The sequence below is a fragment of the Desulfofundulus thermosubterraneus DSM 16057 genome (assembly GCF_900142025.1).
GTDB lineage: Bacteria > Bacillota > Desulfotomaculia > Desulfotomaculales > Desulfovirgulaceae > Desulfofundulus > Desulfofundulus thermosubterraneus.
The window spans coordinates 56,711-114,381 of record NZ_FQZM01000004.1 but is presented as its reverse complement, the minus strand read 5'-3'; the positions used below and the strand labels follow the sequence as shown (position 1 = coordinate 114,381).

The 57,671-nt window shown below is 55.0% G+C and carries 57 protein-coding genes, 1 pseudogene and 1 riboswitch (2 of these 59 running past the window's edge); of the genes and pseudogenes, 10 read left to right on the top strand and 48 right to left on the bottom strand.

Annotated elements, in window-relative coordinates; all coding sequences use genetic code 11:
- The 7 genes from BUA65_RS01860 to BUA65_RS18125 form a co-directional block, all read left to right on the top strand.
- Nucleotides 1-1,362, top strand: partial view of a hydantoinase B/oxoprolinase family protein gene (locus BUA65_RS01860; protein ID WP_072867063.1) — the 3' portion only. 468 nt of this gene lie to the left of the window's left edge; only the last 1,362 of its 1,830 coding nucleotides appear in the window; its start codon lies off the left edge, out of view; its stop codon occupies nucleotides 1,360-1,362.
- 324 nt (nucleotides 1,363-1,686) lie between these two features.
- Nucleotides 1,687-1,989 carry a zinc-ribbon domain containing protein gene (locus BUA65_RS01855; protein WP_072867062.1) on the top strand — a complete coding sequence of 101 codons (303 nt, stop codon included), beginning with the start codon at nucleotides 1,687-1,689 and terminating at the stop codon, nucleotides 1,987-1,989.
- A gap of 192 nt (nucleotides 1,990-2,181) precedes the next feature.
- Complete coding sequence (gene lgt / locus BUA65_RS01850) at nucleotides 2,182-2,961, top strand: prolipoprotein diacylglyceryl transferase (protein WP_072867061.1); 780 nt, start codon at nucleotides 2,182-2,184, stop codon at nucleotides 2,959-2,961.
- A 250-nt stretch (nucleotides 2,962-3,211) separates the two neighbouring features.
- Nucleotides 3,212-5,482, top strand: coding sequence for an FtsK/SpoIIIE family DNA translocase (locus BUA65_RS01845; RefSeq protein WP_072867060.1), 2,271 nt, complete (start codon nucleotides 3,212-3,214; stop codon nucleotides 5,480-5,482).
- Nucleotides 5,483-5,609: 127 nt separating this feature from the next.
- Nucleotides 5,610-5,747: a hypothetical protein gene (locus tag BUA65_RS18130; RefSeq protein WP_165613173.1), complete on the top strand. Its 138-nt coding sequence runs from the start codon at nucleotides 5,610-5,612 to the stop codon at nucleotides 5,745-5,747.
- Nucleotides 5,748-5,953: 206 nt separating this feature from the next.
- Nucleotides 5,954-6,802, top strand: coding sequence for a Gmad2 immunoglobulin-like domain-containing protein (locus BUA65_RS01840; protein ID WP_072867091.1), 849 nt, complete (start codon nucleotides 5,954-5,956; stop codon nucleotides 6,800-6,802).
- Between the two features lie 86 nt (nucleotides 6,803-6,888).
- Nucleotides 6,889-7,050 carry a hypothetical protein gene (locus BUA65_RS18125; protein ID WP_165613172.1) on the top strand — a complete coding sequence of 54 codons (162 nt, stop codon included), beginning with the start codon at nucleotides 6,889-6,891 and terminating at the stop codon, nucleotides 7,048-7,050.
- Here BUA65_RS18125 and BUA65_RS01835 read toward each other — a convergent pair.
- Nucleotides 7,040-7,300 (bottom strand): hypothetical protein, encoded by a 261-nt coding sequence (locus BUA65_RS01835; protein WP_072867059.1) that lies wholly within the window; start codon nucleotides 7,298-7,300, stop codon nucleotides 7,040-7,042. The genes BUA65_RS18125 and BUA65_RS01835 overlap by 11 nt on opposite strands.
- A gap of 117 nt (nucleotides 7,301-7,417) precedes the next feature.
- Here BUA65_RS01835 and BUA65_RS01830 point away from each other — a divergent pair, with 117 nt between their 5' ends.
- Nucleotides 7,418-8,464 carry a GNAT family N-acetyltransferase gene (locus BUA65_RS01830; protein WP_072867058.1) on the top strand — a complete coding sequence of 349 codons (1,047 nt, stop codon included), beginning with the start codon at nucleotides 7,418-7,420 and terminating at the stop codon, nucleotides 8,462-8,464.
- A gap of 154 nt (nucleotides 8,465-8,618) precedes the next feature.
- On the opposite strand, the gene thiM is transcribed toward BUA65_RS01830, so the two are convergent.
- The 19 genes and pseudogenes from thiM to recA form a co-directional block, all read right to left on the bottom strand.
- Nucleotides 8,619-9,422, bottom strand: coding sequence for a hydroxyethylthiazole kinase (gene thiM, locus BUA65_RS01825; RefSeq protein ID WP_072867057.1), 804 nt, complete (start codon nucleotides 9,420-9,422; stop codon nucleotides 8,619-8,621).
- Between the two features lie 383 nt (nucleotides 9,423-9,805).
- Entirely contained in the window at nucleotides 9,806-11,896 is a 2,091-nt protein-coding gene (locus BUA65_RS01820; protein ID WP_072867056.1) for a penicillin-binding transpeptidase domain-containing protein, read from the bottom strand.
- 1 nt (nucleotide 11,897) lies between these two features.
- A pseudogene (gene cobC, locus BUA65_RS01815) lies at nucleotides 11,898-12,520 on the bottom strand (alpha-ribazole phosphatase).
- Nucleotides 12,521-12,533: 13 nt separating this feature from the next.
- A complete protein-coding gene (gene cobD, locus BUA65_RS01810) occupies nucleotides 12,534-13,646 on the bottom strand; it encodes a threonine-phosphate decarboxylase CobD (RefSeq protein ID WP_072867055.1) in 1,113 nt (370 codons plus the stop codon).
- 14 nt (nucleotides 13,647-13,660) lie between these two features.
- Nucleotides 13,661-14,416, bottom strand: a complete 756-nt coding sequence (gene cobS, locus BUA65_RS01805; RefSeq protein ID WP_072867054.1) for an adenosylcobinamide-GDP ribazoletransferase — start codon at nucleotides 14,414-14,416, stop codon at nucleotides 13,661-13,663.
- Complete coding sequence (locus BUA65_RS01800) at nucleotides 14,410-15,807, bottom strand: cobyrinic acid a,c-diamide synthase CobB (RefSeq protein ID WP_072867053.1); 1,398 nt, start codon at nucleotides 15,805-15,807, stop codon at nucleotides 14,410-14,412. Before BUA65_RS01800 ends, cobS begins: the two co-directional genes overlap by 7 nt.
- A 15-nt stretch (nucleotides 15,808-15,822) precedes the next feature.
- The gene (gene cbiB / locus BUA65_RS01795) at nucleotides 15,823-16,776 is read right to left on the bottom strand and encodes an adenosylcobinamide-phosphate synthase CbiB (protein WP_072867052.1); all 954 of its coding nucleotides are present in this window, start codon (nucleotides 16,774-16,776) and stop codon (nucleotides 15,823-15,825) included.
- Between the two features lie 242 nt (nucleotides 16,777-17,018).
- A complete protein-coding gene (locus BUA65_RS01790) occupies nucleotides 17,019-18,590 on the bottom strand; it encodes a cobyric acid synthase (protein ID WP_072867051.1) in 1,572 nt (523 codons plus the stop codon).
- A 7-nt stretch (nucleotides 18,591-18,597) separates the two neighbouring features.
- The gene (gene cobU, locus BUA65_RS01785; protein WP_072867050.1) at nucleotides 18,598-19,164 is read right to left on the bottom strand and encodes a bifunctional adenosylcobinamide kinase/adenosylcobinamide-phosphate guanylyltransferase; all 567 of its coding nucleotides are present in this window, start codon (nucleotides 19,162-19,164) and stop codon (nucleotides 18,598-18,600) included.
- 106 nt (nucleotides 19,165-19,270) lie between these two features.
- Nucleotides 19,271-19,443: riboswitch (cobalamin riboswitch) on the bottom strand.
- A gap of 44 nt (nucleotides 19,444-19,487) precedes the next feature.
- Nucleotides 19,488-19,904, bottom strand: a complete 417-nt coding sequence (locus BUA65_RS01780) for a DUF3842 family protein (RefSeq protein WP_072867049.1) — start codon at nucleotides 19,902-19,904, stop codon at nucleotides 19,488-19,490.
- 143 nt (nucleotides 19,905-20,047) lie between these two features.
- A complete protein-coding gene (locus BUA65_RS01775) occupies nucleotides 20,048-20,338 on the bottom strand; it encodes a translation initiation factor 2 (RefSeq protein ID WP_072867048.1) in 291 nt (96 codons plus the stop codon).
- Nucleotides 20,339-20,406: 68 nt separating this feature from the next.
- Entirely contained in the window at nucleotides 20,407-21,573 is a 1,167-nt protein-coding gene (locus BUA65_RS01770) for an LL-diaminopimelate aminotransferase (protein ID WP_072867047.1), read from the bottom strand.
- Between the two features lie 25 nt (nucleotides 21,574-21,598).
- On the bottom strand, nucleotides 21,599-22,429 hold the full coding sequence (locus BUA65_RS01765; protein ID WP_072867046.1) for a PHP domain-containing protein: 831 nt from the start codon (nucleotides 22,427-22,429) through the stop codon (nucleotides 21,599-21,601).
- A complete protein-coding gene (locus BUA65_RS01760) occupies nucleotides 22,430-23,434 on the bottom strand; it encodes a dipeptidase (protein WP_084061969.1) in 1,005 nt (334 codons plus the stop codon).
- A gap of 94 nt (nucleotides 23,435-23,528) precedes the next feature.
- The gene (locus BUA65_RS01755; RefSeq protein WP_013823423.1) at nucleotides 23,529-23,789 is read right to left on the bottom strand and encodes a stage V sporulation protein S; all 261 of its coding nucleotides are present in this window, start codon (nucleotides 23,787-23,789) and stop codon (nucleotides 23,529-23,531) included.
- 134 nt (nucleotides 23,790-23,923) lie between these two features.
- Nucleotides 23,924-24,703, bottom strand: a complete 780-nt coding sequence (locus BUA65_RS01750) for a TIGR00282 family metallophosphoesterase (RefSeq protein WP_072867044.1) — start codon at nucleotides 24,701-24,703, stop codon at nucleotides 23,924-23,926.
- Between the two features lie 17 nt (nucleotides 24,704-24,720).
- Nucleotides 24,721-25,239, bottom strand: coding sequence for a hypothetical protein (locus BUA65_RS01745; protein ID WP_439328928.1), 519 nt, complete (start codon nucleotides 25,237-25,239; stop codon nucleotides 24,721-24,723).
- Nucleotides 25,240-25,364: 125 nt separating this feature from the next.
- The gene (rny, locus tag BUA65_RS01740; protein WP_072867042.1) at nucleotides 25,365-26,903 is read right to left on the bottom strand and encodes a ribonuclease Y; all 1,539 of its coding nucleotides are present in this window, start codon (nucleotides 26,901-26,903) and stop codon (nucleotides 25,365-25,367) included.
- 367 nt (nucleotides 26,904-27,270) lie between these two features.
- Entirely contained in the window at nucleotides 27,271-28,302 is a 1,032-nt protein-coding gene (recA, locus tag BUA65_RS01735; protein ID WP_072867090.1) for a recombinase RecA, read from the bottom strand.
- Between the two features lie 115 nt (nucleotides 28,303-28,417).
- On the opposite strand from recA, the gene BUA65_RS01730 reads away from it, so the two are divergent.
- Entirely contained in the window at nucleotides 28,418-29,131 is a 714-nt protein-coding gene (locus BUA65_RS01730) for an AzlC family ABC transporter permease (protein ID WP_072867041.1), read from the top strand.
- Complete coding sequence (locus tag BUA65_RS01725; RefSeq protein ID WP_072867040.1) at nucleotides 29,086-29,406, top strand: AzlD domain-containing protein; 321 nt, start codon at nucleotides 29,086-29,088, stop codon at nucleotides 29,404-29,406. The genes BUA65_RS01730 and BUA65_RS01725 overlap by 46 nt, the downstream gene beginning before the upstream one ends.
- On the opposite strand, the gene BUA65_RS01720 is transcribed toward BUA65_RS01725, so the two are convergent.
- The 28 genes from BUA65_RS01720 to BUA65_RS01585 all read right to left on the bottom strand — a co-directional run.
- On the bottom strand, nucleotides 29,403-30,644 hold the full coding sequence (locus tag BUA65_RS01720; protein WP_072867039.1) for a competence/damage-inducible protein A: 1,242 nt from the start codon (nucleotides 30,642-30,644) through the stop codon (nucleotides 29,403-29,405). The genes BUA65_RS01725 and BUA65_RS01720 overlap by 4 nt on opposite strands.
- 272 nt (nucleotides 30,645-30,916) lie before the next feature.
- Complete coding sequence (locus BUA65_RS01715) at nucleotides 30,917-32,395, bottom strand: AAA family ATPase (protein WP_072867038.1); 1,479 nt, start codon at nucleotides 32,393-32,395, stop codon at nucleotides 30,917-30,919.
- Nucleotides 32,396-32,528: 133 nt separating this feature from the next.
- The gene (locus BUA65_RS01710) at nucleotides 32,529-33,074 is read right to left on the bottom strand and encodes a hypothetical protein (RefSeq protein WP_072867037.1); all 546 of its coding nucleotides are present in this window, start codon (nucleotides 33,072-33,074) and stop codon (nucleotides 32,529-32,531) included.
- 75 nt (nucleotides 33,075-33,149) lie between these two features.
- On the bottom strand, nucleotides 33,150-33,695 hold the full coding sequence (gene pgsA / locus BUA65_RS01705) for a CDP-diacylglycerol--glycerol-3-phosphate 3-phosphatidyltransferase (protein WP_072867036.1): 546 nt from the start codon (nucleotides 33,693-33,695) through the stop codon (nucleotides 33,150-33,152).
- On the bottom strand, nucleotides 33,692-35,017 hold the full coding sequence (rimO, locus tag BUA65_RS01700; RefSeq protein ID WP_072867089.1) for a 30S ribosomal protein S12 methylthiotransferase RimO: 1,326 nt from the start codon (nucleotides 35,015-35,017) through the stop codon (nucleotides 33,692-33,694). The genes pgsA and rimO overlap by 4 nt, the downstream gene beginning before the upstream one ends.
- Nucleotides 35,018-35,117: 100 nt before the next feature.
- Nucleotides 35,118-35,441 carry a hypothetical protein gene (locus BUA65_RS01695; RefSeq protein WP_072867035.1) on the bottom strand — a complete coding sequence of 108 codons (324 nt, stop codon included), beginning with the start codon at nucleotides 35,439-35,441 and terminating at the stop codon, nucleotides 35,118-35,120.
- A 12-nt stretch (nucleotides 35,442-35,453) separates the two neighbouring features.
- Nucleotides 35,454-36,233: a helix-turn-helix domain-containing protein gene (locus BUA65_RS01690; RefSeq protein ID WP_072867034.1), complete on the bottom strand. Its 780-nt coding sequence runs from the start codon at nucleotides 36,231-36,233 to the stop codon at nucleotides 35,454-35,456.
- The gene (gene mnmH / locus BUA65_RS01685) at nucleotides 36,169-37,299 is read right to left on the bottom strand and encodes a tRNA 2-selenouridine(34) synthase MnmH (protein ID WP_072867033.1); all 1,131 of its coding nucleotides are present in this window, start codon (nucleotides 37,297-37,299) and stop codon (nucleotides 36,169-36,171) included. The genes BUA65_RS01690 and mnmH overlap by 65 nt, the downstream gene beginning before the upstream one ends.
- A 157-nt stretch (nucleotides 37,300-37,456) precedes the next feature.
- The gene (locus BUA65_RS01680) at nucleotides 37,457-39,655 is read right to left on the bottom strand and encodes an FtsK/SpoIIIE family DNA translocase (protein ID WP_072867032.1); all 2,199 of its coding nucleotides are present in this window, start codon (nucleotides 39,653-39,655) and stop codon (nucleotides 37,457-37,459) included.
- Nucleotides 39,656-39,865: 210 nt separating this feature from the next.
- The gene (ldhH, locus tag BUA65_RS01675) at nucleotides 39,866-42,022 is read right to left on the bottom strand and encodes an L-lactate dehydrogenase (quinone) large subunit LdhH (RefSeq protein WP_072867031.1); all 2,157 of its coding nucleotides are present in this window, start codon (nucleotides 42,020-42,022) and stop codon (nucleotides 39,866-39,868) included.
- Entirely contained in the window at nucleotides 42,015-42,614 is a 600-nt protein-coding gene (locus BUA65_RS01670) for a LutC/YkgG family protein (RefSeq protein ID WP_072867030.1), read from the bottom strand. Before BUA65_RS01670 ends, ldhH begins: the two co-directional genes overlap by 8 nt.
- A 78-nt stretch (nucleotides 42,615-42,692) precedes the next feature.
- A complete protein-coding gene (locus BUA65_RS01665; protein WP_072867029.1) occupies nucleotides 42,693-44,453 on the bottom strand; it encodes an L-lactate permease in 1,761 nt (586 codons plus the stop codon).
- 468 nt (nucleotides 44,454-44,921) lie between these two features.
- Entirely contained in the window at nucleotides 44,922-45,659 is a 738-nt protein-coding gene (locus BUA65_RS01660; RefSeq protein ID WP_072867028.1) for a FadR/GntR family transcriptional regulator, read from the bottom strand.
- 21 nt (nucleotides 45,660-45,680) lie between these two features.
- Nucleotides 45,681-46,469 carry an undecaprenyl-diphosphate phosphatase gene (locus BUA65_RS01655; protein ID WP_072867027.1) on the bottom strand — a complete coding sequence of 263 codons (789 nt, stop codon included), beginning with the start codon at nucleotides 46,467-46,469 and terminating at the stop codon, nucleotides 45,681-45,683.
- 150 nt (nucleotides 46,470-46,619) lie between these two features.
- A complete protein-coding gene (locus BUA65_RS01650) occupies nucleotides 46,620-46,853 on the bottom strand; it encodes a YlzJ-like family protein (protein ID WP_072867026.1) in 234 nt (77 codons plus the stop codon).
- Complete coding sequence (locus tag BUA65_RS01645) at nucleotides 46,850-47,674, bottom strand: ClpP family protease (RefSeq protein WP_242656202.1); 825 nt, start codon at nucleotides 47,672-47,674, stop codon at nucleotides 46,850-46,852. The genes BUA65_RS01650 and BUA65_RS01645 overlap by 4 nt, the downstream gene beginning before the upstream one ends.
- Nucleotides 47,675-47,876: 202 nt before the next feature.
- Nucleotides 47,877-48,218 (bottom strand): endoribonuclease MazF, encoded by a 342-nt coding sequence (mazF, locus tag BUA65_RS01640; protein ID WP_242656201.1) that lies wholly within the window; start codon nucleotides 48,216-48,218, stop codon nucleotides 47,877-47,879.
- Complete coding sequence (locus BUA65_RS01635; protein WP_072867024.1) at nucleotides 48,215-48,448, bottom strand: AbrB/MazE/SpoVT family DNA-binding domain-containing protein; 234 nt, start codon at nucleotides 48,446-48,448, stop codon at nucleotides 48,215-48,217. Before BUA65_RS01635 ends, mazF begins: the two co-directional genes overlap by 4 nt.
- 277 nt (nucleotides 48,449-48,725) lie before the next feature.
- Complete coding sequence (locus BUA65_RS01630; RefSeq protein ID WP_072867023.1) at nucleotides 48,726-50,390, bottom strand: ribonuclease J; 1,665 nt, start codon at nucleotides 50,388-50,390, stop codon at nucleotides 48,726-48,728.
- Nucleotides 50,391-50,870: 480 nt separating this feature from the next.
- Nucleotides 50,871-51,755, bottom strand: coding sequence for a 4-hydroxy-tetrahydrodipicolinate synthase (gene dapA, locus BUA65_RS01625; RefSeq protein ID WP_084061966.1), 885 nt, complete (start codon nucleotides 51,753-51,755; stop codon nucleotides 50,871-50,873).
- 46 nt (nucleotides 51,756-51,801) lie between these two features.
- The gene (gene dapG, locus BUA65_RS01620; protein WP_072867022.1) at nucleotides 51,802-53,031 is read right to left on the bottom strand and encodes an aspartate kinase; all 1,230 of its coding nucleotides are present in this window, start codon (nucleotides 53,029-53,031) and stop codon (nucleotides 51,802-51,804) included.
- The gene (locus BUA65_RS01615) at nucleotides 53,032-54,048 is read right to left on the bottom strand and encodes an aspartate-semialdehyde dehydrogenase (RefSeq protein WP_072867021.1); all 1,017 of its coding nucleotides are present in this window, start codon (nucleotides 54,046-54,048) and stop codon (nucleotides 53,032-53,034) included. It abuts the gene before it with no gap.
- A 163-nt stretch (nucleotides 54,049-54,211) separates the two neighbouring features.
- Complete coding sequence (locus BUA65_RS01610; protein ID WP_072867020.1) at nucleotides 54,212-54,799, bottom strand: dipicolinate synthase subunit B; 588 nt, start codon at nucleotides 54,797-54,799, stop codon at nucleotides 54,212-54,214.
- A 29-nt stretch (nucleotides 54,800-54,828) separates the two neighbouring features.
- Nucleotides 54,829-55,713 (bottom strand): dipicolinate synthase subunit DpsA, encoded by an 885-nt coding sequence (dpsA, locus tag BUA65_RS01605; protein WP_072867019.1) that lies wholly within the window; start codon nucleotides 55,711-55,713, stop codon nucleotides 54,829-54,831.
- A 78-nt stretch (nucleotides 55,714-55,791) separates the two neighbouring features.
- Nucleotides 55,792-56,592, bottom strand: a complete 801-nt coding sequence (gene dapB / locus BUA65_RS01600) for a 4-hydroxy-tetrahydrodipicolinate reductase (RefSeq protein ID WP_072867018.1) — start codon at nucleotides 56,590-56,592, stop codon at nucleotides 55,792-55,794.
- A 322-nt stretch (nucleotides 56,593-56,914) separates the two neighbouring features.
- Nucleotides 56,915-57,184: a YlmC/YmxH family sporulation protein gene (locus tag BUA65_RS01595; RefSeq protein ID WP_013823566.1), complete on the bottom strand. Its 270-nt coding sequence runs from the start codon at nucleotides 57,182-57,184 to the stop codon at nucleotides 56,915-56,917.
- Between the two features lie 15 nt (nucleotides 57,185-57,199).
- The gene (locus tag BUA65_RS01590) at nucleotides 57,200-57,529 is read right to left on the bottom strand and encodes a hypothetical protein (protein ID WP_084061965.1); all 330 of its coding nucleotides are present in this window, start codon (nucleotides 57,527-57,529) and stop codon (nucleotides 57,200-57,202) included.
- A gap of 73 nt (nucleotides 57,530-57,602) precedes the next feature.
- Nucleotides 57,603-57,671: the final stretch of a M16 family metallopeptidase gene (locus tag BUA65_RS01585; RefSeq protein WP_072867016.1), read on the bottom strand. The gene runs 1,197 nt beyond the window's last position; only the last 69 of its 1,266 coding nucleotides appear in the window; its start codon lies off the right edge, out of view; it ends in the stop codon at nucleotides 57,603-57,605.

The window sequence follows — 57,671 nt, the reverse complement described above, 5'->3', positions numbered from 1 at the left end:
AAAATCCGCAGGCGGGGGAAAGTCAACCGGGAGCTTTTAAAACTGGTCTCCCACAACCTGCGGACCGCCAGGGAGTTTCATGGCGATATCCAGGCCCAGCTCACGGCCAACGACCGGGGGATAAAAAGGCTTATGGAACTGGCGGAGCGCTACGGAGCAAATGCCTTGAAGGAGCATATGGAACAAATCATCAGCTACACCCACCGGCGGCTGCTTGCCGCCTTAGAAATAATACCTCCGGGCACTTACGAGTTTGAAGACTTCCTGGAAAGTGATGGCCTGGAACAAAATCCCATCAATATCCGGGTAGCCATTACCCGGCACGACAAGGGGCTTACGGTAGACTTTAGCGGCACCCACCCCCAGGTAAGGGGACCGGTCAATGCCACCAGAGGGGTGACCCTGGCCTGTGTGTACTATGTAGTAAAAGCAGTGGTGGACCCCGATTTGCCTTCCAGTGATGGCCTCAACCGGGCTGTGGAGGTAGTTACACCCGAAGGCAGTCTGGTAAATCCCGTCTTCCCCGCCCCGGTAGCCCACGCCAACATTAATACGGCCCAGCGCATTGCCGACGTGCTCCTGGGTGCCCTGGCCCGGGCGGTGCCAGAGCGGGTAACGGCAGCGGGAACGGGAAGCATGAGCAATTTCACCGTGGGCGGCGTCGACCCCACCACCGGCACCTACTATTCCTACGTGGAAACATACGGCGGCGGCCAGGGAGCAAAACACAACCAGGACGGGATGGACGGAGTACACGTGCATATGACCAACACCCGCAACACACCGGTGGAAGTAATCGAGCAATCCTACCCGCTCAGGGTGGACCGCTATGCCCTGGTTCCCGATTCGGGCGGGGCCGGAAAGCACCGGGGCGGTCTGGGCATGATGCGGGAAATCACGGTCTTGAGGGGAGATGCCACAGTAGCGGTAAGCACTGAACGGGCCGAATTGCCGCCCTGGGGCCTGGCGGGTGGATTGCCGGGACAGCAGGCCAAGGTCAGGGTGGTCTGGCCGGCAAATTCAACCCTTGCAAACTCGGGTTTAGGCGGGGGCCCTACCGGACGTCTGCCAGAGGCAGCAACAGTAGGAACAGAAACGAACGGGATACAGGAATCCAAAGGAGGGAAATTCACCTGTCGGGTACCGGCGGGAACCACCATTATGCTGCAAACCGCCGGCGGGGGTGGTTACGGTAACCCCCTGGAACGGGATCCGGAGCTGGTTCGGCAGGATGTGCTGGAGGGTCTGGTCAGTTGGCGGGCGGCAAAAGAAACGTATGGGGTCATATTAAGCGCGGATCTCGAGGTAGATTACCCGGCCACCATCCAGCAGAGGGAAAAACTACGCCAAAAGGGCATTTAAAAACTCACTGCAACCAGAGTTCTTTGGCAGATGATTGCTGGCCATGCGCAGTTTTACTCCCTACGCCGGTACCCGGAGTCGGTGAGTGAGTGCTGGAAACAAAGCGAGCGCGTGCAAAACGGCAGGCGAGTACAGAGCTACCTGCTGAATCTTAATACGAACTTGGACTGCCCCCCTATGGACAGCAAAGAAGCGTTATGATATAATCTTACAAAGTCAAACTGGTTGGTGGTCACCGGCAAATACTCTTCTCCTGGATTAGGGAGCGGGTAGTTTGTGTTTGGGCCCCTGAACCAGTAAGTCCCTGAAAGGAGAGGAGTATTTGTGTCTTACGAGGACAAAGTGCTTACCTGCCGTGACTGCGGCGCCGATTTCATCTTCACCGCCGGAGAGCAAGCCTTTTATGCCGAGAAAGGCTTGATGAACGAACCCACCCGCTGCCGGGACTGCCGCCGCCGGCGCAAACAGCGCAACGACGGTAGCGCCGCGGGAATGGAACGGCAGATGTACGACACCTTCTGCTCTACCTGCGGTGCACCCACCCAGGTGCCCTTTAAGCCTACCGGTCGCAAGCCGGTTTACTGCCGGGAATGCATGGCAGTAAACCGCCGGGCAAGCTTCCGGTAAATTTACTACCGCAGCTCACTACCCTGCCTGGCTACAGGTGGGGTTATTTTTTTGAGGCGCTTGCTTTCCCAGTGACAAACACCAGGCGGCTGGTTCGCCAGCGGGTCAACTGGTGTAGCGCGGTACTGGTTTTTCAGGTTGACTACCGGTATAATAATTGGAGAGGCGGGAAAATATTTACGAGGTGATTCAATGATCGACCCTGTAGCCATCCAGATCGGCCCGTTGCAGATCCGCTGGTACGGCATCATTATGGCCACGGCCTTTTTAACTGGCATTTTTTTGGCTTTGCGCCGGGCGGGGCAAAACCGGATGGACCCCAATCACATTTTAAATATGGTTACGTTGATTATCCCGGCGGCCATCATTGGTGCCCGTATATATTACGTTATTTTTGAATGGTCAAGCTACCAGCATAACCCCTGGGAAGCCCTGGCCATCTGGCATGGCGGGCTCGCCATCCATGGCGGTCTGCTCGGGGGCACCCTGGCGGGGGTATGGTATGCCCGCCGGCATAAACTGTCCGTCCCATTGCTGGCCGACATCTTGGCCCCCAGTGTCATCCTGGGCCAGGCCATCGGCCGCTGGGGCAACTTCATCAACCAGGAAGCCCACGGTGGTCCCGTATCCCCGGAGTTTATGGCTTACTTCCCGGACTTTATTCGCCGGCAAATGTTTATCGAAGGCCAGTATTACCACCCCACCTTTTTATATGAATCGCTGTGGAATCTGGCGGTGTTTGCCTCCCTGATGTGGTACTGGCCCAGGAAACGCTTCACCGGAGAGGTAGCCCTTTTATACTTGGGTCTCTACTCGGTAGGACGCTTCTTCATCGAAGGTTTGCGCACCGACAGCCTGATGCTGGGACCCGTTCGGGTAGCCCAGCTGGTCAGCCTTCTCCTGATCGGGCTGGCCGTGATAGGAATATGGTACGGGCGGGCAAAAACCAAAACCAATATACCCCGGCGGTGAAACATGCCCCTACCACATCACCAGCCGGCCCAATCTTTAACTTAACAGACGCCCATGACGCTTTCAAAAACTATTTTTTAGACGCAGCTACGCCTGTCAAGCATTGCTGCGTTTTATTATTTTACGGCCTCCAGCCCTGGTTACCAAGGCAAACTTGCCTCTTTGTCCACTTTATGGTAAGCTCAAAATATGATGAGAACGGGCACCTTTTGTCACGCCCCGGTCGTTTTACTCGCAAGGAGGGGAACTTGTGGCCAAACCCTGGTTGAAGGAGCTTAAATTTGAGCTTTACGGGCTGGCCATCATAACCCTGGCCCTGTTAGGCATGGCCAGCCTGTTTACCCCGGCGGCAGGAACGGTAGGGCACTTTCTTGCCCGGAGTTTGACGATCACTGCCGGAAGCGGCCGTTACCTGCTGCCCGTAGCCCTGTTTTGTTTCGGAATAAAAGTTATGCGCGAGCGAAAGGTCAACGGGATGACCTCCCGTGCCTGGGGCCTGTTAATATTGCTGATCAGCACCCTTACCTTTTTGCACCTGTTTATACCGCCGGACCATTTCTTTCGTGCCGCCTGGCAGGGACAGGGCGGCGGCTTGGTGGGAGCCGCCTTCAGCTATTTACTGCATCTGTGTTTTGGCGTTGCCGGAAGCTATATTTTGCTGGCTTTTCTCAGTATAACCGGCCTCGTCTTGCTCACCGGCCAGTCCCCGGCCAGGCTTTTGGGCATTATAGTTCAGGCCGTACGCAACACGTTCCAGCACCTGGGGAAGCGTTTGTCCGATTTTCTCTTTGAAGAGGTGGAACAGGCAGACACCCGCAAACAAGCCGGTTCCCCCGCCCTTCCCGAAAAAAAGGACAACCTTCCCCTGCCGCAGCCAACTGCCCCGGCCGGTGAGACGGAAACACAGGAACAAGGCCACCAAAACCGCCGGCAGCAAAAGGAACGGCGCAAGCAAAACGCCCGGGAGCAGGACGGAATGGAATTAACGGAGACGGAGGTAGCCCCTTGCGCGCTGGCGGACGGGCGTCCTTACCGGCTCCCTCCAAGCGGTCTTTTGGCTAAACCCAAACCCCGGGATAATTCCATTTTAGAGCGGGAGATTGCCGAGAAAAAACAGATTCTTGAAGAAACCCTAGCCAGTTTTAATATTCAGGCCCGGGTGACCCAGGTATCCGTAGGACCGGCCATTACCCGGTATGAAATCCAGCCCCCGGCTGGCATTAAAGTCAGCCGCATTGTGGGCCTGGCCGACGACATAGCCCTGGCCATGGCAGCTCCCGGGGTGCGCATTGAAGCACCCATTCCGGGCAAGGCAGCCGTGGGCATCGAGGTGCCCAACCGGGAAATAGCCACCGTACAGCTGCGGGAATTGCTGGAAAGCAGGGAGTTCACGGAAAGCCCCTCCCGCCTTACCGTAGTTTTGGGCCGCGATATTGCCGGGGCACCCGTCATCGCGGACCTGGGTAAAATGCCCCACCTGCTGGTAGCCGGCGCTACCGGTTCCGGGAAAAGTGTGTGCATTAACACCTTAATTGCCAGCATTCTATTCAAGGCTACTCCCGATGAAGTTAAATTTTTAATGATCGACCCCAAAATGGTGGAATTGACTACTTACAACGGCATTCCCCATCTGGTATCCCCGGTGGTTACCGACGCCAAAAAGGCAGCCGGGGTTTTACGCTGGGCAGTCAAGGAGATGGAGCGGCGTTATGAGCTTTTTGCCCGCACGGGGGTAAGGGATATCAAACGTTACAATGAGCTGTTCTGGGCAGCCGGGAAAAAGTCCCCTGCCAACACCGCCTCATCTATGGACGAACCAACAGCCGCAACGGCACAGGCGGAAGGCCCCCTGCCCTTTGTTGTGATCATCATTGATGAATTGGCCGACCTGATGATGGTCGCCCCGGCCGACGTGGAGGATTCCATCTGCCGGCTGGCCCAAATGGCCCGTGCGGCGGGGCTTCACCTGGTCGTAGCCACCCAGCGTCCCTCGGTGGATGTGATCACCGGCTTAATCAAGGCCAATATTCCCTCCCGCATCTCCTTTGCTGTCTCCTCCCAGATGGATTCCCGGACTATCCTGGACATGGGGGGGGCAGAGAAACTGCTGGGCAAAGGAGACATGCTCTTCTTCCCGGTGGGGGCTCCTAAACCCATGCGCGTGCAGGGAGCCTACCTGTCGGATCAGGAGGTGGAAAACCTCACTTCCTTCCTGAGGGAACAGGCTCAACCGGTATATGACCAGCGGGTAATGGAAGAACCGCCGGTGGAGGAGGAGGAAGAGGCCAGGATGGAGGAAGAGGATGAACTGCTTCCCCAGGCAGTAAAAATACTTATTGAAAACGGCAATGCATCCATTTCCATGCTGCAAAGAAGGCTGCATATCGGTTATGCCCGGGCCGCCCGGTTGATCGACATCATGGAGCAACGGGGTATCGTGGGCAAATTCGAGGGGAGCAAGCCCCGGGCCATTTTAATGACCATGGAACAATATCAACAAATGTTCGGCCGCACTGGTTGACTTCTCATCCTGCCGGTGATACATTTTTAGTAACAGTGAAAACCAACGGTGAAAACCGGGTACGGCAGTGGAATACGCGATAAAAACGCCATAGAGGTTGGAAGAAAACATAAGGGGGCGGGATTTTATGGTTGACTGGACGGCATTTTATGCAGGTATGGCTATAGTTCTTGGCGTGGGCGTTTTGGCGGCTATATTTGCCGGGCCAATCAGTCGGGTAATGGAAAAGGTCGAAGAAAAAGCCAGCGGGCATCACAGTCATTAAACAATAATAAAGCATCAGGAAGCGGCCGGTGTACCCCGTGGATGTTGGCGAAGGGAACTCCGGTCGTTTTATCATTTTAGATAGCCGGGTGCGCAGCCGGGCAGGATTGCGGGTGACAAAGCACGAGTTTCAGTGGTATACTTAGATAAAGGCAGCAAGCAATGACAGGAAGTGGGGTATGACAGGTGCAAGTAATCAGGAAATCCATGGGGAAAGTCCCGATCCTGGTTTTAAGCTTTTTCATTTTATTGCTGTTTGCATCCAGCTGTACCTGGTCCAGGCAGCAAGCTCCAGCAAATGATTTGCCGGCCCCCACCCCGCCCCAGTCCCTACTTCTGGCTGTGTATTATGTAAAATCTACGGGCCAGGAAAGCTATTTGGTACGGGAAGTCCACAAGGTTCCCCCGGCGAAGGATCCGGCTTTGAAAGCAGTACAGGAATTAATTTCGGCTGAGCCATCTACCCCGGGAGCCATACGTATTTTACCCCCTAACACCAAGGTCCTGGGGGTAACGGTAAAGGACGGTCTGGCCACAGTCAATTTCTCCAGGGAGGTACTGGAACACCCCAGTGCAGGTGCCGAAGGGGAAGCCCTGGGCATCCAAAGCGTGGTCAACACTTTAACTGAGTTCCCGGAAATCCGCCAGGTATCGTTCCAGGTGGAAGGCAAGGTGGATGAGCGCACCCGGGACTGGTGGGGCCACGTGGGTTTATATGATCAACCTTTCCGCAGGGATTTGTCCAGGGTTTATGAACCGGCCATTTGGGTCACCCACCCCACACCGGATCAGGTAGTTGGTGTACCGCTACTGGTCAAGGGCAGCGCCAGAGTTTACGAAGGAACGGTCAACGCCAGGCTACTGGACAGCCAGGGCAAGGTTTTGGTCAGCGCATATGCCACCGCCACCAAGGCTGCCCCCGAACGGGGAGACTTTGAAATGCGACTCAACTTTACCCCCCCGCAGGACGGAAAGGGCACCCTGGAAGTTTTCTCCATCAGCGCCAAGGACGGCAGCATTGAAAACAAGGTAACCATACCTGTGCGCTGGCCTTAAAGTATCCTTGCGAGTAAATGTTTCAGCAAAGGCGTCCCTGAGGATAGAAAAAGGGCTAAAACAAGAAGGAAAGCGGAGGTAGCAAGATGACTAAAGAAAAAAACAAACCCGGTAGCGTTGAAACATCCCAGGGGGAATCCATTGAACATCTCGTGAAGCGAGTGAAAAAGGAACTGCTCTGGGTCTTAGCCAGCAGCGTCGTTGCCTTCGGGCTGGGCCTTGTGGCCGGAAATTTAATCAAGTTCTAGTGTTAATCAGCCAGAGGAGCACGGCAAAAGCAATAAGCACCATACGCAGGACACTTACTGCCCTGCCGGTCACCACTCCTTTCATCTTTAACCATTCCGCCAAAGCGCAGGGTAAAACCAGTGCTCCAAAAATAAACCGGGCTACCGGCGCAAAAGCAGGATAACCGAGGGTAAAAACCCACAAAATCAGCGCCCAGGCCATAATGGCCAGAGCAAGCTTTGCAGGGCCGGGCAAATTACGGAAGGACACTGATTACACCTCATTCCATACTATATGCTATTACCTGGATTCCCCTTTTTTACGGAATTTCCTTCTCCTCTTTCCCCGCCCCCGCATATTCTAAAGAAAAAAGGGCGGGAATTACAAGTGTCATTAAGAGTAGTTCGCGTCCAAAACAGGACGCAGTTTTTTTCGTTCCTGGAGTTGGCGGAATATATTTACGGCCGGAATAGCCAGGCAGCACTTGCCAACCGGCGGGAAACGGCTCTTTTGTTAGACCCCGGTGCCAACCCGGCACTACGGCATGTACAGCTGGCTCTTTTTTTAGCTCTGCAAAACGGCAAACCCGTGGGACGTATAGCCTGCGCAGTGGATGATTTCTGCCGGGATGCGAATACGGGATTTTTTGGTGCTTTTGAAGCAGCCCGGGATGAGCAAGTAACCCGGGCTCTCATGGAAGAAGCGGGGAAATGGCTCCGGGAGCAAAAGTGTTGGAAAATGACCGGTCCCGCAATGGCAAACACCAACCAGCGCGTGGGAGTTTTAATTGATGGCTTTTCCGCACCCCCGACCTTCATGCTTCCCTACAACCCCCCCTATTATAAAGAACTTTTCGAAAGCTGTGGATGCAAAAAACTAGCAGATCTGCTGGCCTACCAATGGTCGGCTGAAGACACGTTACCGGAAGTAATAAAACGGGCAGCCCGCAGGGCCAGGCGTTACCAGGGAACCGTGGTACAGCCCTTAAACTCCTGTTTGTCCTTCCACCGGCAGGTGGAAGCGGTGCACTATATTCTGAACCGCTCCATGAAACGGAACTGGGGCTACATTCCCCTCACCCTTCCTGAGGTCCTGGCCATTTTAACTCACTACCAAAGGGTGGCGGACCCCCGCCTGCTTCTGCTGGCCCGGGTAGACCACCAACCGGCGGGAATTTGCTTTTGCATCCCCCAACCGGGGGAACCGGAAGGAAAACCCGCTTTCAGGCTGGCCCTTATGGCCGTGGTCCCTGAATTCCGGCAGCGGGGAATAGATGCCCTGCTCCTGGAAACCTGTCACGCCGCCCTGCCACCCGGCAGCCAGATAGAAATATCCCAGATCCACGAGGGCAACTCGGTGGTGCTAAAAATGGTGCAAAGGGTAACCCCGCACCCTGTTAGACGTTACCGGGTATACCAGCGGAGCATCCCCTGAAAAAAATTTTCCCACTGGTTAGAAGTGGGAAACGGGAAGAAGGAGGTATATGGTTTTTCATGCGTGCACTTTGTATTTTGACATAAACCGGCATAATTTTCTGTCGCCCCGGCGACTATTTTTTTGTCTTATTGGCGACAATCGATTAGAACAGTTAGAGTTCCCGTATTTTGACACCCCGGGCCAGTTCTTCCCCTTCCAAATTATACAGGGTGTCCAAAAGGGCCATCTGAAAGCTCGCCGGTCCGCGGCTGGTGGCAGCGGCATGCTCGGCGGCCAGGCCATAATAGGCGAGGGCTGCCGCACCGGCGGTTACGCCGTCAGCTTCCACCGCCCGGAAAGCGGCAATGACACTGGTGGCGGAGCAACCCGTACCCGTCACTGCAGTGAGCATGGTATGACCGTTTTCCACCGCAATCAATCGCTCCCCGTCGCTGATGTAATCGGTGGCTCCCGTTACCACAACCACGGTACCTGAATCCCGCGCCACCTGCCTGGCCATTTGGCTGGCGGGCACGGAAATTTGACCGGCATCCACACCTTTAGTCTGCCCGCCGAAACCACTGACGGCAGCGATCTCCGAAGCGTTGCCGCGTAAAATGTCGATACGCAATTCCCTGATAATCATCTGCGCAGTCGCCGTGCGAAAAGGTGTAGCTCCTGCCCCGACAGGATCGAAGATAACAGGAATACCTGCCGCATTGGCCGCCCGGCCCGCCTGCAGCATTGCCTCCACTTCGGCTGCCGTAAGCGTCCCCATATTTAACACCACGGACCGGGCTAAGCGCGCCATATCAGCCACTTCTTCCCGGGCATAAGCCATCACCGGTGATGCCCCAACAGCCAGGGTAACATTGGCGGTCAGATTGGTCACAACCAAATTGGTAATGTGGTGTATTAGTGGGCGCTCCTTGAGCACCTTTTGCCGCACGGCAACTACCCGATCTCCCCAGTTCATAGCGCTATCCCTCCGAGATATCTATACCCTGAAAATAGTAATTGCCTGCCTTTTGCACGCGCTCGCTCCGTTCCCCAGCACTCACCCAGCACTCACCGGTTCCAGGTATCTGCGCAGTAACTAAAGCCACATATGGTTAGCAGTATTACTATCAGAGAACCCGGTTACGGTGAGTGCTGGGTACCTGCGCAGGCATTTAAACAGTATATAGTCAGCACTAATCCCATCAGAGAACTCTGGTTGCAGTGAGTGCCGGGTCAATGTCGCTCGCTTACGTGCAAAACAGCTGCGATTTTCAATCCTCTCCTGGTGACGCTGAAAACGTCATGGGTGCCTGTTATGTTATAACTGAAAGCTTTAGGCTGTCTATTTTAGGAAAATACCTAGGGAGGAGCGAATTCCACGAAAACCGTGGTTCCCGGAGCCACGCGGCTGCCCGCCTCAGGACGTTGCCGGACGGCCACACCGCTCCCCGAAGCTTTGAATTTTAAACCCAACTCCTCCAGGATTGAGCCCGCCTTTTTTACCGTAAGCCCGGACAGATCGGGAACAACCAGCTGTTCCGGAGCCTTGCCGGTAACAATTTGTAAACTCACCGTAGTACCCGGGGGAACGCGTTTGCCCGCCGGCGGCTCCTGGCCGGTCACCAGGCCCGTTTTTCCGGGAGACCAGGACCGCAACCCCCGTTCCTGCAGCAGCCATAGTGCTTCACGCACCGGAAAGCCGACCACATTGGGCACGACAACCAGCTCATCCTGCTCCGGGGGAACATCCTGGCTCTCCCGGCTGGGATCTTCGGGGACCCCAAGGTAACGCAAAGTGTCCCTTACAACTGCACCAAAGGCCGGGGCAGCCACCTCACCCCCATGATATTCCTGCCCCCGGGGTTCGCCGACCACCACCAGGACGGCAATCCGGGGATTATCGGCAGGGGCGAAACCGGCAAAGGAGGCCACATACTTCCCTTCTACATAACCGCCCGGGCCGGGTACCTGGGCGGTACCTGTCTTCCCCGCTACTCTGTAGCCTTCCACCAGAGCCCGCTTGCCTGTTCCTTCCAGAACCACCTTTTCTAATAACCCGGATAGTTGCCGGGCGGTTTCCGTGGAGATAACCTGCCGGATTACCCGGGGAGTTATTTCCCGGATGGTTTTTCCCGAAGCATCCTCCACGGCCCTGACCACATGGGGCTGCATGAGGTAACCCCCGTTGGCTATGGCCGAAACGGCAGTTAAAAGCTGGATTGGCGTGACCGCGATGGATTGGCCGATGGCCATGGTAGCTATATCCAGCTCCGAAGCCCTTTCTTCAGGCAATACTACTCCCGATTCTTCACCGGGCAAATCAATGTTCGTGGGGGTACCAAAACCAAAGCCCCGGACGTATTTAAAAAACCTCTCCTTGCCCAGTTTTAACCCTACCTGGATGAAAACCGGGTTGCAGGAGTTTCCCACGGCCTGAGCAAAAGATTGCAACCCGTGTCCCTTGCGATCCCAACAGTAAATGCGCCGCCCATTAACTACAGCATAACCCGGATCATTAAACCAATCCGTAGGCCGCACCACCCCCTCCTCCAGGGCTGCCGCCGCGGTAATCATCTTGAAGGTCGAACCGGGTTCATAGGTATAGAGGGTGACCGGATTTTTTTCCCAAACTTCCCGGGGAAACTTCCGCCACCGGGAGGGGTCAAAGGTGGGCCGGTTGCCCATAGCCAGAATCTCGCCCGTTTTGGGATCCATGACCAGAATGACCGCCCATTTCGGCTGGTAAGCAGAAACAATCCTGTCCAGCTCCCGCTCCACATAGTACTGGATGGTCTGGTCCAGAGTGAGCACCAGGTTGTTTCCCGCTTCCGAACGCTTCACTAACACCGCACTCTGGGGAATCTGACGACCCTGGGCGTCAATCTCCAGCACCATTTTTCCCGGCGATCCCCGCAATTCCCTGTCATAACTTTTCTCCAGGCCATTAAGTCCCTGGTTATCATCCCCCACAAAGCCCAGCAGGGCCGCAGCGAGGTTACCCTGTTTGTAAAAACGGGTACTGGATTCGATAAAGCCAAGGCCGCTGATTCCCTGCAGCTTTTTGGCCCGGTCGAATTCCACACCGTGCTGCAGCCAGACAAAGGGCCCCCGGGCGGCCAGTTTTTCATATATTTCTTCACGCCGGATACCCAAAATAGCCGTAACCTTATCCGCGACACTTCCGGGATCCTTTATCTGATCGGGGTGGGTATAAATGGAATAAGAGGGAATACTGGTGACCAGGGGATTATGCTGGCGGTCGTAGATGTTTCCCCGGTTGGGTTGCAGGATAATGTCCCTTGTACGAATTTTAGTTGCCTCCTGACGCAATTGTCCTCCCCATAACACCTGAACGAAAAAAAGGCGTGCGATCAGGCAACTAAAAGCCAGCAGCGCTATCAGGAAGAGAACGCCCAGGCGCCGGGAAAAGGAAGTTTTAGCAGGAGTCAATTTAACCCCCTCTCTTTTCCAGATGACTGCAATCGTTAAACAGGGTTAAAATTCCCTTCTCCCAGGTAGGAAATTCCAGGATAGACAGGCATGCATTATTGACTCCCAGACGCCAGTATTGATTTAAATCCATTCCTAAAACCGCCCCCACCAGCGTCCGAACACAACCCCCATGGCAAACAACCACTACCTGGCCGGTGGGATGTTTTTCCACTATCTCCCGCACCGCCAGAGTAACCCTCTCTACCACCTCCGCCAGGGTTTCCCCCCGGGAACGCGCGTGTGCAAGGGGTCGTGCCACCACTGTTGCAACTCCCGGGGATAGCGGTTCTTAATTTCCGCCACCGTAAGTCCTTCCCAGGCGCCGAAGTTAATTTCCCGCAGAGCCTTCAAGGGGACTACGGGCAAGCCGTGAGGTTCCGCCAGAATGCGGGCCGTGTTCAAGGCGCGTTGCAGGTCACTGGCGTAAAAGGCACTGAAATTTTCCCCGCGCAAACGCCGGGCCAGCGCCCGGGCCTGCTCCAGCCCCCGCGGGGAAAGAGCGGTATCGCTATGGCCTTGAAATCTTAACTCTGCGTTCCAGATTGTTTCGCCGTGCCTGACCAGGTAAATGCGGCAGCTCATGATATTTTCTCTCCTAAAGCACCTCGCGCAGTGCTTCCAGAAGGCGCAAGTTTTCCTCCCGTCTTTTTACGGCGACTCGAATGTATCCCTCCGACAGGCCGGGGAAATTGGCACAGTTACGCACCAGGATGCCCCGGTGTCCCAGCAGCCGGACCAGTTCCCCCGCCGCAAAGCGAGTGCCAGTTATATCCACCAGCAAGAAGTTGGCCGCTCCGGGGAAAGGACGCAAGCCGGGCAAAGAAGAGAACTCCCGGAACAGGAATTCCCGCTCCCGGGCCACCAGATCCCGGGTAGCTTCAATGTATTCCCTGTCCTGCAATCCGACCACTCCGGCCACCTGGGCCAGGGCATTCACGCTCCAGGGGTCCCTTGCCCGGTCCAGGGCTTTAACGACCTCGGGCCGTGCCGCCAGCACCCCCAGGCGCAAGCCGGGAATGGCTAAAATCTTGGTCAAAGAATAAAGCAGGATTAAACGGGGGTGCCGGCCTGCCAGGGAAAGCAAAGTATGGCTTTGGGGATCGGCCACAAAGTCCATAAAGGCTTCGTCAACAATCACCATGGCCCTGTATGCCGCAGCCGCTTCCAGCAAAGCCTCCAGTTCCTGGCGGGGAACAAGCCTTCCGGTAGGGTTATTGGGGTTGCATAAAAAAAGAGCATCCACCTCCGGCAGTTGCCTTAAAACTTCCTCCAGAGGAAAAGGAAAACCCGGGGAGGGATTCAGAAAAAAATAATTGACTTTCCCCCCGGCAGCCCTTACGGCCAGGCCATATTCGCTAAAGGTAGGGGCGGGAATGAGCACCCGGCGGAAGGAGAAAACCCGGGCTAGCAGGTAAATTAACTCACTGGCTCCGTTTCCCACCAGAAGGCAAGGGGTTTCAATCCCAAGGTGCTCCGCCAGAGCACTCTTTAACTCCCGGCAATCCGGATCCGGGTAATGGCATATCTGCCACAGATTGGCCCTCAGGGCTTCCATAACCAACGGGCTGGGGCCCAGAGGATTGATATTGGCGCTGAAATCCAAAAAATCTTGCGGCGCAAGCCCGTATTCCATGGCCGCCCGTACCAGGTTGCCACCATGGGGGGGAACGGACTGGTAGTCCTTTTCTATTTTATCATCAAGGCTCATCGTTTGCACCCCCGTTACCGAAAAGTTATTGGAAGGTAACTGCTTAAAGGATGTGCCGCCAACAGTAAAAAAACTTCCAGAATTTCATTAATGGCCCCGTAGGTATCCCCGGTTAGGCCGCCCAGCCGGCCGGTGAGATAACGGCCAAGCCCGTGCACCAGTATAAGGGAAACAAACAGTAGAACCAGACCCACCGGTCCCCCCATTACGGCTGCTATCAGGACAAAAAGGGAGGCCAGGACCAGCTCCCGCCCCCGGGTATAGCGGACCTGCAAAAGGCCAAGGCCCTGCTGCCGGACATAGGGAAAGCGGGCAATGGCATAAACCATCCCCCAGCGGCTAATGGCCGGGACTATTAACAGCAAGCGGGGCAAAACTTCCCGGGGTATGCCGAAAAGCAGCGCAAACTTGAGCAGCAATAAACAGGTCAGCCCGAGCACACCGAAGGCTCCCACCCGGCTGTCCCGCATAATTTCCAGCATTTTTTCCCTGGACCGCCCGCTGAAGATCCCGTCCATGGTATCCATAAACCCGTCCAGGTGCAACCCCCCGCTGAATGCAACCATGCCCAGCACCAGAAGGGCGGCGGTGACTGCCGGCGGGAAGAAGGGGGAAAGAGCAAAATAAAGGGCCATCCAGGCTGCGCCCAGGAAAAGGCCTACCAGGGGGAAAAACACGGGGGCCCGCCCGTAGGCACGCTCATCAAAATCACCCCGGTAGACATAAAACCTGGTTAAAAATTGCAGGGCCATGGCCAGGGTTTTCAGCATCCCATCACCCTTTGCCTTTTATAATCTTCGCAACGGTCAATAAACCGCCGGGCGACTTCCGGGCAGGAGACAAAGTGCAGGTGCAAGTAGGAGGCCAGCAGGTTGCCATGGACATAGCCATCCAGCACCCCCTCCCGATCCCCTTCCCGGTAAAGCGCATAAGCTCGGGGGAAATCCCGGGGCATGCCCTCTATGTAAGAATAGTGAAATTCGTGGCCCACCAGCCTTGTTCCCGCCGGAGCCAGGATATTATCGGCCAGTACACGGGCTTCACAGTATCCCAGGGCCACCCGCCGGGAATGCATGCGGCATACTCCCGGCAGCAAGCCGGCCATGGGATATTCCCGGCCTTCAAAATCGCAAATGACCCGGCAAAGATACATCATCCCGCCGCATTCGGCATAGACGGGCATACCCAGGTGAAAAGCCCGACTCAAACTTTCCAGGAACCCTTTGTTGGCCGCCAGCTTTTCTAAAAACATTTCCGGAAAGCCGCCGCCAATGTACAGGCCGTCCAGCTCCGGTGGCAAAGCCGGATCGGCAAGGGCGCTGACAAAAACGATTTCCGCTCCTAGAGCGGCCAGGAGCTCCAGCCCGTCCTGGTAGTAAAAGTTAAAGGCGGCGTCCCTTACTACCCCCAGGCGCACCCGCGGGGTCAGGGGTGCGGCAGGAAAAATCTCCCGCGGAGTTTCGGGCAGCGGCGGCGCCTGCCGTGCTGCCTCCAGCAGGCGGAAGAGATCCACCCCTCCCTCCAGGACCGCCACCAGCCGTTCCAAATGTTCGACCAGGGCGTCCTTTTCCACCGCCGGCAAAAGGCCCAGGTGCCGGTGAGGAAGGAATATTTCCGCCCGGCGGCCAACCCAGCCCAGCACGGGAACACCTGCCTGTTTTTCAATGGCCTCCTTAAGCGTGGCGTAGTGCCGGGTACTGCCCACCCGGTTGAGCAGCACCCCGGCCAACCGCACCCGGGGATCAAAAAGGCGGTAGCCCAGGACCAGGGCGGCCGCACTGCGGGACATGGACCGGGCATCCACCACCAGCAAAACCGGAGCCTCGAGGGCTTTAGCCACCTCCGCCGAACTGCCCCGCTCCGTAGCCCCTTTCCCGTCGTAAAGCCCCATGACCCCTTCGATTATACAGAGGTCCGCCCCCGAAGCGGCGCGGGTAAACACCTCCCGCACTCCGGCCGCCCCCAAAAAAAAGGTATCCAGGTTGCGGGAAGTCCGTCCCGTAGCGGCGGTGTGGTAGCCGGGATCAATGTAATCCGGGCCCACCTTGAAAGGCTGGACGGCAAAACCCGCCCGGGTAAAGGCGGCCATCAGAGCCGTGGCTAGGGTGGTTTTACCGGCACCACTGTGGGTTGCTGCTATTAAAAGGCGCGGTATGTTCAAAAGAGTGCGACCTCCTCATAAAAGTGAGCAAAAGATTAACTTCACCGCCAAGCCGCTGATTACAGCCAGGGCGGCGGTAAGGTAGAGCATGTCCACCGCCTGGCGGATGTGGTCTACCTGCGGCGGGTGTCCGGATTCGTTTAGATAGGCTCGAAAGGAGGCCCGCCCGCCATAATAGTTCAGTCCGCCGAGGCGTACCCCCAGGGCCCCGGCTATGGCTGCCTCGGGAATGCCGCTGTTGGGGCTGGGATGACGCCGGGCATCTTTTCTTATAACCTGCCAGGCCCCCCCGGCCCGGCGCCCGGAAAGCCAGGCAGCCGCCACGAGCAACAGCCCGGTCCAGCGGGCAGGCAAAAAATTGGCCACATCATCCAGGCGGGCCGAGGCCCACCCCAGATCCCGGTACAGGTCGTTCCGGTAGCCCACCATGGAGTCAAGGGTATTCACCGCCCGGTAGGCCATGGCCAGGGGTGCTCCGCCAATGAGGGCATAAAAGAGAGGGGATACAAACCCATCGACAATGTTTTCGGCCACCGTTTCCACCGTAGCCCGGGTCATTTCCCGGACATCCATGGCGTGGGTATCCCTGCCGACTATATAGCTTACCTGCCGGCGGGCCAGATCCAGATCGCCCCGGGATAGGGAGAGCAGTACACCCCGGGCCGCTCCGGCCAGCCCCCGGACGGCAAAGGTAGTGGCAATGAGCCAGACCTCCAGCCCCAGGGCCAACCAGGGGTGCACCAGGGCAGCCAGGCGGACCAAAAAGTGCACAGCCAGGTAACTGCTCCCGACCACCATGGACGCCAGGACCACCCCGGCGATCCGCAGGGAAAGGGGACTCCTGGCTACCCGGCGGAGAATTTTTTCCAGCCCGGCAATGATTTTGCCCATAATTACTACCGGGTGGGGAAGCCAGCGGGGGTCTCCCACCAGCAGATCCAGAATATAAGCAGCAACTACTCCGAGCATGTCCTGCTACCTGGTACAAGTCCAAACACCCAGGCCTGCCGCCCCTTTCCGTGCATTCTCGTCTGAGTTATCCTCACTTTCCAACTACCCTGTTTTGGCTCCCGCTCGCTCCGGTGACCCAGCACTCACCGGATCCATATACCTGCCCGAGATTGAAAGCCTGTATTAGGTAGCAATCATCCTATCAAAGAACTCCGGTTACAGTGAGTGCTGGGGGGCCAAACTCATTCTTGTAGAGAATTTCATACCGCCCCGGCCATGGGGCCCTTGGCCTTGGGTCCCGGTAAACCGAGGAGCTGGTAAATCCTGCCCATATCCAGGCTTCCCCGCACTACAGCAGCCAGCCGGTCATAATCCCGCTCCCGCTGCTCCAGGTGGCTGGTACCTCCCTGCTCCAGGGGAGCCAGCCCCTTCCTCAACCTCAGGGCATTGAGCAACTGCCGGCGGAATCCATCGTCATCAAACAGGCCGTGGATATAGGTGCCAAAGACCAGCCCCTGCTCGTCCTGCGCCCCATCCGGGCAATCCACCGTTTCCCCGGAACGCCGGTGAATGTGAAAGGCCGGTACAGCCCCGGACCCCAGTTGAGTGCGTCCCATGTGAATCTCGTAACCTACCACCCTCTGTCCCCGGGCCGGCGATAAAAGGGGGCCTCTGCCGGTAACGGTAGCCTCCACCTGGGTGGTCACCTTTTCCGGCTCAAAGGAGGTGCTGATATCCAGCAATCCCAGTCCTTCTATTCTGGGAATGCTGGACTCGGTGTGATAGGGATCGGCCAGCTCTTTGCCCAGCATCTGGAAGCCACCGCAGATACCGATTACCGGTACTCCTTCCCGGGCCAACCGACATATTTCACCCGCCAGGCCCCACCGCTTTAAAGAAACCAGATCCTCAATGGTGTTTTTGCTTCCGGGAAGAATGATCAGATCCGGATGTCCTAAAGGAGTTCCTTTCCCAATATAGCGCAAATTTACATCGGGCTCGTCCTCCAGGGGATCAAAATCAGTAAAATTGGAAATATGGGGCAGGTGAATGACGGCAATTTCCACTTCCCCTCTGGAAGACGTCCGGCTTCTACGCAGGCTTTCCTCGGAAACCGTATCCTCTTCCTGCACCCGGAAACCTTCAAAATAGGGAACTACACCCACTACCGGTATCCCTGTTTTTGCTTCCAGGAAGTCCACCGCCGGCTGGAAGAGTTTTAAGTCCCCGCGAAACTTATTGATAATGATCCCCGCTACCCGCCGGCGATCCTCTTCCGGAAGCAATTCCAGGGTGCCAACCACTGCAGCCAGGGCGCCACCCTTGTCTATATCGGCGGCAAGCAGTACCGGCGCCTCCGCCAGCCGGGCCACCCGCATGTTCACAATTTCCGTAGCCTGAAGGTTGACCTCAGCCGGGCTTCCGGCACCTTCAATGGCCACGATCTCGTAACGCCGGCGCAGCCGGTCCAGGGCCTGGCAGATAACCTCCCATGCCATCTGGGCGTAGCCGTTGTGGTATTCCCGGGCGGAAAGGTTTCCTACCGGCCGGCCCAGGACAATCACCTGGGAGGAGGCCTGCCCCGTGGGCTTGAGCAAAATGGGATTCATGTCTACATGCGGCTCTATCCCGGCAGCCTCGGCCTGCACCACCTGAGCCCGGCCCATTTCACCCCCATCCCGGGTTACAAAAGAGTTCAGGGCCATGTTCTGGGACTTAAACGGGGCCACACGATAGCCATCCTGGTAAAAGATGCGACAAAGGGCGGCTACCAGGACACTTTTGCCCACGTGTGAAGCGGTTCCCTGTACCATAATAGTCCTGGCCAGCATATATAAGCTACCTCCTTTTGAACACCAGAGATTTGATCTCCACGGGCAAACCGGCCACCACCAGGTAAACCTCCTCCGCCTCTTGGGCCAGGAGCTGGTTTACCCGCCCCGCCACATCGCGAAACGAACGGCCCAGGGCATTGTCCGGCACCAGGCCCCATCCCACCTCATTGGCTACCATAATTATCCGGGCCGGGGAGGCTGCTGCCGTCCCACCCAATTGCCGGGCCTGTTCCAGAATAAAACTTTCTTTGTCTTCCGCCGTACTGCCGTAGGCAGGCAGACTATCGTTCAGTAAGAGATTGGTCACCCACATGGTCAAACAGTCGATTAAAAGAACGTCTGCCTTGCTTTCGTATTCCCTAATCACCCTTTCCAGCCGGTGGGTTTCTTCTACAGTAAGCCAGCCGGCAGGGCGGCGCCGGCGGTGATTAACGATCCGCCGGGCCATTTCGTCGTCGCCGGCGGCTGCCGTAGCTACATAAACAACCCTTGAACCGGAAGTAGCGGCCAGTTGTTCGGCAAAACTGCTCTTGCCACTCCTGGCACCGCCAAGAACAAGCACCAAAGCCATAACCACACCCCTTAAAACAAAAACCCCAGCCTTCGAAAGACCGGGGAAACTTGTGCCAGGCCAGTCCCTAGCCCCGAACGACGCCATGCCTCCTTTCTCACGAAGGGGTCAAAGGCACCCGCAGGCAGGTATCCTGGCTCCCGGATCATCGCCTGCCCTACGCCTTCCCTGGCGGTGGCATTGCAGGGCTGCTTCCCGGTTACAGTGGCGGAGACCGCTCAGGACTTTCACCTGATTCCCTATTCTCCCCTTTGGGGCACCTGCAGGCTGGAAAATCACTTTGTTGGCTAATTCGCTATTTTAAAAGAAAATCCTCTTCACAGTTAAAATTTTTCTACGTATTCTTTTACGCGCTGGACCAATTCTTCAATCAGGTGGGGCAGGGGTTCGGCACGCAGTCCCACCAGCTCCACGGCCCCCCGCACCAGGGGCAACAAAATTTTTTTTGCCGGGCTTGCAGCGAGGGCCATAGCCATGGCCGGTGTCAACTCCCCCATCATGGCGTTGGGGAAAAGAATGCTTAACGGACCTACGATCAGGTCCACCCGGGGTGCATTGTAGATTACCGCATTTTCGCCGGTGGCCCCCTCGTTGGCGCCGGCCCGGAGCATCACCGAGGTAGCCAGGGCATTGGTTCCCAAGGCCAGAATTTCCACATCCTCGGGCAATTCCCGGCGCAACCTTTCCATGATATGCTTGCCAATACCGCCGCCCTGCCCGTCCACTACAGCAATACGCATAATCTTCGCTCCTAAACCTTTAGTTTCAAACACAACTTAAACGGGGCTTATCCCCGCTTACACCGGTGCTTCACGTAAGATGTAAACCCCGGCCTGCTGTGGACCGGATCCCGCCGGCGCAACGAAGGCGGTATGAAACCGGTTTAACCGCCGCGAGAATCCGGCTGCCTAGCTTCAACAGAATCACGGGACAGGTAATCCTTAAGTCTTGATTCCAGCTCAAGGATTTGTAAATTTTTTCGTAAAAGGGACCGGGCGTAACGGTAATTAGCCCGGTGCAGCCGTTTATTCTCCTTTTCCAGCTGGGCCAGGAAGGCAGATTTTTCTTTATCCATCCGCTCGATTAAATTCATCAACACCCGGCGGCTCAACCGGAGTTGTTCCACCTTTTCCTCCAGTTCCTGGATCCGCCGTTGCATTTCAAGCACATCCATCGATCCACCACCCCAGGCAGCAGGTCTGGTTTTAGTATATGCTGCCCCTGGTGGCAATAGACGAAGGGCTACCGGAAGGAAAATGCCCTGCCAATGCGTTCCACGGCCTCGGCCAGCAACTCCTCTTCCTGTACCAGGGCTATGCGTACATAACCTTCCCCCATGGCTCCAAAGGCCAGTCCGGGAATGACCAGCACCCCTGCCCGCTCCAGCAATTCCAGGGCAAACTGCCGCGAGGAAGTATATCCCGCCGGCAGGGGAGCCCAGACAAACATGGAGGCGTTGGGTTTCGGTATATGCCAACCATAACGGGCCAGTCCGTCCACCAGCACATCTCGCCGGCCCTGGTAAGTGCGAGCCGTCTCTTCCACGCAATCCTGGGGACCTTCTAAGGCCGCAATGCCCGCCTCCTGAACCGCCCGGAATACACCGTAGTCAATGTTGGACTTGATGCGGGCCAGGGCGGCCAGCACATGCCGGTTGCCCACGGCAAAGCCTATCCGGCAGCCGGCCATATTATAGGTCTTGGACAGGGAATAGAACTCCACACCCACCTCTTTGGCGCCGGGAACTTCCAGAAAACTCATGGGTTTAAAGCCGTCGTAAGCCAGCTCGGCATAGGCCGCGTCATGGCAAACCAGAATACCGTAATGGCGGGCAAAATCGACCACCCGCTCAAAAAATTCACGGTTGGCCGAAACGGCCACGGGGTTGTTGGGGTAGTTGAGCCACATTAACCTGGCCCTGCGGGCCACTTCCCCGGGGATAGACGCCAGGTCGGGCAGGAAATTGTTTTCGGCCAGAAGGGGCATGGCGTATATTTCCCCGCCGGCTAAGAGAATGCTGAAGGCATAAATGGGGTAGCCCGGATCGGGGACCAGGGCCACATCCCCCGGGTTTATATAAGCCAGGGCGATGTGGGCTAAGCCGTCCTGGGAACCCATTAAGACCAGCACTTCATGCTCCGGGTCCAGTTCCACCCCAAAGCGCCGCCGGTACCAGCGAGCCAACGCCTGGTGGAGGGCCGGCAGGCCTTCCAGGGGGTAGCGATAGTTAACTGGATTATCAATTGCCCGGTGCAGGGCGGCAATGATGTGGGGGGCCGGGGGACGATCCGGGCTGCCCACACCCAGATTAATCACCTTCACTCCCCGGGCCTCTACCTGTTTCTTATAATGTTCCATCTCGTTAAAAATGGCCGATTCCAAACCTTTAATACGCTGAGCTACTTCCATGTCCCCACCCCGTTCGACAACAAGTTTAAGTTTCCGGGCCTTGCCGGGCCAGTTCCTGTAATATAGATATTACTTCATCCGGTGCCGTGGCCGCCCCCAGGCGGTTATATTCCCGGTGGTCCGAACCGTGGTAGTCGGAGCCCCCGGTGGCCACCAGGCAGTAACGCCGGCAGAGCCTCTCGTAATGCCACACCATTTCTTTAGAATGGGACGGATAATACACTTCAAGACCATGTAAACCTTCAGCAACCAGCCGGGGGATGAGGTGATCGCAACGGACCAGGCCCGGATGGGCCAGCACCGCTACTCCGCCCGCCCGGCGAAGCAAGCGTACCGCCTCCAGGGGGGTATACTTGTACCTGGGCACATAGGCCACCCGGTCCTTGCCGATGTACTTCTCAAAAGCTTCCCCCACTGTAGCCACGGCCCCCACCTGAACCAGCGCCCGGGCTACATGGGGGCGCCCCACCGCCCCTTCCCCGGCCAGCTCCAGCACCTGTTCCACTTCCACCGGTATTCCCAGGCAACGGAGCCGCTCCACCATCTTCACCACCCGTTCCACCCGCGCCTGGCGAAAAAGGGCCAACCGGGCCAGCAGCTCAGAATGGTCAATCTGAAAAAGATAGCCTAAGATATGTATTTCGTGACCCTCTTCCTCCGTACTCAACTCCACCCCGGGCAAAACCGGAAAAGAAAGTTTTGTGCCCGCGTCCAGGGCGGGGAGAAGGCCATCAACGGTATCGTGATCAGTGATGGCCAGGGCAGAAAGACCTGCCCTACGAGCCTCCTCCACCACCTTTACGGGAACGTCGGTACCATCCGAAGCTGTAGTATGTACGTGCAGGTCACAGGGCAATTATTTCACCTCATTCGACACCACCGGGGGTTGTTCCTGCCTGGGCAAAACTTGGTGCAGCACCCGCAAGAAGTTACCTCCCAGGATGGCAGAAATCTCTTCGGCCCGATATCCCCGGTGCCACAGGGCCCGAGTTAAGGAGGGCAGGTGGGAGACGTCTTCCAGTCCCGGGGTGACATTTTTAATACCGTCAAAGTCGGAACCTATTCCCACACAGCCCACCCCTCCCAGGGCGACCATGTGATCCAGATGATCCAGCAGTTTGTCCAGTGAAGGCTCCGAGGGATGGACGAATTCGGGACAAAAGCACAGCCCTATTACTCCACCGCGGGCGGCCAGGGCACGGATCTGGTCGTCGCTCAAGTTGCGGCGGTGATTGCAAACATGCTTGGTGTTGGCGTGGGAGGCAATCACGGGCCGGCTGGATACTTCCAGCACATCCCAGAAACCGGCCTCGGATAAATGGGAGACATCCACCAGCATCCCCAGCCGGTTCATTTCCCGCACCACCTCCCGGCCGAAACGGGTTAAACCACCCCGGGTTTCCTCCTCGGCCACCCCGTCGGCCAGCTCGTTGCGCCCGTTCCACGTCAGGGTAATGCTTCTCACTCCCAGGCGGTAAAACATGCGCAAGACCTCGAGACTACCGCCCAGGGCCTCCCCACCCTCTATGGCCAGAAGGGCACCAATTTTACCGGCCGCCCGGGCCGCTGCAATGTCCTCAAAACAGGTAATCATCATTAATTCTTCCCCGTTAGCCTCCAGTTCACTATAAAACCGGTCAATAAGGGCCATGCCCCTGGCCACAGCCCGCTCCCGGTGAGCCGGGGCAATAAAGGCGGCAAAAAATAGCACATCGACGCCTCCCCGGCGCAAGCGGCTTAAATCCACATGCCCGCCTTTTCCTTCTTCCGATAAATGACGGTTTTGAATCTCCATAGCCGTGAGCACATCACAATGGGCATCTACCACCAGGCTGTGGTGGTGCAGGGATAACCAGTCCACCCGTTTATTCACCCCCATGGTTAAACTAAAAAACCTGTTTATTCGTGGAACGGAATAAACAGGCCGCCTGCACAAAATTTACTATATTCAAGTTTTATCTAGGCTCCACTATTAGTTTGATGGCCGTTCTTTCTTCCCCGTCAATTATAATATCGGTGAAGGCAGGTATGCAGATCAGGTCCATTCCATGGGGCGCTACGAATCCTCGGGCAATGGCTACAGCTTTTACGGCCTGGTTGAGGGCACCGGCACCGATAGCTTGTATTTCCGCACAACCACGCTCACGAAGAACTCCGGCTAGGGCTCCAGCGACAGAATTTGGGTTGGACTTTGCTGAAACCTTTAATACTTCCATGCACGAAAGACCTCCTTCTTCTGTGGAAATATTTTTCCGGCACCTGCTGCAATTCATAATTTATATATTCGCTAAGGTCAAAAAAATTCCTTTTTTATGACGCACCCTTTCGGAACCTTTTTTCTAACTTCTGATTATTCGAAATTTTGTATCCTCCTCACTTCTCGCGCCTCACCGGTTTCATCGTCAATATCGATGACCACCGCATTGAACTGGTAGGGCCCGGAAGCTACCTCAAAGCGGCGGGGCAACTGGGTGAGAAACTTGCCCAGCACCAGCTCCTTTTTAACCCCGATAACCGAATCCCGGGGACCGGTCATACCCACGTCGGTAATGTAGGCCGTACCGCCGGGTAAAATGCGTTCATCGGCCGTTTGGACGTGGGTATGAGTACCGCAAACTGCCGATACCCGTCCGGCCAGATACCAACCCATAGCCATTTTTTCCGAGGTGGCTTCAGCATGAAAATCTACCAGTATTATCCTGGCGGAACCACCCAGCTGTTCCAGCAACTGATCTGCTTTACGGAAGGGACAATCCAGTTCGGACATAAAAACCCGCCCGGCCAGGTTTAAAACGGCTACCCTTCCGTTATGCCCGGTCTCATACACGCAAAAACCCGCCCCCGGTACCCCGGGAGGATAATTGGCCGGGCGCAAGATCCTTTTCTCCTGTTCGATAAGGTCGAAGATTTCCTTGTGATCCCAAACGTGATTGCCCATGGTGATGACATCAATGCCGCTGGCCAGAAGTTCCCTGGCCACTTCCCGGGTAATGCCGTTGCCTCCGGCGGCATTTTCACCGTTGGCCACGACAAAATCGATGTCCAGTTCCCGCTGCAAGCCGGGCAGGTTCTCTTTTAAAGCCCGCCTGCCGGGGCGGCCTACAATGTCACCGATGAAAAGCAAACGCACTGGAGGTTTCCCCCTGGTCACTTGTTAAAAACCAGTACGCGACCGTCTTCACGAAAGGCAAATAGATGCTTGTCTTCAGCAGTCACGCGCATACTATCAAGCATATGCTCTATAATTTCCTCCTGGATCAGCAGATCCTCTTCAAAGAGGGAGTCATTGGCTTCGGTAACCAGGTTATCGTCTAGAAGCTGGCGCAAAAGCTGCACGATGAGGGCTATTTCCTCCTGAACCAGGGTTTCCACATCGCGCTGAACCTCAATCATGGTCAGGTGGTCGCAAATTTGATGGCCGATGAGGCTGACCCGGGTCTGTTTGCCTTGCAGCATGCTGAATACCTCTATACTATCAAGCAGCCTTTCTTTTACCACGGCTAATTCCCGGCGATTAAGGACCCGGGAAGCAATGAAATTAAACTTCAACACTTGCCTGTCGGGATCAAAATTAATGGTAGCCACCTCGGGGTAACGCACCAGTATGGAAATTAACAGTCCCACACTATCCGTAACGTCTTCCCTGCCCGTAACCAAAAAAGTCACCTTCCTTTTATCCCTCATACCAGCAATACGTTTAAATTCGGTTTTATCGGGCGAGTTCCTGCCTCTCTCCCGAGGTAGTCCCAAAAAAAATTATTCTAAAAAAGGGAAATGACCCCTTAACGGGGTCATTTCGCGTACTCCACCACCCGGGTTTCCCGTATAATGGTCACCTTAATCTGACCCGGGTAATCCAGCTCTTTTTCAATTTTCTTGGCAATTTCCCGGCTCAGGCGGACGGCCCCCAGGTCATCTACCTTATCCGGCTTAACCATAATCCTGATCTCCCGCCCTGCCTGGATGGCATAGCATTTTTCCACACCCTCAAAGGAACCGGCGATCTCTTCCAGCTTCTGCAGCCTCTTGATATAGGCCTCCAAGGTTTCCCGCCGGGCACCCGGCCGGGCCGCCGATATGGCATCGGCCGCCTGTACCAGCACCGCAGTAATGGTCTGCGCCTCCTGATCCCCATGGTGAGCAGCAATGGCGTTGATCACTTCGGGATGCTCGCGGTACTTTTTGGCCAGCTCCACACCAATGGATACGTGGGGACCCTCTACCTCGTGGTCCACCGCCTTGCCGATGTCGTGCAACAAACCGGCCCGTTTGGCTATTTGTGCGTCCACACCCAACTCAGCGGCCATCAGTCCGGCCAGGTGGGCCACTTCAATGGAGTGTTTGAGAACGTTTTGCCCGTAGCTAGTGCGGAATTTTAAACGTCCTAAAAGGGTAATTAGCTCGGGATGCAAACCGTGCACCCCGGTTTCGAAGGTAGCCTGTTCCCCGGCCTCGCGAATTTGGGCTTCTACTTCCTTGCGGGCCTTCTCCACCATTTCTTCAATCCGAGCGGGGTGGATGCGCCCGTCAACGATGAGCTTTTCCAGGGCAATACGGGCAATTTCCCGCCGGATGGGATCAAACCCCGACAGGATTACCGCTTCCGGAGTGTCGTCGATAATTAAATCGATCCCGGTTAGAGTTTCAAAAGCGCGAATATTGCGCCCTTCCCGGCCAATGATGCGCCCCTTCATCTCATCGCTGGGCAGGGGAATGACTGCCACCGTAGTTTCGGTGACGTGATCTGCGGCACACCGCTGAATGGCCAGGGAAATAATCTCCCGGGCGCGCCTTTCCGCCTCCTCCCGGGCCTTGTTTTCCACATCCTTGATCATCAGGGCGGCTTCATGTTGCACTTCCTTTTCAATGCCGGCAAGTAGCTGCTGACGTGCTTCCTCTGAAGTCAGCCCCGAGATCCGTTCAAGTTCGCTAACCTGTTGTTGATAAATCTCGCTTAAACGTGCTTTTAGACTTTCAACCTCTGCTTCCTTGCGGTTAAGAGCTTCTTCCTTGCGTTCAATAGACTCTATTTTGCGGTCGAGGGTTTCTTCCTTTTGCAGCAACCGCCGCTCCAAACGCTGCAGTTCGGACCGGCGCTCCTTGTTCTCCCTCTCCATCTCATTCCGTAACCGCAAGACCTCTTCTTTAGCCTCAAGGATAGCTTCCCGTTTTTTTGCCTCTGCAGCCTTTTCTGCCTCTTCTATTATCTTCCTGGCTTCAGTTTCGGCCGAAGCAAGCTTAGCCTCTACCAGGTATTTGCGAACCAGATACCCAATGGCAAAAGCAACCACTGCAGCGCTCACTATTACGACTACGGTAATGGCTTGCAAATTATCTCACCTCCTTAACGCATGCTCCCTGCAGGCATCCCCAGCTTTTTAGCCTACCGGGCCTGCCGGGATGCTACAGGTATACAAAAAAAAGACCGAGTCAAACTCGGTAGAAAAAGAATCGGTACTACTTTTTGTTTTCGGTCACGGGCAGAAAAACCCCTTAAACCTCTTTTTTAGAGGTTATTCTTGAGGTTATGTCCTTCCCCTTTGAGAAGGTTGTATCTATTTCAAACCCGTACCAGTAGTAACCAATTCTATTTTCTCCCAACGTTAATTCTATATTTTTTATTAGAGAATGTCAAGGTTGAACCCTCACTGGCAACGGGCAACATAACTTGCTGTTAACATCCCGGCGGTTCAAATATTACTCTCCCGTGGGTTGATCCCCTGCTGAAGGCATCTTAATGCCGCCCATCTGCAGTTGCTGACGGATTTTTTGCTCAATTTCCCGGGCTACCTCAGGGTGATCCCGCAAATATTCCTTCACATTCTCCCGGCCCTGTCCCAGCCGTTCCTCTCCGTAAGAATACCAGGTGCCGCTTTTGGTGACTATCTTCATCTCCGTGGCCAGATCCAAAAGCGTCCCCTCCCTGGAAATCCCCATACCGTACATGATATCAAAATCTGCTTGTTTGAAGGGCGGAGCCAGCTTATTTTTGACTACCTTCACCCGGGTCCGGCAGCCAATGATATCTGAACCCTGCTTTAATGCTTCCAGCTTGCGCACCTCCAGGCGTACGGAAGCGTAAAACTTTAGCGCCCTGCCGCCAGGTGTGGTCTCAGGATTGCCAAACATCACGCCCACCTTTTCCCGTAACTGGTTGATAAAAATGGCCGTGGTACGGGATTTACTGATGGCACCGGTTAGTTTGCGCAGGGCCTGGGACATCAGGCGGGCCTGCAGGCCGACCTGGAGCTCGCCCATTTCCCCTTCAATTTCCGCCTTTGGCACCAGGGCCGCCACCGAGTCGATGACCACCACGTCGATAGCACCACTCCGTACCAGCGCCTCACAGATCTCCAGGGCCTGCTCGCCGGTATCGGGCTGGGACACCAGCAGATTTTCAATATCCACCCCCAGGTTTTTGGCGTAAACCGGATCCAGGGCGTGTTCCGCATCAATAAAAGCTGCTATGCCGCCGGCTTTCTGGGCTTCGGCGATGATGTGCAGGGCTACGGTAGTCTTACCCGAAGACTCCGGGCCGAAGATTTCCACCACCCGGCCCCGGGGCACCCCACCCACCCCCAGGGCAATATCCAGGGACAGGGCACCGGTGGGAATCACCTCCACGTTGAGCCTGGCGGTCTCGCCCAGTCTCATGATGGCCCCTTTACCGAAATTCTGCTCAATCTTACTTAAGGTCGCTTCCAGGACCTTTAATCTCTCATTGGACATTCCCAACACCACCTTAAAAAAGTAAGTACCCGCGGGCCCGGCCATAAAGGCCTGGTCAAAACTAACGTGATGGATTATTATTATAATCGTGCGGAAAGGAGAGGACAGGTAAAAAATGAACAAAAGACATTTCCTGAGGGGGGTCAAAGACGCCCTGCCTATTGTGCTGGGCTACCTCCCCCTGGCTATGACCTTCGGAGTGCTGGCCCGCTCCAGCAACCTTTCCCTTGGTCAGGTGCTGTCCATGTCTTTAATGATCTATTCCGGCTCGGCCCAGTTTATAGCCGTGGGCATGCTGGGCGCCGGGGCGGCCCCGGCCGGCATTATGGCCACAGTTATGCTGGTCAATTCCCGTCTGATACTCTTAAGCGCCTCCCTGGCACCCCATCTTTCCCGTATGACTGCCCCCGCGCTCTCTTTCCTGGCCCACGGGATCACCGATGAAACTTACGCCGTGGCTTTAGGCCGGGTGGGCGAAAAGCCCCCAAACCGGTGGTACCTCACCGGTTTGTTCGTCACCGCCCACCTGGCCTGGGTGGGAGGTAGTGCGGCGGGTGGAATACTGGGCACGCTGCTGGGCGCTACCGCCCGCTGGGGGCTTAACTTTGCCCTCACGGCTATGTTCATCAGCCTGTTAATCATACAGTTGAAAAATAATATCACCATCATGGTAGCCTGCCTGGCCGGGTTGGTTTCGGTCGTGGTGGCCACCATGATCAGCGGCGGATGGAATATCATTGTGGCCACTATCCTGGCCGCTACAGTGGGGGTGTTGATGGAAAAATGGAACAAACCGTCTGGGCGATCATCCTCGGTATCGCCGCGTTAAACTACCTGTTTCGAGTGACCCCGCTCTTACTTTTAAGCCGGGTCCGGATCCCTTCGCTCTGGGCCAGGTGGCTGGGTTACGTACCGGTAGCCGTACTAGCGGCCCTGGTTGCCCCGGAAATATTTCTCAACGGGGGGGTGCCGGCACTAACACTGGAGAACAAGAACCTCCTGGCCGCCATCCCCACCTTTCTGGTAGCCGTCAAAACCAGAAGCTTACTTTTCACCCTGCTGACAGGCGTGGCCTCCATGGCCCTTTTCAATGCCCTGGGCTAGGGCCGGTCCAGTAAATACAGGCGGATCATGTTCAGGGCGGCATTGGCCGCCCCCTGTCTTACCGCCTGACGGTGGCCGGGAAAGTGAAATTCCCGGCAGCTGGTACCGTCAGCGGCAGCCAGGGCGATATACGTCAGACCCACCGGTTTGGCCGGGGTACCCCCGCCAGGCCCGGCAATACCCGTAATGGACAGCCCCAAATGTGTCCCGGTAAGAGATCTTACTCCTTCAGCCATGGCTACGGCAGTTTGCCGGCTTACGGCACCGTGGACTTCAAGAGTCTCAGCCGGAACACCCAGGACTTTTTCCTTCACCCGGTTATCGTAAGCTACGATGCTGCCCCAAAAATATGCGGAACTGCCGGGTATAGAGGTTAAGCGGGCGGCCACCAATCCACCGGTACAGGATTCCGCCAGGGCGCAGGTCAAGCCCTTTTGAGCCAGCAACCGTCCCACCACCTCCTCCAGAACGTCGTCATCCATCCCAAAAAGGTAACCAGCCAACCGTTCCCGCACCTTCTCTAGCAACCCGCTGATCATTTGGTCAGCGACAGCACCGTTGGCGGCCTGAGCGCTGATGCGCACATGTACTTCGCCGGGCTTGGCCAGGTAAGCTATTCCGGGGTTGCCCTGTCCCCCCAGGTCGCCGATCAGCTCCTGAACCTCCGATTCGGAGATACCGGTCACCTTGAGCAATCTGGTGCGGGTAACCATCCCCGGGTTGCTCAGGGAAGCCAGGTAGGGAACCACCGAAGCCTCAAACATGGCCTTTAGTTCCCGCGGCGGACCGGGAAGAAGGATAACTACCTTGCCCTGGTGTTCCAGCAGGGCCCCCGGGGCGGTGCCTGCAGGATTGGGCAACACTTTGGCCCCTGCGGGGAAGTAGGCCTGTCTGGCCATACTTTCGGACAAGGATGCCCCCCGCCGGGCCATGAACTCCCGGAGCCACTGCAGTGTCGGCTCATCGAGTAGCATGGGCAACCCCAGCACCCGGGCAACTGTATCCTTGGTCAGGTCATCGGTGGTGGAACCCAGACCGCCAGTAATAATGATTAGATCCGCCCTTTTCAGGGCGGCTTCAAAGACCTCGGCCAACCGGTCCCAGTTATCACCCACGGTGGTGTGCAGGATAACCTCAATCCCATAGGCCGCCATTTGCCGGCCCAGGTACTGGGCATGGGTATTCAAGACCTCTCCTAAAAGCAATTCGGTACCGGTGAAAATTAGCTCGGCCTGCATCTGTTCACTTCCTTGCTCTTTCCTCTTCCTGCTTGCCTCCCCTTCATTTATCTTTTCGCCAGGACCTCTCGAAACCCTGCCGGACCCGGAAAAATGTAGTACGGGGAGGTCAGAAGGCGACCTCCCCTCCATCAAATTTGCCCCTTTGTCTCCCCTGGTAAATATTCGGTGAACCCGGTTGGATGCGGCGCTGTCCCCGCTCACTCCAGTGCTCCGCGCCGACAGCACCGCATCCTCATTATACCGATTTTACTGAATATTTACCTCCCCTGTTATGCAGCCGGCTGGTTGATCAAACTACGGAACTCCTCGCCGGTAACCTTTTCCTGTTCTAAAAGCAACTGAGCCACCCGTTCCAGGACACTCCGCTTTTCACTCAGGTAGGAACGCACCCGTTCCTCCTGGGACCGTAAGATTTCCGTAAGCACCCGGTAACGCAAGCCGCCGGGGAGACTATCCACATCAACCACACCCAGACGGGACATGCCGTTTCTAATAATTTGCTCCGCCACGCGGGTGGCCTCCCGGAAATCGTTGCCGGCGCCGGTACTGCGATTGCCCAGGATCAGTTCCTCGGCCACCGCTCCAGCCAGCATGACAGCAATCTGATTCTCCAGGTAATCTCTGGTATACAAATAGGTGTCGTCTTCAGGAATCTGGCGCATGTAACCCAGGGCTTGCCCCCGGGGAGTTATGGTCAGGGTGGATACGGAACCACTTCTTACCAACTCGCTCAAGAGGGCATGACCGGTTTCGTGGATGGCCACCCGCCTCAACTCGGCCGGGGCGGGCCTACGATCCAGCCGGTCGCCCATCATAACCTTATCCACCGCTTCGTGGAAATGCCGCTGGTGGATGACTTCACAACCCTCGCGCATGGCCAGAATGGCTGCCTCATTGGCCAGGCTCTCCAGGTGGGCACCGCTGAAACCGAAGGTTTCCTTGGCCAGATCCTCCAGGGAAACATCTGTTGCCAGGGGTTTATTTTTGGTGTGCAGCTTCAGAATTTCCAATCTTCCCTGCTTGTCCGGCAGTTCCACCCTTACCTGGCGGTCAAAGCGGCCGGGCCTCAGCAGAGCAGGGTCCAGCATATCCACCCGGTTGGTAGCCGCCACCACCAGCACCTGCACCTTATCATCCACCTTCAGGCCATCCATCTCCACCAGCAACTGGTTGAGAGTCTGATCATATTCGTGGTGGCTGGTGGTTTGGCCGCGCTTTGCTCCGAGAATATCGATCTCGTCAATAAAGATCAGGGCATGCTTCTTGCCCTGCCTCAACGCGCTTTCCCGGGCCGTCTGAAAAAGGCGCCTTACCCGCTGGGCGCCCACCCCCGCATACATTTCGATAAATTCCGAACCGCTGCAGGCCACAAAGGCGGCATCTGTATAGCTGGCCGCTGCCCGGGCCAGCAGGGTTTTTCCCGTGCCGGGCGGCCCCGTCAACAATATACCCTTTAAAGGCCTGATGCCCAGCTTCTGAATATGGTGATAGTTTTTAATAAAATCAAGGGCCTCGCGCAACTCCTGAATGGCCGCCGCCTGACCGCCGATATCGGCAAAGGAAACCTCTTGCCGGGAAATCACCTGTTCGCCTGCAAAGTTGCGGGTCAGCAAGCCGCGGGACCGGGCCACATAATATAAACCTGCCCCGGCCGCACCCACAAAGATCAGGGGAGTTACATCATGGCCGTTAATGAGCAGGAAAAGGATACCGGCCAGAACCAAACCCAGGCCAATTTCCTTCAACATGAAATACCTTCCCTTCAGTTAGCTGATCAACCGGCAAGTTTCTTGGTCAGAACATTTTTATTATATCACAGATAAGGTAAAGACCGGCCAGGTAATCTATGCCACAGTTGGAGAGGATGTGACAAACCACTCCCTACCGGGGTGCACCGGCGGCTTCCGGGTTCAAAGCGGCCCTGCGGGGGATCACTGCATAAAGATGGCGGTCCCGGTGTTTCATGTGCACGTATATATTTTCCTCATCGAGGGAAATAACGGTTTCCGCCCCTACTGACGCTGCGCGGTCTTCAATGTAACGCACCATCTCCCGGTAATTGCCCCGTATCTGGGCCTCATAAAGGGCAAACTGGCTATAATAAAAAGCTTTTTTTAGCTCCTGATCCCGGTTATCCTTTAATTCCAGGGTAAAGGGGTGGCGACCCAGCACACCCTGGATCGATTTCTTCAACCTCCGGTAGGTTTCACCCAGGTCAACCGTATCCTTTAACCGCACGGTAATTATAAATACCCCATCCTGTTTTTCGATGGAAAAGGTTTGGACCGCCCCATCGGCCTCCAGAACCCTGGACAGGGGCTCCTGATAGTTGTAACGGTCATAGAGCCATTGGACGGCAAAGAAAAAGGAAAGGCCAACCAGCAGCGCTGCCAGGATAATTGGAATACGCCACCCATACCACTGCATATATCCGATCCCTTCAATGAGTTTCAGTGTAAATATAACACAAAAGAAAGGTTACGTATGTCAGGAAAAATCCGGCTAAAAACCGCCTTTTTTCAGGACACTCCAGCCCCGGTTAAGGTAGTCCAACCCCGACCAGATGGTAAAGGCAATAGCTACCCACATGGCCAGATTCCCGGGGGTTAAGCGAACAACGTTGAAGGGAGAATCCTGTAAAAGGAGGGCTACAATAGCTACAATCTGAGTGATGGTCTTGAACTTACCCAGGATGCTGGCCCCGAGAACGGTGCCCTCGGCGGCCATCAAGGAGCGCAATCCCGTAATGGCAAATTCCCGCCCGATAATAATCATGGCCACCCAACCGGGCAAACGGTGCAGTTCAACCAGGGAAATCAAGGCACTGGAAACCAAAAGCTTGTCCGCCAGGGGATCCATTAGCTTGCCCAACCGGGTAACCAGCTGGCGTTTTCTGGCAAGGTACCCGTCCAAACCATCGGTGCTCGCGGCTAAAATAAAAACGATAGCAGCCACATAATCCCCGTAGGGCACCTGGAGAGATACCACCGTTATAAAAATAGGAATCAAAAAAATCCTGGCCAGGGTTAAACGGTTGGGCAAATTCATGCGAGCTCCCCCATCAAGTCGTACTCACGGGCCAGGGTAATCTTTACCAGCACAAAATCACCCGGGCTTGGAGTTACACGGCCGGCGGTAAAGTACACCCGGCCGTCTATTTCGGGGGCGTCGGCCTCGGTACGGCCAAAATAATGGCTGCCCTTTTTCCCTTCCACCAGAACGCTCACGAGGCTACCCACCATAGAACGGTTATGCTCCAGGGATATTTGCTGTTGCAAAGCCATAGCCCTGTGGTAGCGCTCTTCTTTAACTTCTTCCGGCACTTGACCGGTCATGACAGCAGCCGGCGTACCTTCCTCGGCACAGAATTTAAATACTCCCGCCCTTTCAAAACGCATTTCGCGCATAAAGTCAAGCAGCTGTTGAAAGTCTTCTTCCTTTTCTCCCGGAAAACCAACCATGAAAGTAGTGCGCAGGGTTAATCCGGGAATAGCCCGGCGCAGTTTATGGACGAGCTCCCGCAGCCTGGAGGCACTACCGCCCCGCCCCATGCGGGCGAGCACTGCCGGACTGGCGTGCTGCAGGGGCAAATCGATATAACGGCAGATTTTATCGCAAGATGAAAAAACATCGATCAACTCATCGGTAATCCCGTCGGGATGGCCGTAAAGCACGCGGATCCAACGTATGCCGGATATCCCGTTCAAGGAACGCAATAGCGGGGCCAGCTTCCGCTCCCCGTAAAGATCAAGACCATAGCGAGTAGTATCCTGGGCCACCAGGATAACCTCTTTAACCCCCCCAGCGGCCAGGGCTTCCACCTCTTGCCGGATGGATTCCAGGGTGCGGCTGCGATAAGGACCCCGGATGGAGGGGATGGCGCAGTAAGTACAGCAGTTGCTGCAGCCTTCGGCAATTTTTACATAGGCCGTATGCTCCCCCGTGGTTCTAATCCGGGGCAGGCCGGCATCATAATCAAAACCGGGCTCCCCTACGGCTAAAACCCGCTCCCCGGCCAGAGCCCGCCGGACCACGTCCACCACCCGGTTGACCATTCCGGCACCTAAAACACCGTCGATTTCGGGCATTTCATCCAGCAATTCCCTGGGGTAACGCTGGGCCAGGCAACCGGTCACCAGGAGCACTCGGCAGCGCCCGCTTTTTTTGTACTGTGCCAGATCCAGGATCTGGTCGATGGATTCTTCCTTAGCGGGGGTAATAAAACCGCAGGTATTTACGATCAGGACATCCGCCTCTTCGGGACGGGGGGTGATGATAAATCCGGCCGCATCCAGCTGCCCCAACATTAGTTCCGTATCCACCAGGTTTTTCGCACAACCCAGACTGACCATACCAACGCGGCACGACATTTTCCCTATCTCACCAACCCAGGTTAAGTATAACTCAAAAAAAACGGCCCTGTCAAAAAAAGGCGCGGCCCGCGAGGGCCGCCCGGACAAAAAACCGGGGTTATTCGCCCAGCAAGTTTGCTATTCCTTCGTGGATATGGGAGTTGATTTGAGCAATAGTTTTTTGTAAGGAAGGGAAATCCTTAAGAATGTAACCCTCACTCCAACGGGTGATCAGGTACTGCACAAAGGCGAGATAACCCTTTACAGAAGCCACCCGGAAAAGATCACGATACACGTTGTTGTTTGGCTGCCCCAAACAGTACTGGCAGGGGCGATGGGTAATGGCAAAATTGCCCAGCTCCCGCCCTTCCCGGTACCAGGAAAGAATGCCGTCATACAGGCCGACTTCTCGACCACAGGAATCACAGATAAAGGAACCCATCACAAGCCCTCCTTATCCCTGGGTAGAGGCGGAAAACTCCCGGCTCACCACCTGTCCCCGATCGCCCAGCACCCCCAGGTCCCGGCCATTTACCCGTACATTGACCACACCGGCGTTACCCAGCTTAACCCAGATGTGTTCCTTGGCCTGGAAGGACTTGGATTGATTGGCTGCCACCTCGCCGGTAAACATGGTCTTACCATCAACCACTACCCGCATCCAGCAGGTTTCGTCAGTTACATTGAGTACCAGGTGAATCCCTTCCGGCGAACGGTTCTCCGTCCCGGTTGAGGTTGGTGCGTTTTGCGTATGGCCGCTGTTCTCCGGAAACGACCTGTCGGGTGTACCGGCGTGTCTATCCTGGGACACACCCGGCTGCCCCCTTCCCTGATCATCATAAGCCGTATGCCGGGTAAGGCCAAAGAGCCACCCGCTACCCCATAAGAGCAGGACAGCCAGGAGCAACCCCGTTGCCACATAAGCGAGTCGGCCAAAGGGCCAGCCCAGGCGCAGTTTTTTCTCGACTCCGGCAAGCGGCTGCGTGACAGGCTGTGTCTCCTCCAGAGGTAACATTTCCTCAAACCGGGCCACCAGGGCCTCGGCATCCAGCCCCAAAAACCTGGCGTAATTCCGGAGAAAACCCCGTACATAAACCCGTCCGGGCAGGACATCAAAGGCTTCCTCCTCCAGTGCCTCCAGGTATTTGCGGCGGATCTTCGTTTCTTCCTCAACCTGCTCCAGGGACACCCCCCGGGCCTGGCGAGCTTCCCGTAGCACGTTTCCTATATCCACCGGGTTCACCTCCCTCTACCCGACCATATTCGGGCAGGCCTGTAATCCACTCCCTAACCCGGTTAACTGCCTTGCCCATATCAGCCGTGTTCACACAAAGGTCATAATCCGGGCTGGGCTCACCTGGATATCCGTAGAGAGGATCGTAATATTTGGTCAAAAGATAGGAAAAAACCTGGTCAAATTCCCCCCGGGCCAGCAACTGGTTCAGCTCCGCCACGCGGCGTGCTCCCAGATACTTTGCCAGGGCAGAGGTGGCCTCTTGCAAAGCGGTAATGTTTTGCTGAGGACCACTGGTATATTCCTGGCGGATACGCCTTACACGGTTATCCAGGGAATCATAGAGCAGTACCCGGTACCCTTTTCCCATCGCCCTTAACACCACCGCCGGGACCAGCAGATTGCCCAGGCGGCGGCTTTCACATTCAACAACAAATACCCCTTTTTCCTCTGCCGCCATTAAGTCCCGGACAATAAGACCCTCGAACATTTTCTGGCTGGGGGAAGGGGGCAAGCCGATCTTGCCGTAAACCGAACCCCGGTGCCGGGCCAGGCCCTCCAGATCTAACACGGGCAAACCCTCTTCCGCCAGGCAGCGAAGCAAAGAAGTTTTGCCCACCCCCGTCAATCCATGAATTACCACTGCCCTTAAAGGCAGTTCATCTACTCCCAGATAGGAGTTGACAAAGCGGCGGTAGGCCTTATAACCACCCAGGATGCGGTATACGGTAAAGCCCATGACATCAAGGACGGCCGCGGCAAAATGACTGCGCAGTCCTCCCCGCCAGCAAAAGAGGACTAGCCGTCTGCCTCGGGCCAGGCGTTCTACAGCCTCCACCCAGCGGGGAAGACGGGGAGAAACCAGCTCCAGACCCAATTTCCGGGCCTGCGCCGGCCCTTTTTCCTTATAGACAGTACCGACCAGCGCCCGTTCCACATTGTCCAGCAGGGGAACATTTACTGCCCCCGGGATGGTTGCTTCGCCGTACTCGCCTTCCGAACGCACATCCACTACCAGAACATCTGTTAAAGACAGGGCTTCAGTAACGTCGATTTCTTTAATCATAATGTCACCTTAGTATTGCACTGGCCACTATCATATACTTTTCCCTAATATACTTTCCTCCGCATTTTTTGCTATTCCGGGCGTGTCTTTGGCGCAAATCCACACACTCTTTTTCTACACTTAACTCCGGTTTCCTTTCAAAACACGCATTTTTAATTTACCTTTTTTTGAATGTCTGCTTGAACTGCTCCAAGGTTATGAGCACAGACCGGGGCTTACTGCCCTCGTACCCTCCCACAATGCCCTTCCTTTCCATAATGTCCATAAGCCGGGCCGCCCGGGCGTACCCTACCCGGAGGCGCCTTTGCAAGAGGGAAATGGATGCGTGACCCGTTTCAATGAAAATTTCTACGGCCCGGGGCAACAGCTCATCTTCCAGTTCCTCCTCCTGTTCCCCATGGCCTTCCTCTGAGACAACCTGTGCTTCAAAGTGGGGGCCAGCCTGTTTCTTTAGAAAAGAAACAAGCGCTTCTACCTCTTGATCCGAGAGATAGGCACCCTGGACCCGGATGGGTTTCGGCGCCCCTACCGGGAAAAAGAGCATGTCCCCCTTTCCCAGAAGCTTTTCCGCCCCTGCCATGTCCAGGATGGTGCGGGAATCAATCTGGGAAGACACGGCAAAAGAAATCCGGGATGGAATATTGGCTTTGATCAGGCCGGTTATGACATCCACCGAAGGGCGCTGGGTGGCCACTACCAGGTGGATGCCTGCAGCCCGGGCCATCTGGGCCAGGCGGCAAACCGCGTCCTCCACATCGGCCGGCGCTACCATCATTAAATCAGCCAGTTCATCGATGATGATTACAATCAACGGGAGTGGCCCCCGTACTCCCGTACCCGTCTCCTGGCTGCGGCAAAGATCATTATAACGGGTAATATCTCTTACCCCGGCCGCGGCAAATAGCTCATAGCGGTGTTCCATTTCCTTAACGGCCCAGCGCAGGGAGGTGGCCGCCTTTTTGGGGTCCGTAACCACTGGCGATACAAGGTGGGGAATCCCGTTGTAGGTGGCCAGTTCCACCATCTTAGGATCAATAATTAAAAACTTTACTTCGTCGGGCGTAGCCTTAAATAGAATGCTGGCAATGATGGTGTTCAGGCAGACACTTTTTCCGGAACCGGTTGCCCCGGCGATAAGCAGGTGGGGCATGCGGGCCAGGTCGGCCACTACCGGATTGCCGGCGATATCCTTACCCAGGGCCACGGTAAGCCGTGAAGGCGCCTCCTGGAAATCGGACGTTTCCAGTAATTCCCTTAAATAGACCATGGAAATTTCCCGGTTGGGTACTTCAATCCCTACGGCCGCTTTGCCTGGAATGGGTGCCTCAATCCGCACGTCCGGCGCTGCCATGGACAGGGCAATATCATCGGCCAGACTGACAATACGGCTGACCTTGATCCCCGCCGGAGGCTGGATCTCATACCGGGTAATGGCCGGTCCCCGGGAAACCTGCACCACTCTGGCTTTAACCCCAAAGCTGCTTAGAGTTTCTTCCAGTACACGAATATTTTCGGTAATGTCCCTGCTATTCTTGATGCTTTTGGGCCGTAACGGCTTGGAAAGCAGACTTAAGGTAGGAAACTGGTAAGGTGAAGAGCCGGATGAGACCTCCTTTTCCCCGGCGGTTCCACCGGGCGGGGAAACGGGAGAAGGAACAATGCGCAAAACCCGGGGCGTGACGGTATTGCCCACATTACTGTTACCGGGTTTTTCACCGGGTGCTTCCGGAGTGGCTGCTTCCCTGGTCGCTATCTCCGGTCCGCTCTGGTCAATGATCACCGGCCTCAGGTCGGGCCCTTCCACTGTTTCTTCCGCTTCCGTGAATAAAAAACCACCAACGCGTTCGTAGAAACCTTTGAGAGTACCCATAAGCCCGGCTAACAATGTACTCAAAGAAACGTTACTGCTCAAAAGCACACCCATCAAAATTAAAGTAGCCAGGACAATGTAGGTGCCCGTTAACCCGAAGGAACGATCCAGAAGCAAAAAACAAACCGCCCCCACCAGGCCACCCCCCTCCCCGGCCAAACCGGCCTCCAGGGAGTAATCCTCTGGCACCAGCATGTGCAACAGGGTGAGGGCCACCACAAAGAGCAGGGCACCCCCGTACAAACGCCGTCCGGCCTCCCGCCTGGGTGCCTTTCCCCGGATCAATCTCAAACCCCAGAAAGCGAGCAGGAGGGGGAAAAGATACCTTCCCTCTCCGGCTATTCCCCGCAGCATCCGCTCTACTCCCCAGCTGACCAGCCCTACAGCGGGGTTAACCAGGCTGATCAAAGCCAAAAGGGCCACACAAATTAAACCAATGCCAGCAAGCTCGTATTTTTGCAGGTCTTTTACCGTCCTTACTTTCACCCCAACCAGCCTCCGCCCTAATTATACCATAATTTATATGGGAAAGTACTGCAATTTAACTATATTTTACCACAAACAAAAATAACGAAGGCAAGGTTGGAGTTGGTAAACCAGAAGCGTAAATCGCGCCGAGTTACAGTACCAAAGCATAAGCCCCCGGGATTTCCGGGGACTGTACCGCTGGGCAAACGCTCCATTTTTCTTCCCGTTTTACGCCCGGCCCGTACCGGGAAGGCACCGGGCCAGTATCTCGGCCGTATGCATGACCTGTACTCGCGGGTTCCGGTGGTCCAGGCCACCGCCAATCTGCATCCGGCAACCCGGACAGTCCAGGGCCACCACTTCTGCGCCAGTGTCCAGTGCAGACTCCAGCTTGCGATTTAAAATGGATTTTGAGAGTTCGGGAAACTTTATGGTATAGGAACCCCCGAAACCGCAACAGTCATCCGAACGATTCATTTCCACCAGATCCGCCCCGGCATCCTTAAGCAACTGGCGCGGTTCCGCGGCCACCCGCAGGTAGCGCTTTAAGTGGCAGGAATCGTGATAAGTAACCTTTTGCTGCAGGGGGACCAGCAACGGGGTTAGTTTTTCCCTGTGAGCATGCACAAAGGAGGAAAAATCCGTTACTCTTTCCGCCAGTTCCCTGGCCCGTTTGCCCCAAACCGGATCACCGGCCAGAAGTTGCGGATACAAAAACTTCAGGGCTTCGGCACAGGTGGGACAGGCGGTAAGGATATGCCCGGCATCTATACCTGCAAAAGCAGCAACATTTTGCCGCGCCAGTTCGGCAAAAATGTTCGTCAAACCGGCCTGTTTGGCCGGGTACCCGCAGCAGGTCTGTTGTTCCGGGTGAACCATTTCAAATCCCAGGGCCGCCAGGACTTTAGCCACGGACTCACCAATACAGGGGTAGACAAAATCAATCAGGCATCCCGAGAATATAGCTACGCGACCGGTTGCCTTGTCCGGGCGGGGCAGGGTACCAACCCGATCCCGGAAGGGAATGTCGGCAATGGCGGGCAAAGTACGCCCTTCGGTTAAACCGGACAGGAAGAGGGGTAAGTGTCGTATTTTCCCTTCCCTGGCAAAGGGTTTCTGCAACCGGGAAGCCGTTTTAAGAAGCCTGTGGAATAGCCTTCGATTGACCAGCACCTTTTCAAAAATTACTTTCTCAACATAGCCCATGCCTTCCCTTTCAACCGTTCGCCGCCTGAGCTCGCCAATCAGGGCAGGCAGGTCAATGTTGCCCGAACAGTAATCCCGGCAGCGCCCGCAATCGATGCACAGGTACTGTATTACCTGCGCCCTTTTCGGGTCAGTGAGAAAGGCAGTAAGCAGGGTGCCGATAACCCCGGTATAAATATCACCAAAGAGTCCGCCCACCTGCTGGTAAATGGGGCAGACGTTTAAACAGGCGGCACAGCGCACGCACTGCAGAGCCTCTTTAAAAACGGGATCGGCGGCCATGCTGGTGCGCCCATTATCCATAAGTATGATATGCAGTTCCTTTTGTTCGTGGTAGTTGCCGTCGGGGTCCACCGCGGGCACGGCACCGGTAATCATGGTTACGTAGGTGGTAATGTGCTGGGCCGTAGCACTGCGCGGCAGCACTTCCAGTATGGGTGCAATGTCCGTAAAGCGGGGCACCAGTTTTTCCAGGCCGACGATGATTACGTGCACCGGGGGCAGGGTGGTAGTCAGACGCCCGTTGCCTTCATTTGTGACCATGACGATGGTACCCGTTTCGGCCACGGCAATGTTCGCACCGGAAATGCCCATCCAGGAGGAAAAGAACTTCTTGCGTAACTCCCTGCGGGCCAGCTTGACCATGGAGGAAATCTCCGGTTCCACCGGCTCTTTAATTTCCCGGCTGAAAATTTCAGCCACTTCGTTCCGGCTCATGTGAATGGCCGGCATGACCATGTGGGAAGGCCGTTGACGGGCAAGCTGGATGATCCACTCACCCAGATCCGTTTCCACGACATCCAAACCCTGCTCCTTTAAATAGTCGTTTAAGTGGATCTCCTCGCTGGCCATGGACTTGGACTTGACGATGGTCTTGATGCCCCTGGACCTGGCCAACCGGGCAATGTACTCTCGGGCATCCTGGGCGGTTGCCGCCCGGAAAACAGTGGCGCCGCGACGGGTAGCCTCCCGGGTAAACTGGTCGGCCAGTTCTTCCATGCATTCCGCCGCTTCCCGCTTAATCCGGGCTACTTCCCGGCGCAATCCCTCAAAATCCTTTTGCCGGTAAGCCTGTTCCCGGGCAACGACATAGTTATCGGAAAATCTTTCCAGGGCAGAACAAACACTTGTATTGGCCAGGGCCTCCCGGGTCGCCTGCCGCAGGGCTGTCTTACTCACCGGCACTCCCTCCCTCATCAATAAAGATGACCACCACTTTGCCCGGCCCGTGCACACCAATGGTGAGCACGCGCTCGATATCCGCCGTACGGCTGGGGCCGGAAACAAAGGCCAGGTAACCGGGGATTTGACCCCGGGCCGCCAGGTTATTGATTGCTTCCTGTAAAGTACCCACCAGCCGGTTGGTGGATACCAGGGCCAGGTGTGCGGGAGGAAGCATGGATACCAGCCGCCGGTTAATCTCAGTGGCATCTTGCACCAGTGTTCCCGTCTCGGCAATGGCCATTTCAAATGACGAAATACCCAGGTCTGCCGCCCCGGCCCGCTCCCGGGGGTTACCGCCGGTGACTTCCGCTCCGGCCCCGGCTACTGCTGCAGCCAGGTCAAGGGCGGTTACAAGAGGTGATTCGGCCAGGGCGACCTTTCTCACACCCATCTCCTGAACCAGCTTACCCACCAGTTCACTGGCTTTAGCCAAATTGGGCACCCGGTAAACTTCAGTTCCCAAGGCCCGGGCCCTGGTAACAAATTCCTCGTATAGTTGCTCCAAATTCCGGTTAGCATCCGGCAATACCGCTCTGTTTAAAGCCACGGGCTACTCATCCCTTTCTCGGAAAATCCCGGCCGGATCATTCCATCCGGCCGGGATAAAACCCTCCTTAATGTTCTTTTATGCACTCCGGCGACCGTTCAAGGCCTCCAGAGAGCCCTTTTGCCGGGAAGCGATCAGCCCCAGGATCACTATGAATATTCCCGTCGCCACGAGGATGGTTGTCCCGCCGCTTACCTGCTGAACTGTCGTCACCGCCTTGCTGGCCATGGTTAGGGGCGGCACCATCCAGGACAGAACGTAAGCCTGCAGGTAGGTGAGCACGGAGATAATCAGGGTAAAGAAGATGCTGTGCGGAAGGGTGAAGCGGAATAAATCGCCTTCCCTGCCCACCAGGCCTGTAGAGGCGGCTCCTACGGCAAGGCTCTGGGGCGAAATCATCTTGCCGGCCACCCCGCCGCTGCTGTTGGCCGCTACGGTAAGCACCGGGTTAACCCCGATTTGCTCGGCGGTAATCTGCTGCATCTTGCAGAACAGGGCGTTAGAGGAAGTATCACTACCGGTGATGACCACACCCAGCCAGCCCAGGAGGGGGGCCACAAAGGGGAAAAAGTTGCCGGTTACGGTAAAGGCTTTCCCCAAGGTGGGGGTCATACCGGACCAGTTGGCCACAAAGGCAAAGCCCAGCACAGAAGCAATGGTCAACAGGGCAAAGCGCAGGTCCTTCAAGGTTTTGGCGAAGACCTCCAGGAACTGGCCGGGGCCGACCCGCAAGATCATGGCGCTGATGATGGCCGCAATCAAAATGGCCGTCCCGCCGGCAGAAAGCCAGTTGAAGTTATAGACCACGGCGAGGGGCTTACCGCCGGCAATGATGGCCTTGTCCAGACCGCTGAACACGATCTTGATGCTGACTTTATCCAGAACCGCCTTGACAGATTTGAGGCCCCAGTCGCTGATCAGCACCGTCAGGACGATAAAGGGCGACCAGGCCTTGAGTACAGCCCCGGCGGAATGCTTTTTCACTTTTAAAGTGGCCGGGGGCTCATCAGCAAAACGCCAGACATTTTTCGGTTTCCAAACCCGGAGAAAGAAAACCAGGGCAACGATGGAAACCAGGGATGACAGGATGTCCGGCAGCATGGGGGTCATATAATTGGAAGAGAACCACTGGGCCACGGCAAAAGAAACGCCGCTGACCAGGATGGCGGGCATAACTTCGATGGCGCCCTTCCACCCGGCCATAATGAAGACCAGCCAGAAAGGTACGAAAACCGAAAGGAAGGGCAGTTGGCGGCCGACCATTTGGCTGATGGCCATGGCATCGATGCCGGTTACCGTACCGGCGGTGATAATGGGAATGCCAATACCCCCGAAGGCTACCGGGGCGGTGTTGGCAATTAAGCAAATGCCGGCGGCATACAGGGGGTTAAAACCGAGGCCGGCCAGCATAGCCGCCGTAATGGCTACGGGGGTACCGAAACCGGCCGCTCCCTCCAGGAAAGCACCGAAGGAAAAGGCAATTAAGAGCGCCTGCAGGCGGCGGTCTTCGGTAATAGAAGCAATGGAATCCTTGATGATTTCAAACTGGCCGGTTTTCACCGTCAGGTTGTACAGGAAAACTGCCGTAATCACAATCCAGCCTATGGGGAAAAGACCCGTCATTACGCCGTAAAGGGCGGTTAAAAACGCCATGTTCCCCGGCATACCATGAACTCCCATGGCCAGCACCAAGGCCAAAGCCAGGGTAATAAGACCGGCAATATGCCCTTTTATCCGCCATATGGCCAGGGCGCAGAACAAAAAGATGATTGGCAGGGCATCCACCAGAGCCGAAAGACCCAGATTGCCCAAAGGGTTGATTGCCTGTGTCCACGTCACCGTACAACTCCTCCTTTAATTATTGATAAGGGCAATAAGAATAAATTAATCCAATTAATCCAAAACTCCATTTAACGTGACATTGGTTAATTATCAGTCCTTTCTAACTCCCACCACCCTCTCATCATTATTTATGAAGTCTGTGCCAGTATAGGATATGGTGGCCTGACCATCAGCATATTAAATTCTAGAAGATAATAAATTTTCCTTCTTGATCAATCGTTTTCTTTCTCAAAAATCACCTTTATTTTTAAAAATGCGACAATGGTCGAAAGGGCTCTCCTTCAAAGTTCGCAGCAATAAAACGGGTGGGGAAACACCATCTGAAAATCAGCATGCCTCACTAGCTGGTGGCCTGACCAGCTTCTTGATTATTCTACACAGGCCAATAAAATCCTTCTTGAAAACAAAATTTTCACAAAAAATTTTCCCCAAAAGGGGGCTTACAGAACCAAATTTTTGCAAAAATCAATTTTGTTTTTGCCGAAACTTATGCAGGTCTATTCTAAGAAGTTCAACCTCCACCTTCCACAGGTGCTTGTACATCAATTCCCTGGCCCGGGATCTGTCCTTCGCGGCCACGGCCAGGTAAATGTCGCGGTGCTCTTCAAATAGCCGCCGGGTGGTACCAGAAGTGGCGGAAAGCCATAGCGCCCGGGTCACCTTTAATGTCTGGCCGATAATCTCCTGGACCGTATTCATCAAGCGGCTCAACAGGGGGTTCTGGCTGGCCTGAGCCAGAGTAAGGTGAAAGCGCAAATCCAGTTGCTCGGCTTTCTCTCCTGCGGGGAGATCCTCTTCCATCTCTTCCACCACTGCCTTCAGTTCATGCAACAACCCGGGAGTGCATCTTTCGGCGGCAAGGCCGGCCGCCTCCACTTCCAGGGCCTTGCGCACCTCCAGGATATTTTGCAGTTTGTCCTTTTCCAGGAGCAAAATGTAGGTAAGGGGTTCAATAACGGCATCCGGCCCGGGCCGCTTGACATAAATCCCTTCTCCATGCCTGATCTCCAGAATGCCCGCCAGGTTCAAGGCGGAAAGGGCTTCCCTCACCGAGGCCCGGCTAACCTGTAACCGTTCAGAAAGCTCCCTTTCCGTAAGCAGTTTATCACCCGGTGCCAGCTGACCTTCAATGATCAGCTTCTTGATCTGTTCCAAAATGCTTTCAGAAGTACGTTTAGTTTTTACTGGTTTAAATTCGGCCATTTTTACCCCTACCCCAATTTTTCACCTGATTCCGGCAAGAGCCAGGAATATTACCGCCGCCCCCAGGATCAAGCGGTACCAGATAAAGATCCCGAAGCTATAGCGGGTTAGAAAACGCAAAAGAAATTTAATGGAAAGGAAACCTACCACCGCCGAAACAGCCACACCAACTAAAAATGGAAGGTTGAGGTCGGCAGGAGTTAATTTGGGCAACTGCATTACTCCGGCACCGAAAATGATGGGTGTGGACATGAGAAAGGAAAAGCGGGCTGCCGTCTCCCGGTCCAGGCCGGCCATACGCCCCACGGCCATGGTGATACCCGAACGGGAAACTCCCGGGATGATCGCTAAAGCCTGGGACAGGCCGATCCAGAGGCTTTCCCCCAGGCCAACCTCTTCCAATTTCTTGTAAGCCGGAGCCCGGGTATCAGCTAGGTAAAGAATTACCCCCATGATGATGAGCATGACCCCGATAACCAGAGGCTCCCGGAAAATTGTTTCCGCCTGTTCCTCAAACATGTAACCAATGGCCGCACCGGGAATGGTGGCGACCACTAAATACCAGAACAAACGGCCTTCGGTGGTACGGCGCCGCAACAAACCATCGTGCATCAAAATTAACCAGTCCTTCCAGAAAAAAGCCACCACGGCCACCAGAGTACCCACATGCAGCGCCACGTCAAAAGTTAATCCCGCATAATGCCAGCCCATTAACCAGGGAACAAGCACCAGGTGGGCCGAACTGGAAATGGGCAAAAACTCTCCCACTCCCTGGACTACGCCCAGAATTACGGCCTCAAACAAGCTCAATTAAATCACCCCGTATGTTACTGCTTCCAGTTATGCAACACTAACTCTATCATTATAGCATAATGGTAAAATATATGGCCAGATAGTTGTTCATATAACTAACACCCTGGTATCGCCCCGGCCGGTGGAAAGCCCGGCCGTTCACGAATGTCAGCCCGTCTGGGTACATCTGAATAACTTTACCACTGCGCCGGGATAAAGATCACTTCTGAGATAATCCAGGGGATCGGTACTTAAAAGGCGCACCACCTTGCCCTCTCCGGGCCCGGTGTCCTGAATCAACACAGGCACGCCATCAATGTTTACCTCTCTGGTGGGAGCATGCTGCATTTCCTCCAGGCCTTCAAAGACTAACTCTAACTGCATGGGAGTATATAAGATCACTGTACCGGCACCCCATTTCGTAGTTTCCATTCCTCAATCATTGACTTAAGCTTATTTACCGCCTGTCCGACTCCTCCCACCTCATCAATCAGACCCTTTTCCACCGCTTCCCTTCCGATGAGAACGGTTCCAATATCCCGGGCCAGTTCCCCCGTGCGAAACATTAGATCGCGAAAAGAGGCTTCGCTAATGCGGGAATGCTGGGTCACGAAACGCACCACCCGGTCCTGCATCTTGTCCAGATACTCGTAGGTTTGGGGTACGCCTATAACCAGGCCATTTAAACGAATGGGATGAATGGTCATGCTGGCTGTTTCAGCAATGAAACTATACCGGGCGGCGACAGCTATCGGCACCCCGATGCTATGTCCCCCACCCAGTACGATAGATACCGTGGGTTTGGAAAGGCTGGCAATCATTTCTGCAATAGCCAGGCCGGCTTCCACATCTCCCCCTACCGTGTTCAATACTACCAGCACCCCTTCCACCTCCGGGCTCTGCTCCAGGGCAACCAACTGCGGGATGAGGTGTTCATACTTGGTGGTCTTGTTCTGTGGGGGCAACACCAGGTGGCCTTCAATTTGGCCGACAATAGTTAAACAGTGAATGTTGCTTTTAACTTCGGGCACGGGACTGGCTCCCAGCTCTTTGATGGATTCCATGCTTTCCTTGGTACGCCCCTGGACCCGTTGGGGTGCTGGAGAAGCCCCGGGGTGACCGGGTTCCCGCGCGGGGGGTGTATTGGGCTCTTCCGGAGGGTTTTCCGGGGGTGTGCAGGGATACTCTCCCTCGTGACCCCATATATTCTGATCACCAGACACGCTTATCCATCCTCTCGTTAGTTTTTTTCTCTTCTCTAGTATGGTTATGTTACGGATAAAATATAAAATCTACACAGAACACCCATACTACGGTTCTAGACGGATTATAGCCCAGCTTCGCCGCGAGGGATTTGAAGTGGACTTGACACGGACGAAAACCCCGCGTGATAATCCACGCGGGGTTCGCTTCCAACTGACCGTTTCAAAAAATCAACACATGAATTTTAGCCTGGACTTCCGCTACTATCTCTTCGGGAACCTTACAGAAAAATTCTGCCTTCCGCGCCCACCAATCGAGGCTCTTAATCTGATCTGCTAGAATTACGCCGGAGACATTTAACTCGTCAGGTAATGGCACCTCAAAAGGATAACCTTTTGTCTTTGAAGTTATAGGGCACATTAAGGCCAAACCGACCTTCCTGTTATATAGTTTGGGTGACAAAACCAATGCCGGTCGTGTACCGGCCTGTTCATGCCCAACCTGGGGATCAAACCGGAGCCAAACAACATCTCCGCGGTCGGGAACGTAAACTTCAGAACTCACCAGATTTCACGCCCAACCGGATGCCCGGTACTAATTTCGTGATGGACGTTCTGGGGGGTAACCTGGGACAGAAGCATTTCCAGGCTGTAACGCTTGCGGCGAATTATAATAGCATTGTCTTTAATTTCAAAATCAACCGGCGTACCCTCTCTCAGACCAATTTTTTCCGCGAGTGTTCTGGGAATGCGAATACCCAAACTGTTCCCCCACTTTGTAACGTGGGATTGCATATCCATCCCTCCATTCAATGTTTATACATAGTATATACATTCTAAAAATAAAATTCAAGAAATTAGCCGCAAGATTTCTCCAGCTTCAGAGCTTCTCTTTTAACATTATGGCGCAACAAATCGGCAGAAAGACCGAGACGCTCCAATGTCCTAACCATAACTTGCCACTTTATGCGTGAAGCGGAGCATGTTTTCACCAGGCAGGCTCCGCCCATGTAAATAAATAAGCCGGAAGGCCTTTATCCATGGCTTTCCGGCTCCTTTTGGTATGCGGTGATCATACTTCCATGATGATGGGTAAAATCATGGGCCTTCTCCTTGTTTTTTCGTAGAGGAACTTCCCTAACACGTCTCTTACCTGTGCTTTAATAGCCGCCCATTCCGAAAGACCCCGATCGTTGCATTTTTCCAGGGCCTCCTTGACCCTTTCTCGGGCTTCTTCCATCAATTGCTCGGACTCACGCACATAAACAAAACCCCTGGAAACAATATCCGGCCCGGCCATAACCTGGCCCAATTCGCGATTAATGGTCACAACCACAATCAGGATCCCATCCTGGGAAAGCTGCCTGCGGTCCCGCAGTACAATGTTACCCACATCACCCACGCCCAAACCATCCACCAGCACGCGGCCGGCAGTCACCCGCCCGGCAATACGACCGGAACGACGGGTAAACTCCAGCACCTGACCGTTTTCAGCCACAAAAATATTTTCCGCCGGAATACCCATACTGCGGGCCAGATCCGCATGTTTGATCAGCATGCGGTACTCACCATGCACCGGCACGAAAAACCGGGGCTTGACCAGGTTGATCATCAGTTTGAGCTCTTCCTGGCTGGGATGGCCGCTCACATGAATGCCTGAAACAGCCTCATAGATGACATGGGCACCCTGTTTGAACAGTTGATCGATAATCCGCGCCACCAGCTTTTCGTTGCCTGGAATGGGAGTAGCGGAAATAATGATGGTATCCCCGGGGAGAATTTCCACCTGCCGGTGGTCCCCCAGGGCCATCCTGGTAAGGGCCGACATGGGCTCACCCTGACTACCCGTGCACAAGAAGACCACTTTGCTGTTAGGTAGACGGTTGGCTTCTTCCAGTTCTACCAGGGTTCCTTCGGGAATATGAAGGTAACCCAGTTCATGGGCTATATTGATCACATTAATCATACTGCGGCCAATTACCGCCACCTTGCGGTCGTAACGTTGGGCGGTGGTAATGGCCTGCTGCAAGCGGTGCACATTGGAAGCAAAGGTGGCTATAATAATGCGTTCTTTAGCCTGCCGGAAGGTCTCATCAAAGGTATTCCCAACCATCCGTTCCGACATGGTATAACCGGGTCGCTCCACGTTAGTGCTATCAGACAGCAACACCAGCACGCCCCGTTCCCCTAATTGGGCGAAACGATAAAAGTCGGTAACCTCTCCGTCCACCGGAGTTTGATCGATTTTAAAGTCCCCGGTGTGCACAATAACTCCCACCGGCGTATGAATGGCCAAGGCTACCGCATCAGGAATACTGTGGGACACCCGGATAAATTCTACTTTAAAAGGACCGATCGTCACCGTATCCCGGGGCTTAACCACCTGCATATTTGCCTCGCCGGCCACCCCTTGCTCCTTAAGCTTACCCTGGAGCAAACCCAGGGTAAGCCTGGTCCCGTAGATGGGCACGTTCAACTGCTTTAGTACATAAGGCAGGGCACCGATGTGATCTTCGTGTCCGTGGGTAAGCACTATACCGCGCACAGCATCTTTGTTTTCCAGGAGATAAGTGATATCGGGGATCACCACATCGATCCCCAACATCTCTTCCTCCGGAAACATTAAACCGCAGTCTATAACCAGAATATTTTCCCCGAATCTCACCGCCATCATGTTTTTCCCGATCTCACCAAGTCCTCCAAGGGGGATCAGAGCCAGTCTTGGTTCCTTGGCCAAAAACGCACCTCCTAACCTGTTTTTCAAAAAATCACTGAGTCTCAAGTTCCGGTGAGAAAAAACAGGAGAAGGCGGGGAAAATATTCCGTTGTTAACTTAAGCCTTGCTGATAACTCAATTAAATCCCGATGCTAATTATACTGGATTCCCTCCCGCTATACAAGGGCCGCTGCCGTCCTTGGCCTAATAAAATAATTGCCAGAAATCCTGCCCCATAAACCCGATAAAAAAATGGGGCATGACTTCCCCCCATAAACGCTCTTTAATAGATACTGTCGCATAACCAGTTGGGCGGCCCAGCACTCACTGGTAAGGTAGTTCTTTTGAGTACATTAGTCACATATGCCTAATAGCTATTTTAACGAGCCGTTGTTCTAGTGAGTGCTGGGTCGCTCCATGCTCCTTAGCGACGACCGCCCCCCTGGCAATCCCCGCACCGCCTCCGCCTGCTCTAACGCGAGAGACGTCCCGGCAGGAGAGTTAAATCAACTTCAAGCTGGCCAGCACGTTTTTAATGGTTTCCTTTTCCTGGGCCGTAGCTTCGACCAGGGGCAAACGGGGCGCCCCCACCTGATAACCTAGCAAATTGAGGGCTGCTTTTACGGGCACCGGGTTGGTAGTAATGAACATGGTCTTAAAAATCGGGAAAAGTTCCAGGTGAATTTGCGTGGCCAGGGTTGTGTTTCCGGCCGTAAAGGCATTGACCATTTCCTTGATCCGCAGCCCCACCACATGGGAGCAAACGCTAACCACACCCTTGGCTCCTAAAGCCATCATGGGCAGGGTCAGGGAGTCATCGCCGCTGTAAATGGCAAAATCGTCGGGTAGAGACCGGCGCAATTCACTGACCTGGTCCAGGCTACCGGATGCCTCTTTGATTGCTACAATGTTTTCGATTTGGGCCAGCCGTGCGACTGTTGCCGGGAGAACGTTGACCCCCGTCCGGCCGGGAATGTTGTAAAGCATCACCGGAAGATTGGTACTGTTGGCAACGGCCTTAAAATGCTCATATAACCCGTCCTGGGACGGCTTGTTGTAATAAGGCGCCACGAGCATTACGCCGTCCACGCCCACCTTTTCGGCCATCTGGGTGAGGGTTATACTCTCGGCAGTGTTGTAGCTCCCGGTTCCAGCAATTACCGTAGCCTGCCCGCCAACCTCTTCCACCACCACCCGGAAGAGCTCAATCTTCTCGTCCTTGGTCAGGGTGGGAGACTCACCGGTAGTACCGCACACTACCAGTCCATCGGAACCGGATTGTACCAGATATCGGGCCAGTTTTCTGGCTTGCTGGAAATCCACCGCCAGATCCTTACCAAAGGGCGTCACCATAGCGGTGAGCACACGCCCAAAATCAACGGCCAAAATATTCACCTTCCTTCTTCCGTATTAAGGCGTACCGCTTTACCCACTACCTCGCGCCACTGATAAACTGACGATGCAGTGCCCGCACAGCCCTTTCCATATCCTCCTGCCTGACCAATACCCAGATGGTAGTGTGGGAATCGCTGGACTGCAAAATAGGAATGTTTTCTCTGGTCAGGGCATCCACAATTGAGGCCATCACCCCGGGAACACCGGTCATGCCGGCACCCACGGCCGCTACTTTGGCACAACCCGGTATAATCTCCGCGACAAAACCCGTGTTTTCCAGCACCTGAGCGGCTTTCTCGGCTACCTCCTCCTTAACGGTAAATACCACCTGGTCAGGATAAACGTTGATAAAATCAAGGCTAATACCTGCCAGAGCCAGGCCTTTAAACAACCGGCGTTGCTCTTTTAAACCTTCCGGACCTCCGCTTGTGTTTACTTTAAACTGGACTACGTTGGGAATCTGAGTGATACCCGTAATCGTACGATCCCTGGTTATATCAATGGTTCCCTTATATACTTCACCGGAACTGGTCACCAGTGTACCGGGGGCATCGCTAAACGTAGATTTCACCCGCAGAGGAATATTTTTTTGCATAACTATTTCCACCGCCCTGGGATGCACCACCTTGGCTCCTTCATGGGCCAGCTGGCAGATTTCGTCGTAGGTGACCATCTCTCTGGCCACGGCATCGCTTACGATACGGGGATCAGCAGTCATAATCCCATCCACATCGGTATAAATATCAACATAGTCGGCATTAAGGGCCACTCCCAGAGCTGCAGCGGTGGTGTCGCTACCTCCCCGGCCCAGGGTGGTAATCTCGCCTTCCTCGCTGATCCCCTGGAAACCGGCCACCACCACTATCTTACCCTCCCGGGCGTATTTTAAGACGGCCTCGGGTTTAACCCGCAGGATTCTCGCCTCGCTAAAGCTGTTATCGGTAATAATCCCGGCCTGGGCACCGGTAAGAAAAACTGCCGGGTAACCCATTTTTTCCAGGGTGGCCACCATTACCACACCGGAAATAATTTCACCACAGGACATCAACAAATCCATTTCCCGGGGAGAAACATTGCGGTTAATTTGCTTGACCATATTGATCAGGGTATCGGTAGCATAGGGATCACCATTGCGCCCCATGGCCGAAACGACCACTACCGGCATATAACCCTCTTCCTTTGCCGCCACCACCTTGGCAGCCACCATCTCCCGCCCTTGTGGCGTGGCTACGGATGTACCACCAAATTTTTGCACTAAAAACTTCATTTACTGCCTCCCCCGAAGACAACGGTATTTAATCAACAATTCAGCAATTTGTACCGCATTGGTGGCTGCACCCTTGCGCAGCTGATCTGCCACCACCCAGAGGTTAAGCCCCCGCTCGATGGAGTTATCCTCCCGGATGCGGCCCACAAAGACTTCATCCCGGTGGGAACAGAAAAGGGGCATGGGATATTCTTTCCTGGCCGGGTTATCCAGGACAACGACACCCGGGAAACCGGCCAGCACCTCCCTGGCCTTCTGGGCGGTCAGTTTTTCTATGGTTTCCACATTGACCGATTCGGAATGGCTGCGGTAAACCGGAACCCGTACCGTAGTAGCCGTAATGGCCAGCTGGTCGTCGTGGAGAATCTTACGGGTTTCCTTTACCATCTTCCACTCTTCTTTAGTATAGTCCATCTCCTGAAATACATCAATGTGGGGAATGAGGTTAAAAGCAATTTGATAAGGAAAAACTTTGGGCGGGTAATCGCCGCCATCCAGGACGGCCCGGGTTTGGGCGGTAAGCTCCTCGATGGCTTCCATACCGGCACCGGAAACGGCTTGATAGGTGGAAACCACCACCCGCTTGATTCCCGCCACATCTTTAATTGCCTTTAAAGGAACTACCATGATGATAGTAGAACAATTCGGGTTGGCAATAATCCCCTGGTGCCACTTCACATCTTCCGGATTCACCTCGGGCACCACCAGGGGAACACTGGGATCTAGCCGGAAATTGCTGCTGTTGTCAATCACCACACAGCCCTGTTCTACCGCCGCCGGGCCGAACTCTTTACTGGCCGCGCCCCCGGCAAAAAGGGCGATATCCATACCGGCAAAGGAGTCAACACTGGTTTCCTGGACCGTGTAAGTCCTGCCCCGGAAGACCATTTGCTTTCCGGCCGAACGGCTGGTGGCGCACAGTTTCAGTTCTCCCACGGGAAAGTTTCTTTCTTCCAGTACCTTTAAAATTTCCTGCCCCACCGCGCCGGAGGCACCAACAACCACTATATTGTACAAAGAAAAATTCCTCCTTTCGGGAACAATCAACGAAAATTGTCTTAATTAGTCCTGACACCATTAAATGGCACGTCCACTTTAAAATCAAAAAACCGGCCCGATCGGTTCAGGTACGGGCCTCATGTGAAAAAATCTTTCTTTGGCTACCCCCGTAAACCAGTCATCACGATACATTGACGAGCACAGGCTGTATCTGCTTTCCCTCCAGGGCAAGCAGAACTGTATCAATGATGAGGTCCATCTTTGCCTTCAAGGAATTGGGTTTCTCAAGGGGATTGTCCTGGCCAAAGGGAACCAGGTAAATATTCTTGGTATTTAAAAGCAAGCCCAGATTCTTGGCGTTCATGCCCAGCCCGTCGTTGGTGGAAATGGCCAGAACCACCGGGCGCAAGTTACGCAGGTGGGCTTTGATGGCCATCAACACCGGACCGTCGGTAATACCGTTGGCCAGCTTGGCCAGCGTGTTCCCTGTACACGGCGCCACCACCAGCACGTCTAAAAGCTTGCCCGGCCCGATGGGTTCAGCCCCCGTAATGCTGTTTATGGGCACATGACCGGTGATTTTCCCCAGAAGATCCTTCCACTTCTGAGCCGGGCCATATTTGGTATCGGTACCATCCACTACCGCGCTGATGATAGGGTAAACAACAGCACCTTCCTTGACCAGGTTCTCGAGCTGGACCATTACTTCATCCAGAGTACAGTGGGAACCGGTAACGGCAAACCCCACCCGTACATCTTTCAAACGCATGACTAGCACCTCCGCTGGAGAGCCGAAAGCTAGAGGGCCAATTGTTCGGCCAGCAGCCGGGGAACAACCTTGGCCAGGATTTCGCCAGCGGTGCAGGGTGCCACCCTGCCGGGCAACCCTGGAAGCAAAAGGGCAGTAATACCAAGCCGCCGGGCAACTTCAAAATCGGTACCGCCGGGGGAAGAAGCCAGATCTAAAATTAAAGCGCCGGGCCGTACCCGCAAAAGGACCCGCTCGTCTAACACCAGGGCCGGTATGGTATTGAAAATAACGTCCGCCTCTCCTGCTACGGCCGGAAGTTCAGGTAAATCGGCAGTTCCCAGCCCCATCTCAAAGGCCCTGGCCCGCTGGGCAGGATTACGGGCTACCACCACGGTGCGGGCCCCCAGGGCATGCAACATGCGGGCCAGAGTGGTACCGGTACGCCCAAAACCCAGCACTACGGAGTTACTGCCGTGAATAGTGATGGGCAGCTTCTCCATGGCTACCTGGATAGCCCCTTCGGCGGAAGGAATGGAATTTAATATGGCTACTTCATCTATTTCCATTAGCTCAATTAGACGGAGGTTTGCCCGGGCCGTCATTTCCTTGAGCTTTGGCCTGGCCATGCCTACCAAAACCGGCGAGCCAGGGACTAACAAGGTTAGATGTTCCTCCAGCAAAACCAGCGGTTGGTCCAGGTATGCCGTGTGAATACGACCCTGGTTGTCGATCCCGGGCACGGGCAAAATCAAAGCGTTGGCTCCGGCCAGTGCCTGGGCGATTTCCCCACAGAGAGTGATATTCTTCCCCTCAACTGGTACTCCTACCACTTTCAGGTGTGCCCCTAATACCGCCAGCCGTTCAACCAGGATCTTCTCCCTGGCATCACCGCCAAGTACGGCCAATGTCACCCCGTGCAGATCTGGCTGCATGGCCGGCAAACCCTCCTTGGGCTTCTCGTATTTACCATCAATATATGAGGGGCTGAAAGGGGAGGTGCTTGTCATGGATTATTCGAAAAGCAGGTTCTCCAGTCCGTAAACCACTCCTTCCAGATGCATCACCCGGCGAATGGCTAACAGCACACCGGGCATAAAGGATTCCCGGGAGATGGAGTCGTGCCTGATGCTCAAGGTTTGCCCCAGGCCGCCGAAGATGACCTCCTGATGGGCCACCAACCCCGGCAGGCGCACACTATGGATACGGATACCCCCGTCAAAGGAACCGCCACGGGCACCGGGGATTTTTTCCACTTCCGTGGGTAAACCCTGGAGGAAATCTCCCCGCGCAGCAGCTACTACTTCGGCAGTTTTAATGGCGGTACCCGAAGGGGCATCCAGTTTTTGATCGTGGTGCAATTCAATGATTTCTACATGGGGCAGGTACCTGGCCGCTTCAGCAGCAAAACGCATCATCAAAACCGCCCCGATGGCAAAGTTGGGGGCAATCACGCAACCCAACCCCAGCCCCTCGGCCAGGGCACGGATTTCTTCCAGTTCCCTGCTACTCATTCCGGTGGTACCCACCACCGGACGCACGCCTCGACGGAGGGCCGTTTTGATATTCTCCGCCACCACGTCGGGGGTGGTAAAGTCGACCATTACATCGGGGCGGGTTTCCGCCAGCACCTTTTCCAGATCCCCCTGCAGGGTTACCCCTACCTCCGAAGCACCCCACAGGGGACCCACATCCTGTCCTTCTCCCCGCACATCCACTGCCCCCACCAGGACCATATCCTCAGCCTGCCACACGGTCTTCAAGACTTCCCGGCCCATCCGGCCGCACGCACCCGTTACGACAACTCTGATCAATATTACACCCGGTTTACGCTTTAGGGGACGGGGATGCTTTCCATCCCCAATCCCGGCAAAACCAGTTTCCTCCCTTCTGTTGTTTGTTAAAATTTAAACCACATAACCCGGCCAATGTCAAGATAAAATGGTTGACCTGCCTTATAACTTGCATAAATGACCCGGTTCTTCCACAACGGGTCACCATGCTCTCATTTTCCTTTCTACAAGATGGTCTTGCATCCCTGCAACAAAATATGGACATTAATCTTGCTATTTCCTGCCGCCCGATCCATCACAATACCTTTAAAATAAAAAAGTCCAAACGGCTAATGGACTTCACTCATAGTGAATACCGGCGCAGGTTGAGGTTGGCTTGATCCAGGTCTACGATAATAACCTCGCTGCCAATTTTGCGCACGGCCTCCCAGGGAATTACAAGACTTTGACGATCGAACCAGAAGCTGATGGGATTACCCCGGCGGGGCAAAATAATGGATTGCACCTGCCCGGTCTCAATATCGATGGCCACATCACTTTCCCCCACTATGCCTAAACGGGCGCCGTCATAGATATTCACTATTTCTTTGCCGGCCAGCTCAGTTAATCTCATTATGCCTCACCCCTTTTAGATCCTGCGTTTTAATTGAATCAACCGTAGAATGAACGGTTGCACAATGGCCAGAGCGATGGATAATGCCGCTAGAGGCTCCACCTGCACTTCTCCCAGGTAAACCCGTTCGGGCAACTGCAGGCCCAGAAAAGTAAATAACAGCACCAGGGAAAGATAGATCCCTCCCGCCGTGCCCACAAGACCAGTGAGAGCCTGGGAAAGGGGAGAAGGTGTGCTGATTTCAGATACATCCCACGCTTTATCCCTTGCGCCGGCCAGACGCATTCTTTCCCGGATGGAAAGGATGATTAATATGGCCAGGAGCGCAACGACCAGCACTAACATTATATCCCACCCCCGCTAGCATTATATGGGAGTGGGACATGTTTTAGAACAGGGAGCAGTTTGACCAAAAGCTCTAGCACACATTCTTTATCATGGCAGCCTCCAGTATGCTGCAGTCCTCCCAGGGACCCACCGTGGCTAT

Bases quoted from the DNA above. Each gene is read 5' to 3' on its own strand.
- lgt (WP_072867061.1), top strand. From the start codon at position 2,182: ATGATCGACCCTGTAGCCATCCAGATCGGCCCGTTGCAGATCCGCTGG.
- BUA65_RS18130 (WP_165613173.1), top strand. From the start codon at position 5,610: ATGGTTGACTGGACGGCATTTTATGCAGGTATGGCTATAGTTCTTGGC.
- BUA65_RS01840 (WP_072867091.1), top strand. From the start codon at position 5,954: ATGGGGAAAGTCCCGATCCTGGTTTTAAGCTTTTTCATTTTATTGCTG.
- BUA65_RS18125 (WP_165613172.1), top strand. From the start codon at position 6,889: ATGACTAAAGAAAAAAACAAACCCGGTAGCGTTGAAACATCCCAGGGG.
- thiM (WP_072867057.1), bottom strand. From the start codon at position 9,422: ATGAACTGGGGAGATCGGGTAGTTGCCGTGCGGCAAAAGGTGCTCAAG.
- cobD (WP_072867055.1), bottom strand. From the start codon at position 13,646: ATGAGCCTTGATGATAAAATAGAAAAGGACTACCAGTCCGTTCCCCCC.
- cobS (WP_072867054.1), bottom strand. From the start codon at position 14,416: ATGCTGAAAACCCTGGCCATGGCCCTGCAATTTTTAACCAGGTTTTAT.
- cbiB (WP_072867052.1), bottom strand. From the start codon at position 16,776: ATGCTCGGAGTAGTTGCTGCTTATATTCTGGATCTGCTGGTGGGAGAC.
- BUA65_RS01790 (WP_072867051.1), bottom strand. From the start codon at position 18,590: ATGCTGGCCAGGACTATTATGGTACAGGGAACCGCTTCACACGTGGGC.
- cobU (WP_072867050.1), bottom strand. From the start codon at position 19,164: ATGGCTTTGGTGCTTGTTCTTGGCGGTGCCAGGAGTGGCAAGAGCAGT.
- BUA65_RS01780 (WP_072867049.1), bottom strand. From the start codon at position 19,904: ATGCGTATTGCTGTAGTGGACGGGCAGGGCGGCGGTATTGGCAAGCAT.
- BUA65_RS01775 (WP_072867048.1), bottom strand. From the start codon at position 20,338: ATGGATGTGCTTGAAATGCAACGGCGGATCCAGGAACTGGAGGAAAAG.
- BUA65_RS01770 (WP_072867047.1), bottom strand. From the start codon at position 21,573: ATGGAAGTAGCTCAGCGTATTAAAGGTTTGGAATCGGCCATTTTTAAC.
- BUA65_RS01755 (WP_013823423.1), bottom strand. From the start codon at position 23,789: ATGGAAGTATTAAAGGTTTCAGCAAAGTCCAACCCAAATTCTGTCGCT.
- recA (WP_072867090.1), bottom strand. From the start codon at position 28,302: ATGTCCAATGAGAGATTAAAGGTCCTGGAAGCGACCTTAAGTAAGATT.
- BUA65_RS01730 (WP_072867041.1), top strand. From the start codon at position 28,418: ATGAACAAAAGACATTTCCTGAGGGGGGTCAAAGACGCCCTGCCTATT.
- BUA65_RS01725 (WP_072867040.1), top strand. From the start codon at position 29,086: ATGGAACAAACCGTCTGGGCGATCATCCTCGGTATCGCCGCGTTAAAC.
- BUA65_RS01720 (WP_072867039.1), bottom strand. From the start codon at position 30,644: ATGCAGGCCGAGCTAATTTTCACCGGTACCGAATTGCTTTTAGGAGAG.
- BUA65_RS01715 (WP_072867038.1), bottom strand. From the start codon at position 32,395: ATGTTGAAGGAAATTGGCCTGGGTTTGGTTCTGGCCGGTATCCTTTTC.
- BUA65_RS01710 (WP_072867037.1), bottom strand. From the start codon at position 33,074: ATGCAGTGGTATGGGTGGCGTATTCCAATTATCCTGGCAGCGCTGCTG.
- pgsA (WP_072867036.1), bottom strand. From the start codon at position 33,695: ATGAATTTGCCCAACCGTTTAACCCTGGCCAGGATTTTTTTGATTCCT.
- rimO (WP_072867089.1), bottom strand. From the start codon at position 35,017: ATGTCGTGCCGCGTTGGTATGGTCAGTCTGGGTTGTGCGAAAAACCTG.
- BUA65_RS01695 (WP_072867035.1), bottom strand. From the start codon at position 35,441: ATGGGTTCCTTTATCTGTGATTCCTGTGGTCGAGAAGTCGGCCTGTAT.
- mnmH (WP_072867033.1), bottom strand. From the start codon at position 37,299: ATGATTAAAGAAATCGACGTTACTGAAGCCCTGTCTTTAACAGATGTT.
- BUA65_RS01660 (WP_072867028.1), bottom strand. From the start codon at position 45,659: ATGGCCGAATTTAAACCAGTAAAAACTAAACGTACTTCTGAAAGCATT.
- BUA65_RS01635 (WP_072867024.1), bottom strand. From the start codon at position 48,448: ATGCAATCCCACGTTACAAAGTGGGGGAACAGTTTGGGTATTCGCATT.
- dapG (WP_072867022.1), bottom strand. From the start codon at position 53,031: ATGAAGTTTTTAGTGCAAAAATTTGGTGGTACATCCGTAGCCACGCCA.
- BUA65_RS01610 (WP_072867020.1), bottom strand. From the start codon at position 54,799: ATGCGTTTGAAAGATGTACGGGTGGGGTTTGCCGTTACCGGTTCCCAC.
- dpsA (WP_072867019.1), bottom strand. From the start codon at position 55,713: ATGCAGCCAGATCTGCACGGGGTGACATTGGCCGTACTTGGCGGTGAT.
- BUA65_RS01595 (WP_013823566.1), bottom strand. From the start codon at position 57,184: ATGAGATTAACTGAGCTGGCCGGCAAAGAAATAGTGAATATCTATGAC.
- BUA65_RS01590 (WP_084061965.1), bottom strand. From the start codon at position 57,529: ATGTTAGTGCTGGTCGTTGCGCTCCTGGCCATATTAATCATCCTTTCC.